The following is a 54,180-nucleotide window of genomic DNA, read 5'->3' as shown; positions in this document are numbered from 1 at the left end:
GCTCCCCGGAGTGGCGATGGCGAAGCGTTCGCCCGCTCCGGCTTCCGTCAGCCGGCGGACCTCCGGGCCGATCCGGTGCAGGCCTGCGCCGAGCCGGCCGAGGATCCATGCGGGCTCGGAATACCACGGCCGGCCGGGCGCGCCGCCGGGGTCGGGTTCGAACCCGGCCGCTTCCAAGGCCTCGGCCTCGTCTCCGCGGTCCTGGAGGACGGCGATCCATTCGGCGCGGCCGGCCGGGTCGGCGGGGCCCGGGTCCGCGGTGGGCAGTTCCCCGGGGGTGAGCGGGCGGCCGGCGGTGGTGAAGAACGGGAGCCGGCCGGGTCCTCCCGCGACCCGCTCCCGGAGTTCGGCGGTGTGCCCGGCGTGCCAGAGGTGCCGGGCCGCGGTCCAGTCCTCGAGGGGCGAGCGGAGCCGGCGCTGCCAGGTGTCGGGGCGGACCGGGCCGCAGCGCAGGGAGATCCGCTGCGGCCCGTGGGCCATCACCGGCAGTTCGGCGTACAGGTACGGGCCGGACGGGTCGGACGGGTCGGCGGGGCCGTCCGGTTCCCCGTACCGGGCGAGGAGCAGGATCCGGCAGGCCTGCAGGACGGTGCTGCCGCCGAGCATGCGCGGGGCGTGCCAGCGCAGCAGGTCCGGGGCGAGGTGCCGGAGGTCCTCGGCCAGCCGGGCCGCGACGGCCGTGCCGTACCGGTCGGCGACCTCCCCGGGGTCGAGGAGGGGGTCGACGTTGGCGGCCGTACAGGCGCCGCGCCAGTCTCCGGCGAGCCGGCGCCCTCCGGACTGTTCGATCATCCAGCGGGGTACCGCGTACCGGCGGATCCGCTGCCAGGACGAGGCGTCCTCGCGGGAGAGCCCGCCGGGCACGGTGTGCTGGTTCATCGGGGCCACTCCACCGGTTCTGGGCCGGTGTCCGGCGGCCGCTGCGGCAAAAGGTGGCAGGGCCGACCGGATTCGAACCGGCGTCCTCCAGCTCGCTGCGTTGGCGCGACGACCCCTGCGCTACGGCCCTGCTGCGGTGATCATAACGAGCGGGCCGGACGCCCCGGCCCGGAGGTCACCGGGTTCCCGCAGACCACCGGGTTCCCGCAGGTCACCGGGTTCCCGCAGACCACCGGGTTCCCGCAGACCACCGGGTTCCCGGAGGCCGCCGGTTCCCGGAGGCCTCCGGGTCGCGGGTCACCAGTTCCCGTCGGTGACCGGCTTCCCCGGCGGTACGTCGCCCAGCGGCTTGACCTGCCCCGGGACGGGCGGCACCCACGGGGTGTGGTCGTCGCCGAGCCAGTCGCCCACCGGCTTGACCTGGCCGAGGGTGTCGCTGGGGGCGAGGTCGGTGCCGTCCTGGTCGTAGTAGTCGAACCAGGGCAGTCCGGCCCGGGTGTACGCGGCCCGGTCGACCGGCGACGGCGGGGCCGGCTCGCCGGTGATCCGCTGCCACTCGGGCGGGGTGACCAGGTGGACGAAGACCCGGCCGGCGGGGGTGTCCGACCAGTCGGAAAGCGGTCGGTCGTCCTGGAACACCTCCTGCTTCATGGTTCCGCCGACGCCCAGGCCCATCGCGGCGGGCGCGGCCGGGGCGGGCCCGCCGGGCGGCGGCACGGCCATCGGGGCGCCACCGTAGCCGCCCGGTGCCATGGGAGCCATGGGCGCCATCGCCGGCATGGGCACGGGGCCGCCGCCCGGCACGAGACCGCCCGGACCGCCGGGGGCCCCGGCGGCCCCGGCGGCCCCGGGGGCACCACCGGGGGCGCCGTACGCCGCGCGGGCCCGGGCCCGCCGCTCCTCCTCCAGGGCCGCCAGCCGGCGCTGCTCCTCCCGCCACTCACCGAGCCGGGCCTCGGACAGCGGGAAGGCCTGGAGCTGTACCCCGCCGGTGGTCTCCTCGCCGGTGACCTGGCCCTCCACGGTGGCGCCCAGCCCCAGCGGCACGGCGACGAACTGGCGGACGGTGCCGGTGCCGGAGTTGATGCCGTCCAGCCACGGCTGCCGGGGCAGCACCACGTAGTTCTGGGGGCGACGGGCCAGCCGACCGGTCCACCGCTCCCCCGACACGGCGCACACCTTGCCCACGCCGATCTGGAGGGCGGCGGGCTCCCGGCTGCCGGTGAAGCTCAGCCACATCGCTTCCCGCAGATACACCGGCAGGATCACGCCACCGCGCTCCCGCCATTCCTGCGGCACCGGGCCGGGGCAGTCCTCGATCCGCCGCAGCGGGAACTCGCCGATGCCGGGCGGCAGCGGGTGCGTACCCGACTCCGGCAGCCGCAATGTCCGGATGAACCTGACTTGCACCCCTCCGCCCAACAGCAGGGCGTTCCCCTCGATCCGTACGGAACCCGCCATCCCCGACCCTCCGCTCCCCGCCCGCCACGACCGAAGGATTTTCAGCCGAACCGGATCGTTATCCTCAAGTTTTCCTCAGAACTAGTGACGCTGCGCGCATGGCCTTTCTAGCTTCCTCACGAGCCCCGTTCGTTCGAAGAGAGTCCATGATGAAGGTTTCCAAGGCCGGTGCGGTCGCCGCAGTGACCGTACTCGTCCTGACCGCCTCCGGGTGCGGTGATGACGCCGCCGACAAGCCCAAGCTCTCCATCGGGGTGAAATTCGACCAGCCCGGACTGGGTCTGCGGGAGCCCGGCGGCCGGTTCTCCGGCTTCGACGTGGACGTGGCCCGCTACGTCGCCAAGGAGCTCGGCTACGCGCCGGACCGGATCGAGTTCAAGCAGGTCTTCAGCTCCGACCGGGAGCTCATGCTCCAGTACAACGAGGTCGAGTTCGTCGTCGCCAGCTACTCGATCAACGAGAAGCGCAAGGCCCAGGTGGACTTCGCGGGCCCGTACTTCGTGGCCCACCAGGACCTGCTGCTGCGTACCTCGGAAACCGGCATCAACAAGGCGGAGGACCTGAACTCCAAGACCCTCTGCTCGGTCACCGGCTCCACCTCCGCCGAGAACGTCCGGACCAAGCTGGCCCCGAAGGCGCACGTCACGGAGGTCGGCGGGTACTCCGAGTGCATCACCGCGCTCAAGGAGAGCGTGCTGGACGCGATGACCACGGACAACGCGATCCTCGCCGGGTACGCCGCCCAGAACGTCAACCAGGGCAAGTTCAAGCTGGCCGGCCTGAGCCTGAGCAACGAGAAGTACGGGATCGGTGTGAAGAAGGGCGACACCGAACTCCAGACGAAGATCAACGCGGCGCTGCGCAAGATGGTCAAGGACGGTTCCTGGGAGAAGTTCGTCAAGGACAACTTCGGTGCGGCGAACTTCAAGCACGAGCCGGCTCCGGAGATCACCGAGGGCCGCTGATCGGCTTCCCGGCCCCGGGGGCCTCGGCCCTGACCGGGGCCGCTCCGGCCGGCTCCTGGCCGGAGCCGGGGTTCGGCCCCGGGCCCGGGTCAGCGGTCGCGGCCGGCGCGATCGACGAGGGCGGTGAACTCGCTCCAGGACAACCGCGGCGGCCGCTCGTCCCACACCTTCTGGGCCAGCGCGGCCAGCGGCATCCGGATGCCGGCCGCCACCTGGGCCTGGGTCTGGGCGCCGGCCAGGTCGCACCAGACGGCGAGCCGGGCCCCGAGGATCTGCCCCTGGTAGCGGGCCGGCACCGGGGTGGTGCCGCGCAGCACCAACGGGGTCCACTGCTCGTAGATCCGGCGGCCGGTCGGGTAGGTGAACTGGTTCGGCTCGCCGAGCACGTAGTACAGGTACTCGTCGTTGAGGTTGACGACCTTCCGGCCCTCGGTCAGATAGCCGAGGGGCGGCCGGGCGCCGATCTCCTTGCCGGTCCAGTACTCGGCCTGGATGTCGCGGGCGGGGCGGGCGATTCCGCCGGTGAAGAAGCCGTCGTTCCAGGCATGGAGCTGTTTGCCGGACGGCCGCACCACGTCCGCGCGGTCGTTGAGCCAGCCCGTCGCCAGGTCCTGCACCTTCGCCCCGGCCCCGTACCGCTGCCGGGCGGCGGCTGCGAGCTGCGGGAAGGACGCCTCGGGGTTGCTGCGGACCAGGGCCTGGTACTCGTCCGCGCCCAGGTGCCAGGCTCCGGCGGGGAACAGCGGCAGGTACTCGCGGAGCAGTTCGTCGACCAGCCGGGCCGCGGCCGGGTTCGAAATGTCCACCGCCCCCTGCACGGCCCGGCCGTTCACGTCGCGCAGCTGTAGCTGCGGGTGGGCCCGCAGGACCGCGCCCAGGTGGCCGGGCGAGTCGATCTCGGGGACCACGGCGATGTGCAGGCTTTCGGCGAGCGCCACGATCCGGCGGACCTCGGCCTTGCTGAGGTGCGGGTTGGAGACGATCTCCGGGTGGGTGGTGGACTCGATCCGGAAGGCCTGGTCGTCGGAGAAGTGCAGGCCGAGCTGGTTGAGCTTGAGGTCGGCCATCTCGCGCAGCCGGTTCTCGATCCAGTCGGGGGTGAAGTTCTTGCGGGCGATGTCGAGGTTGAGGCCGCGCTGGGGTTTGGCGGGCCGGTCCTTGACCGTGCCCTCGCCGACGGAACCTTCGGTCCGTACGGCCTGTTTGAGGGTGCGGGTGCCGTAGAAGACGCCCGCCTCGTCCGGTCCGGTGATCCGGACCTGCCCGTCGCGCACGGCCAGGGTGTACGACTCGGGAGTGCCGGAACTCTTTGCGCCGAGGGCGAGTTGGACGTCGCCCCGGTTCGGGCCGGCGGTTCCGGCGTAGCCGAGCCCGATCTCGCGGGCGAGCAGCCGGCCCTCGTCGGCCAGGCCCGGGCTCTTCGCGTCGACCACGACCCGGGCGCCCTCGGCGGGCCGCCAGCCGGGGCCGCGGGCCGGGGTGTGCTCCCGCACCGCGGGCACCGTGTCCGGGGCGGTGGACAGCTGGTAGCCGGCCGTCGGCGAGGGGGTGGGGGCCTGCGCCGGGGAGGCGGCAGCGTCCGCGGTGGCGGGCGGGATAGCGGGCGAGGGGGCGGTGGCCGGGCTGGGGACGGCGGGACTGCGGCCGTCGTCCGGGCCGGCGCCACTGCTGCAGCCGGGGACGGCGAGGGTGAGCACCGCGGCGACGGTTGCCGTCGCGATGACGTGGTTCTTCCTGTGCTTCCTGAGCTGCCGCATCATCATGCACCCGTGTTCCCCCGTACCAACGTCCCACGCGGGGCCGGGCGGCGCGACCCGGCCGCACGTGGGACGGCCCCGGCGGCGCGGCGCGGCGGCCTCAGCCGAGGGCGGTGAGAGCGGCGGCCGCGAAGCCGTGGTCCTCGGCGGGGGCGCCGCCGCCGACGCCGACGGCGCCGATCAGCCGGCCGTCGCGGTGGACGGGCAGTCCGCCGGCGATGAAGAGCAGCGGGCGGTCCAGGGCGGTGGGCAGGGTGTGGAAGGGGCCGCCGGGCTGGACGGCGTCGACGAGGTCGGCTGTGGGGGCGTTCAGCTGGAGGGCGGTGAAGGCCTTGCGGGTGCTGGTCTCGCCGGAGATCAGCACCGCCCGGTCGTCGCGCCGGAAGGCCAGCAGGTGGCCGCCCGCGTCGAGGACGGTGACGCTGACCGGGACTCCGGCCTGCCCGGCGGCGGTGGTGGCGGCCGCGACGAGGAGGTCGGCGTCCTCGGTGGTCAGCGGCACGACGGCGGTGGCGGTGCGGGACATGGGGTGGTTCTCCTTCTGGGGGATCGGGGTGGGGATCAGTGCCGGGCGGCGGCTGCGACGGGGACGGTCCGGCCGGCCGGGGCGGGTGCTCCGGCGACGAACCGGCCGGTGCGGTGGCCCGTACGGCGTTCCAGGGCGCCGGAGAGCACGGCGAGGGCGAGCGCGGAGGCGGCGAGGGCGGCGCCGACCCAGTTGGGGGCGGTCCAGCCGAGGCCGGCGGCGATGACCAGTCCGCCGAGCCAGGCGGCGAGGGCGTTGCCGAGGTTGAAGGCGCCGATGTTCACGGCGGAGGCCAGGGTGGGGGCGCCGGCGGCCTGGTCGAGGACCCGCTTCTGGAGCGGCGGCACGGTGGCGAAGCCGAGGGCACCGATGAGGAAGAGGGTGACGGCGGCACCGGCCTTGGTGTGGGCGGTGACGGTGAAGAGGGCGAGGGCCAGGGTGAGGGCGCCGAGCGAGCCGTACAGCATGGGCATCAGGGCGCGGTCGGCGAACCGGCCGCCGACCAGGTTGCCGGCCACCATGCCGAGTCCGAGCAGGACCAGCAGCCAGGTGACGGAGGTGTCGGCGAAGCCGGCCACGTTGGTCATCATCGGGGTGATGTAGGTGATGGCGGCGAAGACCCCGCCGAAGCCGAGGACGGTCATCGCCATGGCGAGCAGCACCTGGACGTTGCGGAAGGCGGCCAGCTCGTGGCGGATCCGGACGCCTTCGGGGCGGGGCAGGTCGGGCACCAGGCGGGCGATGCCGAGCAGTCCGAGCACGCCGAGGGCGGCGACGAGCAGGAAGGTGACGCGCCAGCCGAGGGTCTGGCCGACGAGGGTGCCGAGGGGGACGCCGACCACGTTGGCCACGGTCAGGCCGGTGAACATCATGGCGATGGCGCCGGCCTTCTTCTCGGGGGCGACGAGCTCGGCGGCGACCACCGCGCCGATGCCGAAGAAGGCTCCGTGGGCGAGGGAGGCGAGGACCCGGCCGGTGAGCATGACGCCGAAGGCGGGGGCCAGTGCGGAGAGCAGGTTGCCGGCGATGAAGAAGCCCATCAGCAGCATCAGCATGCGCTTGCGGGGGATGCGGGTGCCGAGGACGGTCATCAGCGGGGCCCCGAGGACCACGCCGAGTGCGTAGCCGGTGACCAGGAAGCCGGCGGTGGGGATGGAGACGCCGTAGCCGGCGGCGACCTCGGGGAGGAGGCCCATGATGACGAACTCGGTGGTGCCGATGCCGAAGGCGCCGATGGCGAGGGCGAGGAGTGCGAGGGGCATGAGGGGGTCCTTGGCGGGGGCCGGGCCGAACGGTGGGGGCCGGGCCGTGGGGGCGGGGACGGTCGGGAGCCGCGGAGCCGGGAAATGTTTGCTGCCGCGGCTTACGTGCGGCCACATTAATTGCAGACGCGGGATAATTGCAAGCGCGGGCTATCGCGGATGTGGCCTATCCTGGAGTCGTCACTTGAGTCATCAGGTGCCAGGTGCCAGGTGCCGCAGCAGAGGAGATCGCCCCATGACGGCCACGGACAGCGCGCTGACCGCCCTCTCCCAGGGCTGGTGCGCCCTCTCCCTCCTGCACGGCCGGATCGAGGCCCACATCGAGCGGGCGCTGCAGGCCGGACACGGGCTGAGCGTGCGCGAGTACTCCCTGCTGGACGTACTGAGCCAGCAGCACGACGGGCCGGGCGGGCACCTGCAGATGAAGCAGGTCGCCGACGCGGTGGTGCTCAGCCAGAGTGCGACGACCCGGCTGGTGACCCGGCTGGAGGAGCGCGGCCTGCTGGCCCGCTACCTGTGCCCGACGGACCGCCGGGGCATCTACACCGATGTGAGCGAGGCCGGGCTGGCACTCCTGGCCGCCGCCCGCCCCACGAACAACGCGGCCCTGCGCGAGGCCCTGGACTCGGCCGCCCGGAACCCGGAACTCGCACCCCTGGTCGCGGCGGTGGAACAGCTCAAGGCCCGGGCCTGAGGCAGACCCCCTACGGCATGGCGCTGGGAGGGATGCTGGGAGTCGAGCTCGGGGCGGGGGAAGTGGCCGGGGGCCAGGCCGGGGAGGGGGTTGCCGTCGGCGGCGTGGACTCGGCCGGGGTCGGGCGGGCGCTGCCGGGGTCCGGGCCCGGCGTGGCCGGGCCGCTGATCTCCGGCGGGGCCGCGGGCGGCAACGGGCGCGGCTTCTGGTCCGGGGCCGCGAGCAGCAGGTATCCGGCCACGGCGGCGGCCGTGGCCGCGGGCAGGGCCAGCGGCAGGAGCAGGCGGCGCCACCGGATCACCGGGAGCCGGCGCAGGTGCGGGCCGGGCGGGTCGGCGGGGCGCAGGTCCCGGACGGTCACGGCGTCCGCGCGGGCCGCGAACGCCTTCCGCAGCCGCCGCTCGATGTCCGTGGCCTCTTCCGTCTCCGTCATACCCGTCCCTCAAGGATCCGTTCCAGCGCGTCCAGCGCCCGGCTGGCGTTCGACTTGACCGCGCCCCGGCTTATCCCGAGGGTGTCGGCGATCTCCGCCTCGCTGAGCTCGGCCCAGTAGCGCAGGACCAGCACCTGGCGGCGGCGCGGGGTGAGCCGGCCGAGCGCGGCGAGCACCTCGCGGTGTGCCTCGTCGAGGACCACGTGCTCCTCGGCGGAGGGCACGTCGGCCGGGGCGGGCGGGGTCCAGGCCCGCGCGGTCCGGCGGCGGCGCAGCACCGACCGGGAGGTGTTCACGACGGCGGTCCGCAGGTAGCCGAGCGCGTTGTCCACCTCGGTGATGTGCTCGCCGTGGCGGCGGTAGAGGGCGGTGAAGGCGTCCTGGACCACGTCCTCGGCGGTGGCCAGGTCATCGACGAGCAGCACGGCCAGCCGGACCATGCGGAGCCGGTGCGCGTGGTAGAGCTCGCTGACGGTGGGCGGGCGCAGGGGGTCCCCGGCCGGGCCCGGGGCGTACGCGTGGGCCTGCGGGTGGTCGTACGGCGGCCGGGGCGCGGGCGGCCCCGCCGTCGCGAGCCGCTCCCGGCGCAGCAGGCGGTCCGCGAGCCCGCGCAGCAGGGTGCGCACGCCGAAGGCACCGCCGAGCCGCGCCCGGTCGAAACCGGGCGCGGCGGGGCGGAGCGGCAGTGCGGGGTGAGGCACGAGGCTCCTCGGGTGGGGCACGTCAGCTCTGGGTGCGACGCCGTACGGCGTAGAGCGCGCCGGCGCCGATGGCCACCAGCCCGGCGGCGCCCGCGCCCAGCATGGCGTTGGTCGCGTCCGCCCCAGTATGCGCGAGCTCGGGGGCGGCACTCGGGTCGGCCGCGGTCGGGCCGGTCGGCGGGACGCTGGTCGCCGGGGTGGGGGCCTCGGAGGGCGGCGAGCTGGGGGTGGCGGTGGGCGGCACGCTGGGGGCGGGGGTCGGGGCGACGCTCGTTCCGGCGGACGGCTTCTCGGACGGTATGGCGGTCGGCGCGGCCGAAGGCACCGCGGACGGGGCCGCCGAAGGCACCGCGGACGGGGCCGCCGAAGGCACCGCGGACGGGGCCGCCGAAGGCACCGCGGACGGGGCCGCCGAGGGCGTGGCGGAGGGGCCGTCCGCCCAGGCCGGAGCGGCCAGGGCAGCCAGCACTCCGACGGTGGCGAGGGTCACGCCGGCACGCTTCAGGTTCTTCACGTTTGTTCTCCCGAGTCGGGTCGAGGGCACGGAACTGCGCCCTTCACCCCCGCACGACGCGCGACCTCCCCGGAGGTTGCCGCCGTTCCCGAAATTTTCTCGGGCAGTTTCCGGGCGCGGCTCGCGCCGGGATCCCGTACCGGTCCCGCAGGGCCCGCACCGCCTCCTCCGTTCGTCCGACCGTGCCCTTGAGCGGGCCGGGGCGAGTGGATCACAATCCGCAGATGCCGACGCCCGCTCCCCCACTGCCGCCCCCGCCGTTCCGCAGCTGGATGCGGTACTTCTCGCCGACCGCCGGGCACCGCCGGCTCGGCCTGGTCTGTCTCGGTGTGGGCTTGCAGCAGGGGGTGCTGCCGGTGGTGGGGCCGCGGGTGCTGGACCATCACGTCGCGGTGATCGTCAGCCGCGGCGGCGGCTGGTTCAGCCATGGCGGGCGGCCGCCGCAGCCGGTGACCGCGCCCGCCCTGCTGTGGCTGGTGCCGGGGGTGGAGCACCATTACGCGCCGGACCCGGGCAGCGGCTGGGACGAGAGCTTCGTGGACTTCGCGGGCCGCAGCGTGGAGGCGTACACGGATCTCGGGTACATCACCCCGGACCGGCCGCTGGTGCCGCTCAGCGGGACGGCCGGGGTGCAGCACGTGGTGGACGGGATCGTACGGGCGGCCCGGCGGGGCGGGCCGCTGCTGGAGGTGGAGGCGGCGGCCGCCGTGCACGGGCTGCTGGTGGCGCTGCGCTACGCGCGGGCCGAGGTGTCCCGGTACGGGGACGCGGTGATGGACGCCCTGGCCCGGGACGCGCTGCTGCCGATACCGGTGGCCGAGCACGCGGCCCGGCTGGGCATACCGCTGCACGAGCTGCGGGGTGCGGTGCGGCGCAGTACCGGGGAGGGCGTCAAGGAGTACCTGCTGGGGATCCGGCTGACCCGGGCCAAGGAGCTGCTGGCCCGGACCGACCTGCCGGTGGCCGGGGTCGCCCGGCGGGTCGGCTACCCGGACGCGGCGTACTTCTCCCGGCTGTTCAGCCGCCGGGTGGGGGTGTCGCCGGTCCGGTTCCGGGAGCAGCAGAGTCCGCGGCCCGGCCTTCAGGGCCGGTAGCGGACGTTGAGTTCGGCCACCGAGGTCCAGGGGTTGCCGTTCACCTCGCCGGTGGCCCGCAGCCTGAGGTAGCGGGCGGGGCGCGGGGTGAAGGTGATGTCCTGCCGGGCGGTGCTGTCGGGGAGGGTGCCGGCGGCCGCGGCCGTCCAGGTGGTGCCGTCGGTCGAGGTGAGGACCTGGTAGGCGGCGATCCGTCCGTTGCTCTGGGTCTGGCGGGGGAGTTCGAGCAGAGCGGTCACCTTGTAGGAGGCGCCGAGGTCGAGGGTGATCTCGTGCGGCATGGGTGCGGTGGCGGCGTACCACTGGGTGTGCCAGAGGGTGGCGGGGTCGCCGTCGAGGACGTTGGCGGCCCGCCCGTCCTCCCCGGCCGTCTCCTCGCTGTCGACGGCCTTGACGCTCATCAGGTTCTGCGGGACGAGGAGTTCGCCTCCTCCGCCGCTGCCGAGGTCGTCCACGGTGAGGTCGTCGAGGATCAGGTCGGCCTCGTTGTGGGAGTTCTCCGGGCTCACCTTGCGTACGCCGATCCAGGCGTCGGTGCCGGCGGTGAAGGTGGTGGTGAACGTGGTGGGGGTGCGGGCCTGGCCGAGGGCGGTGGCGGTTTCGGTGCTGCCGGCTCCGGTGACGAACTGGTAGTCGCCGCTGAAGCCGGTCTCGTAGGCGAAGGTGACCCGGTACTGGCGGCCGGGGGTCAGCCGGAGGGTCTGCGGGAGGGTGCGGTAGACGAGGCCGGTGCGTTCCTCGTGGGATTTGAGGGAGTTCCGGCCGCTGATGACGTCGTCGACGAGTTTTCCGTTCCAGCCGGCCTGTGTGTAGGGGGCGTTGCGCTGGGCGATGTGGGTGCGCGGGTCGGTGGCGGCGCCGCCCGCGCCGCCGAAGGCGAAGGGTCCCCAGCCGGCGTCGGTGCTCTCGAAGTCCTCGGCGAAGTAGTGGCTGCCGGTGGGGGTGCGGGCGGAGCGACCCACTTGTACGTCGTCCAGGTACACGGTGCCGGAGCCGGTGGCCGCGGACAGCCGGAGGGTGGCGGTGGACTGGCCGGCCGGCACGTCGAAGAGCACCTTCATGCGCTGCATCCTGGTGCCGTTCTTCTCGCTGCCGCCCAGGGTGTTGGTGAGCGGGGAGGATTCGGCGTACACGGAGGCGGGGGTGCCGCCGGTCGGGGTCACGGTGAGGGTGGCGGCGCGTCCGGTGGGGGTGGACACCCAGACGGAGGCCGCGTACGTGCCGGGGGTCAGCCCGGTGAGCTGCTGGGACACGGTGGGGGCGGTGCCGGCGGCCATGGTCAGTTCGGCCTGGCCCTGGGCGTTGCGGGTGACGGCGGCGCCGGTCCCGGTGACGGTCCAGGCGTTGAGGTTGCCGGCGTAGAAGGAGGGGTCCTTGAGCGGGGTGCCCTCTCCCCATTTCGGGTCGGGCTGGGCGGGGGCGGCGCCGTCGGTGACCACGTAGGCGGTGCGGGCGGTGGCGTTGATGGTGATCTGGCCGCCCTGGCCGACGGGGAGGTCGCCGACGAGGACGCGGCCGGTGTCGGTGAGCCGGTAGAGCTTGGGGGCGGTCCAGCCGGCGGGCAGGGTCCAGGTGGTGGAGCCGCCCTTGTCGTTCCAGTGGTAGAGCTTGCCGGCGCGGGGCAGCAGGTAGCTGCCGCCGTCGAGGACGGTGCGCCCGGCGGTGCTGATTCGGCGGGTGTTGCCGCTGGCGGTGACGGTGGTGCCGTTGGCCAGGGTGACGGTGTCGGAGGTCCACTTCACGATCGGGGATTCCTGGAGGTACTTGGCCGGCAGGTTGGTGCCGAAGGTGGTGGCGAGGAAGGCGGTGAAGTCCCGCTTGCCCTGCCAGCCCTCGTAGGCGGTGATCTCTGCGCCGCCCAACAGGGGGTGGCGGACGATCCAGTCGTCCTTGGTGTGGTTGGCGATGAACCGGGCGATGGTGGAGTTGATGCCCTTGAGGTCGCTGCCGCCGTAGTCGACGTCGGCCGACCAGTGGTGCCAGAGGGACTGTTCGGTGAGGGTGTTGGGGAATTCGGTGGTGAGCTGGAGGCCGAGTCCGGCGATCTCGCGCTGGAGTTTGCGGGAGACGTATCCGTCGCCGTACCAGACGTCCACGTAGAGGAAGTCGAGGCCGGGGGCAGCGGTCTTGAGGTCCGCCAGGCGCCCCCGCCGCTCGCCGGACTGGCCGTCGCGGCGGGTGTCCACGTAGTAGGACTGGTCGAGCCAGTCCCAGCCCAGTCCGCCGGTGTGCCGGGCCGGGTCGAAGGTGGCGGAGACCGGGTATTCCTCGGTGGCGTTGACGTGGACGCCGAAGTCGGCGTTGTAGGCGTGCCCGGCGGTGGTGAGGGTGTTCAGGCCCGCTGCCCCGCCCAGTTTGGCGCCGATGTTCTTGTAGTCCATGTGCGCGGAGTCGTGCCCTTCGGAGGCGTAGCCCTTGAGCAGGACGAACTGCCCCAGCCCGTCGGTCGCCAGGTTCACCCGCTTCGTCTCGTCGAGGGTCTGGGCGAAGGGGTGGGTGGCCTGCGAGGCGAAGTTGAAGGGGATCCGCTGGACGACCCGGTCGGCGGTGTCCTGCCAGCCGGTGGGCGGGGTCCAGATGTCCCGGTGGGCGATGGCGGCGTCCTGCCAGTCGACGACGGCGTCGGCGTTGCGGTCGCCGGTGATCGCGACCCGGGTGTACGGCAGCGGCTCGGTGTCGGTGTCGGCGGCGCCCGCGGCCCGGTACAGCCAGGCCCCGCTCCACAGCCCGGCCCGCCGATAGGAGCCCTTGTCGGTGATCCGCTTGCTGATCCGGCCGTTCTCGCGGGCGGTGCCGCCGGACGGCTGGTCGTAGAGGGAGTTGGAGTCGACGGCCGCGGCCAGTTTCGAGGTGTTCAGCAGGCCGTGCATGACGGTGGTGGCGGCCGGGTCGGCGGGGGTGGAGCCGGTGAGGGCGGTGAAGGTGTCCCCGGTGCCGGTGGTGGCGGTGTGCATCTTCGCGGTGGCCAGGCCGGCGCCGGCCTGGCTGCTGCGGACGCTGACCAGGGTGTGGTCGGGGACGGCGAAGCTGCGGACCCGGAGGGCGGGCGTGTCCTCGATCGCGGTGACCTTGAACTCCACCACCGAACCGGCCACCGACAGCCGGGATCTGACGGTGACTCCGGAGAAGGCCATGGTGTAGTCGACCCCGGCCGGGCCGACGGCCGAGGTGACGGCCGGCGTGTACGAGGTCCCGTTGACAAGTACGGTGCTCAGCGGGTCCTCGTTGCCGTGGAGGACGTCGCCCGTGGCCCGCCGGGTGTAGCCGATGACCCGGGGGAAGTCGGCGTCCACGCTGACGGACAGCTCGGGCGAGGTGATGGTCACGGGCGTGGCCGCCCGGGCGGCCGGCACGGCCACGACCAGGGTTGCGGCCAGGCCGGCCAGGCCGGCCAGCGCGGCTGCGGCCGCGGCCGGCCAGAGGGGGGTTCGCATCGGGCCTCCGGAAGTCGGATCCGCTCACTGACCTGTCAGCTTGCGGACCCCGGGGCGGCAGGCCCATGGACAAAGCGGAGGACCGTCCTGGACTTCCGGGCCGGGCCCGGTCAGTCCGGCGCGGGGGTGATGACCACGGCCGTGCCGTAGGCGCACACCTCGGTGCCCACGTCGGCGGCTTCGGTCACGTCGAAGCGCATCATCAGCACGGCGTTCGCGCCGCGGGCCCGGGCCTGCTCGATGAGGCGCTCCATGGCCTGGTTGCGTGTCTCCACCAGCGTCTTGGTGAGCCCCTTGAGCTCGCCGCCGATCATCGACTTCAGGCCGGCGCCGATCTGGCTGCCCAGGTGCCGGGAGCGCACGGTGAGCCCGAAGACCTCGCCGATGACCTGCTGGACCCGGTAGCCGGGGACGTCGTTGGTCGTCACGACCAGCACGCCCGACTGCGTCCCGGGTCCGCCGCCGTAATCCTCGATTCCCATGGCCACCACCCTGGGGCCGATCGGCATACCGCGCAATACCGGGCGCGGGCCGGGCTTGTCCGGCGAGGCCTTCGACGACCCCGGTCCGGCGGCGGACGGTGCCGATGACGTCGGCGCGGGCGCCGGGGGGGATCATTCTGCACCGCCGGTTCCCTGATGGGATCCTGGGTCGGGGATGCCCCCTGTCCCCTTGGAAGAGCTCCGGAAAGAGGGAGGCGCCGATGGATCCGGTGGCTGCGTTGCGGCGGATCGCGTTTCTGCTGGAGCGGGCCCAGGCGCCCACGTACCGGGTGCAGGCTTTCCGGACGGCTGCCGCGCGGGTCGCGGAGATGGCCGAGGGGGAGGCGGCCGAGCGGGCCGCGGCCGGGACGCTGGAGGCGGTCAAGGGCATCGGTCCGAAGACCGCCGGGGTGATCTCGGAGGCGCTGGCGGGGAGCATCCCGGCGTACTTGCAGCGGCTGGAGGAGGAGGCGGACCAGCCGTTGACCACGGACGGCAGGGGCGAGTCCCTGCGGGCCGCGCTGCGCGGGGACTGCCATCTGCATTCGGACTGGTCGGACGGCGGCAGCCCGATCGAGGACATGGGGCTGGCGGCGGCCGGGCTGGGCCACTCGTGGGCGGCGCTGACCGATCATTCGCCGCGGCTGACGGTGGCCCGCGGGCTGTCACCGGAGCGGCTGCGGGAGCAGCTGGAAGTGGTGGCGGCCCTCAACGAGAGCTGGGCACCGTTCCGGCTGCTGACCGGCATCGAGTGCGACATCCTCGAGGACGGTTCGCTGGACCAGGAGCCTGAGCTGCTGGATCAGCTGGACGTGGTCGTGGTGTCGGTGCATTCGAAGCTGCGGATGGACAAGCGGGCGATGACCCGCCGCATGGTGGCGGCCGTCCGCGATCCGCACGCGAACGTTTTGGGGCACTGCACGGGCCGGCTGGTCACCGGCCGGGGCCGGCCCGAGTCGGAGTTCGACGCCGAGGAGGTCTTCGCGGCGTGCGCCGAATCGGGCACGGCGGTGGAGATCAACAGCCGCCCGGAACGCCTGGACCCGCCCCGGAGGCTGCTGCGGCAGGCCGTGGGGGCGGGTGTGCTGTTCGCCGTGGACACCGATGCGCATGCGCCGGGCCAGCTCAGCTGGCAGATCTACGGGTGTGCGCGCGCCGAGGAGTGCGGGGTGCCCGCGGAGCGGGTGGTGAACACCTGGCCGGTGGAGGAGTTCCTCGCCTGGACGGGCGCCGGGAGTGGCTCCGGAGGTGGCGCCGGCGGCGGCGCCCGTAACGGCGTCGGCGGTCAGGTGCGCAGCAGGCGGTCGAAGAAGGAGCGGTAGCGCTGCAGGGCGAGGCGCAGGTCCTCGGTGGCCGCCTGCCCGCCCTCCTGCCACTGGCTTTCGAGTTCCGTCTTGTGCTGGGCGAAGGTTCGGGCGAGGGTCTGCATCACTTCGGCGACGAGCCCGTCGGCCTCGCGTACGGCGCCCTGCGGGTCGTCGACGAAGCGGCCCTGGATCTCGCCCCAGGTGTTCCGGTACTCCCCGGCTTCCTGCTCGGGGAGCAGCGACCCGTCGTCTTCGGTGCCTTCCGTTTCGTCCGTGGTGCCGGCGGTGCCGGCAGTGCCGACGGTGTCTGCCGTCCCGGCGGTGTCTGCCGTGCCGGCGGTGTCTGCCGTGCCGGCGGTGTCAGCGGTGAGGCTCTCCCCGTAGGTCGCTTCGGACGCGTCGGTGGTGTCCGCCTCCTCTCGCATCTCCTCGCGGGAGTCCGCATCCGCATCCGCATCCGCGTCCGTTCCCCGCGGGGTGTCCTCGTCGGCGGTCGCCTCGCCCGGGTAGACCGGTGGTGTGCTGCCGATACCGGCCAACTGCTCGGTGGTCAGGCTCTCGTCCTCGTCCCGTCCCACTTCGCGTCCTTCATCGCGTCCTTCATCGCGTCCTTCATCGCGCTGCATCTCAGGTCACCTCGTCGTCCCGGCCAGTTCGTCGAAGAGCGCGCGGTAGTGCACCATGGCGCCGCGCAGTTCCTCCGTGGTCGCCTTCCCGTCGCTGCTCCGTATGTTGATCTCGTGCGCCGCCCGGTAGTGCTCCAGGGTCCGCCCGTGTTCCACGGACAGTTCGCGCAGCTGCTGCTCGTACCCTTCGGTCGGGTAGCCGCGGTCCCGCATCAGGCGGGTGACCAGGTCGTCCGCCTGTGCGACCGCGCTTTCGGGGCGGTCGACGAAGCGCTGCTGTACCGCGGTCCACGCGTCGGCGTAGCGGTGCCGCTCCTCCGCGGGGAGTTCCTTGATGTCAAGGTCGTCGTGCCGGATTTCTCGGTCCCGCAGTTCGGCGTCGGCGGCACGCTTGCTGCCTTCGCGTTCCACGGTCCGTTCGTATTCCGGCCCGAACCGCTCCTGGAGCCGGCGCCGCCGCTGGAACATCCACGCGGCGATGCCTGCGAGGATCAGGACGACGACGACCGGGATCAGGACGGCAAGAAGTGTGCTGGTGGACATTCCATCCTCCACGGGGCCGTCTCATCGATGACGTGTTCGATGTCTGCGCGCCTGCCCTGGTCCGAGCCGCTCAAACCGGTCAGGGGTCGGTGCGGACGTCGCTGTAGAGGCCGAGGTAGCGGTACGCGCCCGAGTCGACCCGGTAGAGGTGGGCCGAGGGCTCCTTGGTGAGTGAGTGGGTGTTCGCGTCGAAGGCGAGGGGTTTGGCCAGGCCCTGGTGGGCGGTGCGGAAGATCCGGCGGGACAGTCCCGCCCGGTCCCGCCCGTCGCCGGCCAGTGCGGTCAGGGCGGCGGCCTGGAGGCCGACCGCGTCGTGGGCCTCGGTGGCCCAGCGGGCCGGGGGCGCGCCGTAGGCGTCCCGGTGGGCGGAGACGAATTCGGCGGCCGCGGGCACGGAGAGGGGGTCGGTGAAGAGGGAGCCGATCACCCAGCCCTCGGCTGCCGGGCCGGCGGCGGTGAGGAAGCCGGGCTCCATGACGTACTGGATGCCGAGGCGCGGGCCCTTGAATCCCGCGTCGGCCAGCGCCCGGGCCAGGGCGGCGGCCCGCTCGGGCGAGGTGCCCGCGAAGACGACGGCTTCGGCGCCCGCGCCGGTCAGCGCCCGTACGGCGGGGCCGAAGTCGGATGAGGCGGCGGGAACCGGATGGATCGTCACCGCGCCGTTGGCGGGCGGGGTCTGCCGCAGGGTGCGGACGAGCTTCCAGGCGGCTTCGCCGCCGCCTTCGTCCTCCACGACGGCGGTACGACGGGAGCGGCGCACCACGGACAGGTAGTGGATCACCGGGAGGCCGAGCCGCTCCTCGGGCGGACGGGTGGCACACAGGGTGCGCCACTGCGCCTGGGAGGTGTCCGGGATGACCACGGATACGGGGAGCAGGGTGAGGTCGGCGGCGTCGCATGCGGCGGCGAGGGCCGGGACGGCGGCTTCCCAGGTGGGACCGACGATGCCGGTCACGGCCGGGTCGCCGGCCAGCTCCTTGGCCGCCTGACCGGCGCGGGTGGCGTCACCGGCATCGTCGGCGATCCGCAGGGCGAGACGGAAGACGGCGTCGGGCCGGGCGTTGTGCCGGGCCACGGCCAGCCGCATGCCGCGCTCGTGGGCCTGGCCGGTGGCCCGGCCGGGGCCGCTCAGGTCGGCCTGCAGGCCGAGGGTCAGGGTCGGCAGGTCGCGGGGCGGGGGTGCGCCACCGCCGGTCCTGCGGGTACCGAACCAGGCGGCCGGCCCGCCGATCGCCAGCAGGGCCCCGCCGGCCGCGAGAAGCCGCCGGCGGGTGACGGGCCGGGCAGCGGCGGCAGGCGGGTCGACCGGGGTGATCCGGGTGGGCTCCGGGGCGGGCAGCTCGAGCGCCCGGGTGGACCGCTCCGCAATGAGCCTCCGCAACGCAGGCGGCAACCACTCCGAAGCCCCACCCTCGGCCGCACCCCCTGCCCGGTCGGGCCCGGCAGCGGGGCCGTCCTCCCCGGCCGGGCACGCGGCGCCGTCAGCGGGGGCCGAGCCCACGCCGCCGTCGACTCCCGTCCGGGCGCGGCCGTCGGCGCAATCAAGTCCGGCGGCCGGACCCCCCTCCCCACCCGGGCGAGCGTCCCGGACGACGGCGTCCGCCGGGTGCCGACCCGCGTTCGGCTGCGGGGCCGCGTCCGTGCCGCCGATGCGGTCGGGTCCGGCGCCGGGGCGCTGCTCTACGCCCCCGCGCACGGGGCGCGCCCTGGTGGCCCTCGCCCCGTCCCCCGTACCGGTTTCCGTACGGGCCCGGCCGTCAGCAGCCGGGGCCTCGGGCCCGGATGCCGGGATCAGACCCGGGCGATCGGGCACCCGCCCCTGTCGGGTGGTCGTCTCCGCATGCGCCCGGTCCTCTGGAGGCCGGGGCTCGGCACCCTCCGTGCCCGAGTCGGCGGCCCCCGCAGTTGGGCATGGCTCCGCGCCTCCGCGCGCGGGGCCCGGTCGGGGGGTGCTCGCCCCGGCATTCGTACCGGGTTCCGTGCGGGCGCGGTCGTCAGCGGGCGGGGCGGCGGGCGCGGGGGCCGGGATCGGGGGTGCGCTCCTCTGCCCAGGCCCATGCCCAGCCCCATGCCCAGGCCCAGGCCCATGCCGGGTGAGTGTCTGCGCATTCGCGTCTGCCCCGGGTCCCGGTCGGGGCGCGGGGACGGGGCCGGGGCGTGGGGACTGCTCGGGCCCGGCCGGGGGTGCGTCCGTGGGGCCGGGCAAGGTGGCCGCGTCGGCGGGGCCGGCGGCTGGGTTGGTGTGCTTCGCGTCCGCGGGGTCGGTCCCGTCGGGCCGGACGCCGGTGGGGGCGTGGCCGGGGTCGGACCGGGTGGGCGGTGGGGCGGGGGTGAGAAGGGCGGCGAGTTGGGTGGGGGTGGGGCGGGAGGAAGGGGTCTTGGTCAGGCAGGCCGTGACGGCGGGGAGCAACTCGTCTGGCAGGCCGTCCAGTCCGGGGTCGTCGTGGATGGTGCGGAAGACCACCGCGGCCGGGTGGCCGGTGCCGAACGGGCCGTGGCCGGTCGCCGCGTACACCAGCACGCAGCCCAGCGAGAACACATCGCTCGCCGGGCCCGGTGCGGGCCCGCCCGCGCGGGCGAGTTCCGGGGCCAGGTATCCCGCGGTGCCGATGACCGCGTCCACCGCCGTCAGCGTGGTGGCCCCCGCCTCCCGGGCGATGCCGAAGTCGATGAGCCGCGGCCCGTCCAGGGCGAGCAGGATGTTGCCCGGTTTGACGTCCCGGTGCACCAGTCCGGCAGCGTGCACCTCGGCGAGGGCCTCGGCGAGCCGCGCGCCGAGGGTGCGTACGGTGCCCGCGGGCAGCGGTCCGTACGCGCCGACCGCCTCGGACAGCGCGGGGCCGGGTACGTACGGGGTGGCCAGCCAGGGTTCGTGGGCCTCGGGGTCGGCGGCGACCACGGGGACCACCCAGCGGCCGGTCAGCCGTCCGGCGGCTTCCGCCTCGCGGCGGAACCGGGCCCGGAACGCCGGGTCGGCGGCGTGGTCGGCGCGGATGACCTTGACGGCGAGCAGGGTGCCGGCCGGGGACCGGCCGAGGTAGACGGTGCCCATGCCGCCCGAGCCGAGCCGGCCGAGCAGCCGGTGCCCGCCGATCGTGGACGGATCGGCGGCGGTGAGGGGGCGCATCCTCGCGGTCCGCCGCTATCCCGCGGCCGGGTCGACCGGGCCGGCGTAGCGGATCCGGCCGCCCTCCACCCGGTGGGCGAAGAAGAGGTTGCCCTTGACCTGCTGGTATTCGTTGAAGACGTATTCCCTGGTCAGGCCGCGGAAGTTGCCCTGGGTGAGGGCGGTCAGCAGCTCGGCGCGGGTCGGCCGGCCGCCGCCGCCCGCGCTCGCGACCAGCCGGGCGATGACCAGGCGGGCCGCGTCGTAGGCCTCGGCCGTCCAGATGTCCGGGGCGGACCCGTACGCCGCCTGGTGCGCCCGGGCCACCTCGGCGACCTCGGGGGCGTCCGGTCCGGTGTACGGGGCGAAGAACTGCCAGCCCTCCGCGGCCGGTCCGGCCGCCTTGAGGAACTCCGGTCCGGCGATGGTGTAGTCCATGGCCCGCGGACCCTTGAACCCTGCCGCCACCAGCCGGGCCGCGGTCCTGGCCGCGCCTGCCGGGGAGCCGGTGTAGAAGAAGCCGTCGACGCCGTGGGCGAGGATGTCGTCGATCACCGGGTTCAGGTCCCGGGTACCGCGCGGGGCGACCCGGCCGTAGTGGGTGGCACCGGGGACGACCAAGTCAAGGGTGCGGCCCACCAGTTGGATGGCCTGCCAGCCGTCCGCGTCGCCGTCGCGGTCGCAGAGCAGCCCGAGCCGGCGCACCTTCTGGCGGCCGCCCAGCTGCAGGTTGACGCCGAGGGCCTGGGCCGAGGAAAGGGGGTTGCTCTGGAAGAAACTGCGCCGGTCCGTGGTGCTGTAGGTGGTGGCCAGGGCGGAGACGCTGAGCAGGGGCACGGCGGCCTCGCCGTAGAGTTCGAGGCAGGGGATGACGGACTCGTTGCCGGTGGGGCCGATCACCGCGAACAGGTCGTCCCGTCCGATGAGTTCGGCGGCGGCTTCCGCGGAGCGGTCGGCCCGGCCCCCGTCGTCGACGGTGGCCACGTCGAGCGTGAAGGGCTTGTCCGTCCGGGCGTTGAAGGCGGCCACGGCCAGCCGGACCCCGCGTTCCTGGGCGCGGCCGGCGGCTTGCTGCGGCCCGGAGAGGTCGGCGTGTACGCCGATCAGCCACGGGCGGGTGGCGGGTGCGGCGGCCGCCTTCGGCTTCTCGTCCTCGCGCAGCGTCAGCCAGGCCGCGAGCCCTCCGCCCGCGGCGAGCACGGCTCCGCCGGCGGCGAGGGCGAGGAACCGCCGCCGGGACGGGCCGGACCGGCCGCCGGAGGCGCCGTCGGCGGCCGGGTCGGCCACGGTCTCGTCGATGCCGGGGAGGGCGAGCAGGGCGGCGGCGCGCTCCGCGATGGTGGCGACGACCGCGTCGGGCAGCCAGTCGATCCCATCACCGGAGGCGCCCGTGCCGGCGTTGACCGCCCCGGAGGTCGCCCCGGGGTTGACCGCCCCTGAAGCGCCCCCGCCAAGGTTGTCCTTCCCGGAGGCGGCCCCGCCGGCGGCGGCCTCGCCAGGGTTGACTCCGGGGGTGGCCCAGCCGGGGTGGGCCTCCTCAGCGGCGCCCCCGCCGAGGCTGACCTCCCGGGAGCGGCCCCCGCCGACGGCCGCCTCACCGGGCGTGACCTCACCGGAGGCGCCCTTGCCCAGGGTGACTTCCCGGGAGGCACCGCCAGCGTTTACCTCCCCGGGGCGGGCCGCCTCAACGGGGGTGACCTCACCGTTGGCGCCCCCGTCAGGGGCGGCCTCCTCCGCAGCGCCCCGGCCGGGGTTGACCTCCCCGGCGGGGCCCGCGCCGGCGGCGGCCTCGCCAGGGTTGACTCGGGGGGCGGCCCAGCCGGGGTGGGCCTCCTCAGCGACGCCCCCGCCGAGGCTGACCTCCCCGGCGGGGCCCCCGCCGACGGGCGCCTCACCGGGCGTGACCTCACCGGTGGCGTCCACGCCAAGGTGGACCTCCGCGGAGCTGCCCCCGCCGGTGGCTGCCTCCCCGGGGGTGACCCCGCCGAGGGGGACCCCACCGGCGGCGCCCCTGCCCAAGGCGCCACCCGGGCTTCCCTCGCTCAGCGCCTCGTCCAGTTCGCGGGCCGCGGGCCGGATGTCGGGGTGTTTGGCCATGCACGTGCGCAGAAGTGCGGTGAGGCCGGGGTCGGCGAGGAGTTCCGGGCCGAATTCCGGTTCGTCGTGCACGGTGCGGTAGAGGACGGCGTCCGCGGAGCCGGTGCCGAAGGGGAGCAGGCCGGTGGCCGCGTAGGCGAGGAGGCAGCCCAGTGAGAAGACGTCGCCGGCGGGTTCGGCGGGGCTGCCGCCGGCCTGTTCGGGCGGGAGGAAGCCGGGGGTGCCGATGACGGCGTCGGTGGAGGTGAGTGCGGTGTGCTCGCCGCCGCGGGCGATCCCGAAGTCGATGAGCCGGGGCCGGTCCATGCCGAGGAGCACGTTCCCCGGTTTGACGTCCCGGTGCACCAGGCCCTGCTCGTGCATCACCGCCAGCGCCCTGGCCAGGGCTCTTCCGAGGATCCGTACGGCGTCCAGCGGAAGGGGCCCGTGGGCGGCGACGGCCTCGGCGAGGGAGGGGCCTGGGACGAAGGCGGTGGCCAGCCAGGGTTCGGCCGCGTCCGGGTCGGCGCCGGTGACCTTGACGGCCCAGGGGCTGTCCACCTGGGCGGCGATCTCGGCCTCGCGGCGGAACCGGGCGCGGAAGTCCGGCTCGTCCGCGTACTCGGCGCGGATCACCTTGACGGCGGCCAGCGCCCCGTCGTCGGTGCGGCCGAGGTAGACCACGCCCATGCCGCCCGCGCCGAGCCGGCCGAGGAGCCGGTGGCCGCCGATCCGGGAGGGGTCCGATGCGTGCAGCTGTTCCATCAGCCCGCCGCCTTTCCGAGCTCCTGCTTGGCCAGCAGCATCAGGTCGCTGGTGCCCTGGGCGACGTAGCGGGTCAGCTCTGCGGGCGTGTAGCCCGGGGCGCCCTTGACGGCCACGGCGATGGTGACCGGCCCGTACTGGCCCTGGGACCAGCTGTAGCTCTGGGGTGCGGCACCCCCGCTGACGTACTGGCCGGATTCGGTGAACGCGTCCTCGGTCCAGCCGACCAGCTGTTCGCCCTGGTAGAGGACGTTGCCGTACAGGCTCCGGAGCTCCTCGCCGTCCCGGAGCTTCTGGTTGGGGCAGCGCAGCACCTCCTCCATGGCCCGGGCGGTCTCCCAGCCGGATTCCGTGCGGTTGCGGTGGATGGTGACGGTGGCGTTGAGGCGGACCAGGCCGCGGTCGCCCTGGGCGGGGACGTGGAAGTACTGGGTGCGGGTGGCGAGGACGTCGGCGGGCAGGCCAGCGGTCTGCCAGACGCAGTTCTGGTCGAGGACCGGCCAGCGGTTCGGGGCGCTCTCGGCGGGGTTGCTGCGGGCGGCGGTCGGCCCGAAGGACGCCGGCCCGATCGCGATCCGGGCGAGCAGGGTGCGGCCCTCCGCCGCGTTTCCGGGCTGCTTCGCCTCGTCGAGCGGGGGCAGCAGCGGGGCCGCGGGCCGGGACGCGCCCGGGGAGGCCGTGCCTCCGGGGCCGCCCGGCGAGGCGGTGCCGCCGGGGCTGCCCGGGGATGCGCCGCCGCCCGGGCTCGCCGCACCGCTCGGGGTGCCGGAAGCGGAAGGCTTTTCGGTTCCGTCCGAGCAGCCGGCGAGCAGCAGCAAGGCCGCCAGCGCGCTGCCGCAGCCGCGCAGTGCAAGTCTGGGTAGTGCAGGTCTGTGCAGTGCGATGCTGCGCGGTGCAAAGCCGGGCAGCGCCGAGCCGTGCCCGCGTGATCCGTACGTCGTCACCGGTCCCCCCATCCCGCCACGGGCCGATCGTACGGTCAACACCGCTGTTCCGTACGCCGGTTGCGCGCGATGAGGGAGCGGAACCTCATCGGGGGCATTGATCCCGGGAGGGCGGGTAGCCGCCAGGCGCCGGTCAGGCGCGGCACGAGGAGAGCTGATGAGCTCGCTGACGATGGGGGTCGAGGAGGAGTTCCTGCTGGTCGACCGCAGAAGCAGGCTCCCGGTGGACCGCGGCCCCGCGGTCGTCGAGGCTGCCGCCGAGGAGCTGGGCGCGCTGGTGCAGACGGAGTTCTACACCTCCCAGGTGGAGGTGTGCACCACGCCCACGGACGACTGCGGGGAGCTCCGGGAGGAGCTGGCCCGGCTGCGCCGGACGGTCTCGTCGGCGGCCGCCGACGCGGGCTGCCGGCCGGTCGCCTCCGGCACGGCGGTGCTGCCGCCGGAGCGGCCGCTGACGGTGACCCCTTCCGCGCGCTACCGCCGGATGGCCCGGCGGTACTCCGCGCTCGTGGGCGGCTACGACGCCCTGGCCTGCGGCTGCCACGTGCACGTCGGCACCCTGGACCGGGCGCAGGCCCTCGGCCTGGCCAACCGCATGCGGCCCTGGCTGCCGGCGCTGCAGTCGCTGGCCGGGAACTCCCCCTTCGCGCGGGGCCGGGACACCGGGCAGGCCAGCCGCCGGCCGGCGGTGTTCGCCCGCTGGCCCACCGCGGGCCCGGCGCCCGTGGTGACGGAGGCCGGGTACGAGGCCGTGGTGGCCTCCCTCGTCGACCGGGGGATCCTGCTCGACCGGCGGATGGTGTACTGGTACGCCCGGCCGTCCGAGCACGTGCCGACCCTGGAGATCCGGGTCGCCGACACCAACGCCGACGTGGACACGGTGGTGCTGCTGGCCGCCCTGGTCCGGGGTCTGGCCGCGTCCCTGCTGCCCGAGGTCGTGGAGGAACTGCCGCTGCCCCGGCTGCCGGAGCGGCAGTTGCGGCAGGCGCACGCCCGCGCCGCCGCTTACGGGCTGGCGGGGCCGGGCCTCGACCCGGTCACCGGGGCGGAGGTGACCGGGGAGCGGCTGCTGGACATGCTGCTCGCCCGGGCCGCGCCCGGACTCGAGTCGGCCGGGGATCTGGCCCTGGTTGAGGAGCAGTTGGACCGGCTGCGCGCCGAGGGCGACGGGGCCGCCCGCCAGCGGGCCGTGCACGAGCGCCGGCGCGGGAACCTGCGGGCCGTGGTGGACGCGCTGGCCGCGGCCACCGCCCTGGAGCCGTGAAGCCGTGAAGCCGCAGCAACTGTAAGGCCGCAGCAACGACCGCACCCGCAGGGCTGCGTCGCGGCGGCCTCCCGATGGCTACGGCGCCCCCGCAGGTGCAGGACGCATGAGGGCGCCTCCCGCGGGTGCGGGACGCATGATCCGGGCTCTTCCGGGCAGCCGCCGGTTACCGGGCGCTCCTGCCGCCGAAGCGCAGGATCCGGAAAGGCCCGGCTCACAACGGAGGTGTCACCATGGTTCCGCTTCTGATCGTCCTCCTGCTCATTCTGCTCCTGTTCGGCGCGGGCTTCGCGGTGGAGGTGCTCTGGTACGTCGCCCTGGCCGTCCTGGTGTTGTGGCTGCTGGGCTTCCTGATGCGCAGTGGCGAGGGCCGTTGGTACCGGTGGTGACGCTCATCGGGGTAACACTCACCGGCGTGAGGCTCACCGGTCCTCGTTGCGGTCCGCGGGCCCGGCCTCGGTGTGGCGGCGGGCCCAGAGCGGGATCGCGAACCACCACAGGGCGAACCAGAGGGCCATCAGGGCCACGAGCCACAACGCGAGCGTGTTGTGCAGGACCACCCGCAGGATGAGCAGGAAGGTGGAGGCCATCGTGAGGTACAGCAGGACCAGTCCGACGATGGTCAGCCGTGAGGCCCAGGTCACCGTCTCCGGTTTGAGCCGCCGGCCGGCCACGAGGCGGTGGAAGGACACCGGCCCGACGAGCGCGCCGACGGTGGCGGCGCCGAGGACGACGGTGACCACGTAGATGGCCTTGTCGACCTCACCGAGCTCGGTGAACCGGGGCTGGAACACCACGGCCAGCAGGAAGCCGAAGAGGATCTGTACGCCGGTCTGGGCGACCCGCAGCTCCTGCAGGAGCTCGTTCCAGCGCCGGTCGGCCCGCTCCAGGCGGGTTTCGTCCCGCCCGCCGTCGCCGGTCTCCCTCCCCCGCTCCTGCTTCTCCGGCCCCGGTTCCCGTGCCGGTTCCGCCCGTTCCTGATGGTGGTCGTGGTCGTGATCCTGGTGATCGCGCATGCGGGGCGTGTGCCCAGCACCGCCCCGCTTACGCCTCTGTGCCTCCGGCCGTCACGCCTCCGCGGTCACGCCTCCGCCCGTGCGTCCCGTGGGTGCCCTCCGTGAACCAGGCGCGGCTGATGGACGATCCGGAAGCGGTGGACCTCCCTCGAGAGTTCCCGGCCCGCGCCGTCGGTGAAGACTCCCGTGACCTCGTACACCCCGCACACCGCCCGGCCCACCGGCAGCCGCTCGGCCGGCAGATGGACTTCGTACGGGCCGCCGGGCCGGAAGCTGCCCAGCGCGACCGGGCTGGAGGAGATGGTGAACCCCTCGCGCCGCCGGGTGTCCGTGAAGGTCAGTCCGTCGACGGCCTGGTGCAGGCGGAACGTCAGCGCCACCGTCATCACGGCACCCTCGTGAAGTTCGAAGGGGCCTGCTTCCCCGCCACCCGCCAGGGGGACGGAGACTCGTCCGAGATCATCCGACAGCAGCGCCACATCCACCAGCTCGAACACTTCTCCGTTCGGCATGGCCGCTTCACCTCCGGAATTCCTGCACCAGCGCGGCGCAGAAGGCCGGCAGGTCGTCCGGCTTGCGGCTGGTGATGAGCGTGCCGGGCGCGGCGTGGCAGACCTGGACCTTCTCGTCCACCCAGATGCCGCCGGCATTGCGGATGTCGGTGGCCAGGCTGGGCCAGGAGGTCAGGGTCCGGCCGCGCACCACGTCGGCCTCGACCAGGGTCCACGGCCCGTGGCAGATCGCGGCGACCGGCCGCGCCAGGCCGAAGAAGTGCCGGGCGAAGGCCACGGCCTTCTCGTCCGTGCGGAGGAAGTCGGGGTTGGCGAGGCCGCCCGGCAGCACCAGCGCGTCGAAGTCCTCGGCGGTGCTGCTCTCGACCACGTCGTCGACGGGGAAGGTGTCCCCCTTGTCCAGGTGGTGGAAGGCCTGGACCGTCCCGGGTCTGGTGGAGACCAGCCGGGGCTCCCAGCCCTCGCCGCGCACGGCCTGCCAGGGCCGCTCCAGCTCCACCTGCTCGACACCCGCGGGCGCCATCAGGAATGCCACCCTCATCTCGCTCACGTCCTCTCCGCGGCAGCCCCTCCTGCGCGGCTACCCGCCTGGGGCAGGGGCATGCCGGAGGGCCGCGGCGGGCGGGGCGGGCGCGGCGGGCCGGAGGGGCTCGTGGTGCAGGTGGTACACGGCGAAGGCGCGGCCGATCACCGGCATCGCGACGTTGCGGACCCGGATGCCGCCCGCGGTCATGCCGTGCTCGGTGCCCAGGTGGGCGTGTCCGTGGACGGCGAAGTCGGCGCCCGCCCCGTCCATGGCCTCGGCGAGCAGGTAGCTGCCGAGGAAGGGATAGATCTCCAGGGGTTCGCCGGAGAGGGTGTCCGGTACGGGTGCGAAGTGGGTGAGGGCGATCCGTACGTCGCACCCGTCCTCGGCGAGGCCGTCGAGCGCGCGGCGCAGCCCGTCGGCGGAGTCCCGGGTGGTCCGGATGAACGCCTTCATCTCGGGTTCGCCGAAGTCGCTGGCGCATCGGCCCGCGAAGCCGCCGCAGAAGCCCTTGGTGCCGGCCACGCCGACGGCGGTGCCGTCCACGTCGATGCGTGTTCCGCTGCCTTCGAGGACGGTGACGCCCGCCTCGGCGAGGACTCCGCTGACGGCGTCCTGCCGGTCGCTCTGGTAGTCGTGGTTGCCGAGTACGGCGATCACGGGCACCGGCAGTCCGGCCACCTCGCCCGCAACCACCCGGGCCTCCGCCTCGGTGCCGTGGCGGGTCAGGTCTCCGGCGAGGAGCAGCAGGTCGGCGTGGCGGTCCAGGGTTTCGAAGGCGGGCCGCAGCAGTCCCTCGCTGCCGGGCGCGAGATGGATGTCGCCGACCGCGGCGATGCGGGTCATGACACGTCCTCCGGCTGTTTGTCGGGTGGGCTGACCCCGCCGACCTGCAGGTCGTGCTGCCAGGGGAGGCCGGCGAGCTCCTCGGAGGCGATCCGCAGGATGATGTCGCGGCAGGCGGGGGTGGTGACGATGCCGGTGAGGAGGGCGGTTCCGCCGCGCGCTTCGATGCGTACGCCGAGTTCGAAGACCTCCTCGTGGGCGAGGCGGTCCCGCAGGTGCTCGATGCGGTACGTGAGGTGATCGGTGGTGGGGCGGCCGGTTCCGGTCATGGCGTCTGCTCCCTCGGTCCGATGACGTCGAGACGTTCGAGCAGGTAGAGGAAGGCGTCGGGGAGCGGCGAGCCGCGGTGGGCCCGGTCGAGCCGGGCCCAGTCGATGCGTTCGCGCAGTACGCGGGCCATGGGCAGCAGGTCGCCGAAGTCGCAGTAGTGCTCGGTGAGGGCGGCCAGTCGGCTGTTCATCAGGTCGGTGGGTGCCAGTACCGGCATGTACACCGAGTCCACGGACCGCACCTCGGCGCGGGCGAGCAGGTCGGTGTCGACCGGGCGGCGGGCCAGCTCGAAGATCAGGTCGATCTCCTCCCCGTCGTCCCGGCCTTTGACCAGCCAGTCCTCCGGGGGCTCGCGCATTTCGATACCGGCTGCTTCCAGGGCCGGGAGGATGGTTTCCGCGTCCGCACGGCGGATGCAGAAGTCCGTGTCGTGCTGGAACCGGGCGGGCACCCCGTGGGCGAAGGCGGCGACGCTTCCGGCGAGCGCGAAGGGCTTCCCGGACGCCTTCAGCAGGGCCGCGACCCGTTTGGTGGTTTCCAGGATGGCCTGGGTGTGATCGGGCGGCAGATCGCTGGCCGGCACCGCGGCCGCCGGGGAATTCCTCACCGCCTGCCTCCTCGTCCGGCCTGATGGGACCGCTGGCTCCTGCCCGGACGAGCGGGGGTCAAACCGGTGCCTTTTTCGCCGGGCAGCGGTCGGTCCGCCGGGGCGGCGGTCAGTCCGGGGAGTTTTCGCCGGTCGGGCGGGGGCGCGCCTCCGCGGTCGGTCCGCCGGGGCGGCGGTCAGTCCGGGGAGTTTTCGCCGGTCGGGCGGGGGCGCGCCTCCAGGGCCGCGGCCAGCTTGCGGCACCACCGGCGCACCAGCGTGACCAGGCAGGCCAGGGTGCCGGCCCAGGTCAGGGCGAACGCCCAGACCAGGGCCGGGGAGGCGGTGGAGACCGCGGCGAGGAACAGTCCGAACGACATGCAGGCCAGCAGGGCCGCGGCCACCCCCGTCCGGTGGGCCCGGACCGCCCCCCGGGGCCCGGCCCACGGCCTGGCGCCGCGCCGCATCGTCCGCAGCCGGCGCTCCAGCACCGCATCTGCGCGCAGATCCTGTTCGATCTCGGTGAGGATCGTCCGCTCTCGCTGGGAGAGGCCATCGCTTTCCATGGCGGCCTCCTGCTCTCCGCACACTTATTCCGCACGCTCTTCCGGTCCCGTGCCCCTACCCACCCGGCGATCGGGTAGTACCGCGGAGCGCCCCCCGTTCGCCCGGCGGTGTCGGGGCCGGTTCGGCGGCCCCGCTCTGCCAGGTTGGACAGCATGTCCAAGAGCGCGCTGATCGTCATCGACATGCTCAACACGTACGAGCACGAGGACGCCGAGCTGCTGTTGCCTTCCGTGTCCCGGATGCTGCCCACCCTCGTCGGCCTGGTCGGGCGAGCCGCGGCCGCGGGCGTCCCCGTCATCTATGCGAACGACAACTTCGGACAGTGGCGTTCGCACCACGGAGAGATCCTCGAGACCGCCCTGGCGGGACGGCGTCCGGACCTCGTCGACCCGCTCCGGCCCGGCGAGGACGCCTTCTTCGTGGTCAAGGCCCGGCACTCCGTGTTCTACGAGACACCCCTCGCCTACCTGCTGGGCACCCTCGACGTGGACCGCCTCGTCCTGACCGGGCAGGTCACCGAGCAGTGCATCCTGTACTCGGCCCTCGACGCGCACATCCGGCACCTGGAGGTCACCGTCCCCCGGGACGCGGTCGCCCACATCCACGCCGATCTGGCGCAGGCGGCCCTGCAGATGATGGAGCGGAACATGTCCGCACAGGTGCTCGACGCGGCCGACCTGGACTGGTGACTCTCGGGGTCTAGCCGTTGGCCGTGACCAGGAGGGTGCGGGCCGGGGTCCGGCCGGGCAGGCGGCAGCGGTGCGGGACCTCGCCGCGGTGGTGGGCGCTCTGGCCCGCCCGCAGGGTGAGCGGTTCCTCGCCCTCGACCTCCAGGACGATCTCCCCCTCCAGGACGTAGAGGAAGTCCTCGCCGGGGTGCTCGAACCAGCCCCGCTCGCCGCGCCCCGGCTCGAAGTGGTGCTCGTACGCCTCCATCAGGCCGCTGCTGCCGCCGGGGATCAGCACCCGGGCCACCTGGCCGGCGGCCTCGCTGACCCTGATCACCTGGGGGTCGCTCTCGTGGCTGACCCTGCCCGGGCGGTCCGGGGGACGCAGGAAGGTGCCGGGGGTGACGTCCAGGGCCTCGGCGATCCGGTAGATGGAGCTGAGGCTGGGCGTGGCGAGACCGCGTTCGAGCTGGCTGAGGAAGGGCTGCGAGAGGCCGGAGCGGACGGCGAGCGCCGCCATGGAGACCCCGCGCTGCTTGCGGCAGGCGCGGATCACCTGCCCGACCGCGATCGCTTCGGGGGAGGGTTCGGGGCGAGACACGTTCGTGAACGTACCCCATGGGCGATCACCCGCCGGGGGCCGCCGGAACGTTTCGTACTGCTGCAACACGCAGTTCATAGACCTCGTCAATTATTGACCTCACTTATCGAAGACCACGACCGAGGAGTCCTCGCGTGCACGCCTCCCCTTCCCCACCGGGCCGCCGGTCCGCTCCGGGCCGGCTCGGCCCGGCGCTGGCCGCGGCCGGCGCCCTGCTCGCACTGTGGTCGGGGCTCGCCTGGTCCGGTGCGGTGGCTCCGGGGCTGCTGCCCACGCCGTCCGAAACCCTGGCCGCGCTGGCCGAGAGTGCCCGCAGCGGCACCCTGGCGACCGATCTCGGCGCGAGTCTGGCCCGCGCCGGGCAGGGTTTCGCCCTCGGTGCGCTCGCGGGCAGTGCGCTCGGGTTCGCCACCGGCTACCTGCCGCGGCTGTCCGCCGCCGTGACCCCGGTGGTGTCGTTCCTGCGCCCGATCCCGGCCATCGCCCTGGTGCCGCTCGCGACGGCCTGGTTCGGGATCGGCGAGACCGCGAAACGGCTGCTGATCGCGTACGCGGTGCTGCTCGCCGTATGGCTGTACGTCCATGACGGGGTGTCACGGGTGCCGGTGACGCATCTGCGGGCGGCCCGCTCGCTGGGGGCGCCGCTGCACCGGCGGTTCACCGAGGTGCTGCTGCCGGCCGCCCTGCCCGCCCTGCTGGCGGCGCTCCGGTACGGCGCGTCGGTGGCCCTGCTCGCCCTGGTGGCCGCGGAACTCGGCGGCGCGGACAGTGGGTTGGCGTACCGGCTTCAGGTCGACGGCCAGTTCCTGCGGGTGGACCGGATGTTCGCCGGGCTGCTGGTGCTCGGCCTGCTCGGGGTGGCCGTGGATCTCGTACTGGCGGCGATCGGCCGCCGGTTCGTGCACTGGAGCGCGTCATGAGCCGGGCGGTGCGGCTGGAGGGCCTGTCCGTCGGGTACGGGAGGACGTCCGGGGGATCGCGTCGGCCCGCCGTGCCGGTGCTGGCGGGCGCGGAACTGGAGTTCGCGGCCGGGTCGTTCACGGCGCTGCTCGGTCCGAGCGGGTGCGGCAAGTCCACGGTGCTGGGCACGGTCGCCGGCTTCGTCCGGCCGTCCGCCGGGCGGGTGACCGTCGGCGGGGTGCCGGTCGACGGGCCCGGCCCGGACCGGGGCGTGGTCTTCCAGCACTACGCGCTGTTCCCGTGGCGCACGGCGCGCGGCAACGTCGAGTTCGCGCTGAAACGGCTGGGGCTGCCGCGCGCGGAGCGGCGGCGGCGCGCCCTGGCCGCGCTGGACGAGGTGGGGCTGGCGGACGGGGCGGAGAAGTATCCCGCGCAGCTGTCGGGCGGGATGCAGCAGCGGGTGGCGCTGGCCCGGGCACTGGCCGCGGAGCCCGAAGTCCTGCTGATGGACGAGCCGTTCGGGGCGCTGGACGCGCTGACCCGGACCCGGATGCAGGCGCTGCTGCGGCAGTTGTGGCAGCGCGCGGGCACCACCGTGCTGTTCGTCACCCACGACATCGACGAGGCGCTGGCCCTCGCCGAGCGGGTCGTCGTCCTGGGCGGCTCCCCGGGCCGGGTGCTGGCCGACCACCCCGTGCCCACCGGGCCGGCCAACCCGGCCAACCCGGCCAACCCGGCCGACCCCGCCGACCCGGACCTGCGCGCGGTGATCGCCGGCCACCTCGGCACCGAATGACCCCGGGCCTCCCGGCCCCACCGCTCCCCACCCCGCCCCACCCCCGTCCACCCCTAGGAAGGACTGCTCTGCCATGCTCAGACCCCGCGCGGCGGCCGCCGTACTGCTGGCGGCCCTGCTCACCGCCCTGACCGCCACCGGCTGCTCCGGCGGGCCGGGCGGATCCGGTGGCGCGGACGGCCGGGACCGTCCCGCCGTGACCATCGCCGCCAGCGACCACCTCGGCGGCGCGCCCGTCTACCTCGCCCAGGAGCGCCGGCTGTGGGCTGCCGAGGGCCTCGACGCGCGGGTGACCACGTTGCCCACCGGCCGGGACGCGCTGAACGCGGTGATCGGCGGGCAGGCCCGGTTCGGTGTGGTCGGTGATCTGCCGGCCGTCACCGCAGCCCTGGGCGGCCGCGAGGTGCGGATCGTCGCGGACCTGTCCCGGTTCTCCGACTGGCGGCTGCTCACCCGCACCGACCGCGGCATCACCGGCTTCGCGGCGCTCAAGGGCCGCAAGGTGGGGGTGCCGCGGGGGACGAACGTCGAGTACGCGCTGTCGCGGATGCTCGGGTCGGCCGGGCTGTCGGCCGCGGACGCGACGGTGGTCAACCTCGCCCCCCACCAGGTCCCGGCCGCGCTCGCCCGTGGCGACATCGACGCCGGCGTCACCTTCCCCAGCTTCTACGAGGCCGCCCGCACCACCCTCGGCGGGCGTTACGCCGAGCTGCCGTTCACCGGCTACACCGCGCGGACCCTGCTGATCGCCGGCCCGAAGGCCCGGGACTCCGAGGCGACCGCCGTGCTGCGCGGCCTGCTCCGTGCCCAGCGTGAGCTCGCGGCAGACCCCGCCGGCGCCCAGCAGGCCGTCCTCGCCCAGGCGAAGGGCGCCCTCCACGCCGGATACGTCAGGGCGTACCAGCCCCGCTACACGTACGGCGCGACGCTCTCCGCCGAACTGCTGGCACAGCTGACGGAGGAGGCCGCCTGGGCCAAGGCCGCCCAGGGGCTGCCCGGCGCGGCGGACCGGTCCGCACTGCTGCGCCACGTACACCCCGTGCCGCTGCGTGCCCTCGACCCGGCCGCCGTCACCGTCACCGTCACCGTCACGGTGCCCGCCGGCTAGCCACCGCACCCCCTTGCAACCCCACCACACACAGGAGGCACCACCAGCATGACCACCGTCGACCAGAACACCCTGCGCCGCCGCGGCGTGGGCCTGCGCGCCCACGACCCGGAGCGGAGCTTCGGCGGCTACACCCTGTACACGCCGATCGCCGGATCCGGGGAGGTCGTCCTCGTCGACATCGAGGGCAAACCCGTCCACACCTGGAACCCGCAGCACCCGCCCGGCCGGCACGCCCAGATCCTGCCCAACGGCAACCTGTTCTTCCAGGGCAAGGACACCACCGGCCCGACCCTGTTCCCCATCTGGGACGTCTACCACGGCGGCATCCTCCAGGAGCTCACCCCGGACGGCACGGTGGTCCGCGAGGTGCGCCACCCCTTCCACCACCACGACGCCTCACTGCTGCGCAACGGCAACCTGATCGTGCTCGGCGTGGAGCCGCTGACGGCCGTCGACGCGGCCCGGATCCGGGGCGGCATCCCCGGCTCGGAGGCCGCGGACGGGGTGGTCTACGGGGATGTGGTGTACGAGCTGACCTGGGACGGGGACGTGGTGTGGCGGTGGGCCGCCATCGAGCACCTCGATCCCGAACAGGTGCCGCTGAACCGGCACTTCGCGCGCGAGCACTGGCCGATGGCGAACACCGTCAACGAACTCGCCGACGGCGGGATCGTCGTGGGCTTCCGCAGCGCGTCCACGACCGTGGCCGTGGACCGCGCCGACGGGTCCGTGCGCTGGCGGATCGGTCCCGACGTGCTCGCGCAGCAGCACTACCCGCACGAGCTCGGGTCCGGCCACATCCTGGTCTTCGACAACGGGACCTACCGCGACACGACCTCCGTGCCGTACTCGCGGGTGGTGGAGCTGGATCCGCGCACCGGCGAGGAGGTCTGGGCGTACGAGGACAACCCGCCGCAGAACTTCTACAGCCCGTACATGTCCAGCGCGCAGCGGCTGCCCAACGGCAACACCTTCGTCGCCGAGGGCTCCTTCGGCCGGCTCTTCGAGGTGACCCCCGGCGGCGACGTGGTGTGGGAGTACGTGGTCCCGGAGTTCGGCGCGTTCGGCGCGGGCGTGGGCCTGGAATCCTCCCGCGGTGCGCAGAACTCGGTGTTCCGCGCCTACCGTTACTCGGCGGAGCAGATTCCCTGGCTGTGACAGCCCCGGCCGGCGCGGCCCGCAGGGCCCGTACGGACCGTGAGGGCGGTGCGGGCGGCGCGGCTGTCGCCGGCCAGTGCTCCGGCGAGGTCGCGGAGGATGTCGGGGGTGTGGTTGCTGACGATGCGCCCGCTCCAGGTGTCGCAGAGCGCGGGGACGGTCAGCATGCCCGTGTAGTGGTGGCCGGTGGCCTCGTACGCGCGGCGCAGTTCGGCGTGTCCGGCGGGCGAGGCCTCGGCCGGGCCGAGCACGGTGACCGGGACGGCCTCGCCGAGGCCGAGCCGGGTGTGCAGGTCCAGCACGGTCCGTGAGGCGGGACAGTCCGCCGAGAGGTAGAGGCGGTAGCGGCGCGGGGCCGGGGAGAACCCGGCTCCGATCCGCCCGCGCAGGACGGTCGGCACGGCGACGGCGGGCAGCGTGGTCGTGATCGCGGACGTGGTCGTCATCGCCATCGTGGTCGCGGTCGTAATCGCGGACGTGGTCGTGGTCGTGGTCTGGGACATGGCTCTCCTGGGGCGTGGGTCGGGCAGTGCGGGATCGGCGGTCAGCGGGAACGGCCGAACGCACTGCACACGCGCAGGAGATCGATGTGGAGTCGCCGGGTCAGCCACCAGCGGCGGGAGTTCCGCGCCGCCTCGCCCACCGCCCGGGTCATGTCCACGACGCCCAGTCTCGTGACCGGGTCGGGGACCGTCAAGGACGCCGACACGGCAGGATCGCCGCAACTCCCGCAGCGCGGCCGCCGATCAGGGGGCGCGGCGGACCCGGCCGAGGACCAGGACCGTGTCGTCGGTCGCCGAGTCGGGCAGCAGGTTCGCGAGGATGCGGTCCGCAGCGCCCTCCAACGTCCCCGAACAGCTCCGCAGTTGGGTGCGGAGGGCGTTCAGGCCGGTGTCGATGTCCTGTCCGCGCGCTTCGATGAGTCCGTCGGTGTAGAGGGCCAGGACGGCGCCCTCCGGCAGGTCGACGCCCGTCGAGCGGAAGGTGACTCCGCCCACGCCGAGGGGGACTCCGAGCACCTCGTCGATGGTGTGGACGGTGCCGTCCGGGTGGCGCACCAGGGGCGGGGGGTGGCCGGCGTTGGCGATGCGGGCGCGGCCGGTGTGCGGGTCGTAGAAGACGCAGACGCAGGTGGCGAGTTCGATGCCGGAGTCCTGGGCGCAGGTTTCGAGTTCGGCGAGCAGGTCCTCGGGTTCGGGGTTGTGGCGGGCCAGTGCCTTGGCGGTGAGGCGCAGCCGTCCCATCGAGGCGGCGGCCGGCACGCCGTGTCCCATGACGTCGCCGACGACGAGGGCGATCCGGTCGCCGGGCAGGCCGATCACGTCGTACCAGTCGCCGCCGACCTCGGTGTGGTGGCTGCCGGGCAGGTAGCGGTGGGCGACGGTCATGTACGGGCTGGTCGCCAGGGCGCTGGGCAGCAGGGCGCGTTGCAGGGTGAGGGCGATGTCCTGGACGCGGCTGTAGAGGCGGGCGTTGTCCAGGCAGAGGGCGGCGCGGGAGGCGAGCTCGCCGGCCAGGCTCAGGTCGGGCTCGGTGAAGACCGGGCGGGCTGCGGAGCGGCCGAACATGGCGAGGCCCTGGACGGTTCCGCGGGCGATGAGCGGGGCGATGACGATGCAGGCGAGGCCGCTCTCGAGGAGGATCCGGGCGCGGTCCCGGTGGGCGACGGTCCGGGTGGTGAAGTCCTCGTCGACCAGGACGTTGAGGGGGCGGCCGGTGCTCAGCATCTGGTGGATGCTGGAGCCCGGCGGGTAGGTCACCTGCTCCAGTCCGCCGACGAGTTCGTCGGCGGGCGGCGGCAGCGTCGTCCCCCAGGCGATCCGGCGGGTGGCCAGCGGCAGCGCGGGGTCGAACCGTTCGGCTTCGTTCATCCATTCGACCAGTTCCACGACTGCGCCGTCGCAGAAGTCCGGTACCGCGGCGTCGACCAGCTCGCGGGCGGTGAGGTTCACGTCGAGGGTGGTGCCGATGCGGGCGGTGGCCCGGTCCAGCAGGGCGAGCCGCTGCCGGGCCGCCGTCGCTTCCAGCAGTGCGTGTTCCCGGTCGGTGACGTCGACGAGGAGGCCGCCCAGTCCGCGCCGGGTGTCGCCGGCTCCGGTCAGCGGGAAGAAGCTCACGGACCGCACCTGGTCCTGGTCGGGGCGGCCCGGTGTGCGCAGGCCGACCAGTGCGCTGACCAGCGGCCGGCCCTCTTCGGCGACGGCCCGGAGCATGCGCTGGAACTCGCCGTCGTCCGAGGTGGCCATGATGTCGGTGACGGGGCGCCCGAGGTGGTCCTCGACGGGGATGCCGTCCATGTCGGCGAGCGCCTGGTTGAGGTGGACGTACCGCAGTTCCTCGTCGAGCATGACCAGGCCGATCGGGCAGGTCTCGAAGAGGGAGTCGAGGAAGGCGAGGTTTGTCTTCACCCGGTCGAGTTCGACGCCCTTGCTGGCCAGGCCCATGATCACGGATCCGCCGGTGGCGCCGGTGACCGGGAAGACCCTGAATCCGCAGGTGAACACCGTGCCGTCGCGGTGCCGGGCGGGCAGCCGGACCCGCCAGTACCCGAGGGTGCGGCCGCGCTCCACCAGGCGCTCGGCCGCGCCGGTCTCGCCCGGGGGCGGCGCTGGGAACAGGCGGGCGGCGGGCCCGGACAGCACCTCCTCGGACCGGTATCCGAAGAGGTCCTGCGCGCCGGGCCCCCAGTAGCAGACCCGGTGCCCGTCGTCCATGCCGAACACGGCCACGGCCACGTGCTCCAGCAACGAGCCCGGCTCGGACCTAATCGGACCCGACACCATGCCCTTCATTCTGGCGGTTACTCGCGAGGAAACACGACATGTGGCTATGGTGAGCGCCCTCGATCGAAAATCCCCTTCGGATCCCATGAACAGACACGGATCCGCCGCATCGATCGAAGGATGTCCTGCCAATCCAGGGCTATTTCAACAGCGCAGAGACGTGGTGCCGGAAACACCGCCCGACGTCGGCCGCTTCGAGCCGGCCTGCCCCCGCCCCGATCCCAGGGCCGGAGGGGCGGCGGTTTCCTCTCATTCACCTACCTCGCGAAGGCAAGGCAGAGATGGCACACATCCCCCCGTCCTCCCCCCGACGGTCCTCCCGGCAGCAGCCGCGCCGGCAGGCGCATCCGGTCGACGAGCTGCTCCCCCTCCCCCGGCTGGCCCTGTACGGCTTCCAGCACGTCCTCGCGTTCTACGCGGCCGCGGTCATCGTCCCCGTGCTCCTCGGGAACGCCCTGGGCCTGTCCCGCCAGGAACTCACCCACCTCATCAGCGCGGACCTCCTGACCTGCGGTATCGCCTCGATCATCCAGGCGTTCGGGGTCTGGAAGGTCGGCGCCAGGCTGCCCCTGGTCCAGGGCGTCACCTTCACCGCCGTCTCCCCCATGATCGCCATCGGGCTGGGCGCGGGCGGCGGCACCGCCGGACTGCTCGTGGTCTACGGGGCGGTGATCACGGCGGGTATCGCGACGTTCCTGTTCGCCCCCGTCTTCAGCCGGCTGGTGAAGTACTTCCCGCCGGTCGTCATCGGGACGATCCTCACGATCATCGGCATCACGCTGATCCCGGTGGCGCTGCAGGACGCGGCCGGCGGCGCCCACCTGATAGGCACCCCGGCGTACGGCGCGCCGGAGAACCTCGCGTACGCGCTGGGCACCCTGGTCTTCATCCTGGCCGTCGCCCGGATCGGCAGGCCCTTCCTCAGCAGCGTGGCCGTCCTGCTCGGGCTGGTCGGCGGCACCCTGGTCGCCTGGCTGGCCGGCGACGTCGACTTCGGCGGGGTGCGGGAGGCCGACTGGTTCGGCGTCACCACACCGTTCCACTACGGCATGCCCCGGTTCGAACTGCTTCCGATCATCGCCATGCTGGTGGTCATGCTGATCACCATGGTGGAGACCACCGGCGACGTCTACGCCATCGGGGAGATCACCGGCAAGCGCGTCGACACCGACACGGTCGCCCGGGCCCTGCGCGCGGACGGCGCCGCAACGGTGCTCGGCGGCGTGCTCAACTCGTTCCCGTACGTGGCGTTCGCCGAGAACATCGGCCTGGTGCGGATGTCCCGGGTGATGAGCCGGTACGTGGTCGTCGCGGCCGGCGTGTTCATGGTCGTGCTCGGGCTGCTGCCCAAGGCGGGCGGCCTGGTCGCGGCGATCCCGCACCCGGTACTGGGCGGGGCGGCGCTCTCGATGTTCGGCATGGTCGCGGCGGTCGGCATCCAGATCCTGGGGAAGGCCGACCTGCGGGAGGAGCGCAACGCCCTGATCCTGGGGGTCAGCCTCGGCGCCGCCCTGCTCCCGACCACGGTCGCGCCGTTCTTCGAACGGATGCCGGACGATGTCCGGGCCGTCCTCGACAGCGGGATCACGCTGGGCGCGGTCACCGCCATCGCGCTCAACCTGCTGTTCAACGTCTTCACCAGCCGGACCACGATGGAGATCGACTGGGAGGACATCGGGGATCCGGCCGCGGAGGGCGGCGCGGCTCCCGCCCGCTGACGCGCCGCCCGCTGGCACCCCCGCCCGCTGACTCCGCCTGGCCGTCCCGACGCCGATGCGGCCCTGTACCCGCGCCTGCGGGTGCAGGGCCTCTCCTCACTGCCAGCCCACGGGATACGGCGGGGGCCCGTCGGCCTCGCCGGCCTCGCCGCCTTCGCCGATCAGCTCCCAGAAGTGGTCGACGAGGCGGCGCAGGAACTCGGCGCGCTCGGCGGCGACCTCCTTGAGCCGGGCGTCGCCGTTCAGCCCGACCAGGTGTCCCATGTAGCGCTCCGCGAACGCGGAGAACTCGGCGTGCATCGTGCGCAGCGCGTCGCCCGCCCTGGTCGCGTCGACCACGGCGAGCTCCGCGACGGGTTCGACGTACGCCTTCCAGCGCCCGTCGACGGCCGCTCGCAGCAGGCCGGCCAACTCCTCTTCCCTGCCCATGATTCCGATGAGCTCCGGGAGGGAGAGTCCCAGGGCGTCCACCAACGCCCTGGTCTGCCAGGCGTCCCCGAGCCAGTGCTGCTGTGCCTCGGCCGCCCGGTAGGCGGCCGCGTCCATGCCGATACGTTCCGCCAGGCGCTCCACGGTGAGCTGCCGGGCCAGCCGGCGCTCGGCCAGGGTGCGCGGCCGGACTCCCATGAGCGTCACCACGTCGCACCACAGGACATCGGCCAGGGAGAACAGCTGCCGGTCGGTCGGCGCGTGGGTGCCCTGCTCCCAGGCCACGACCAGATCGGGGTGGACGGGGGTTCCGCAGGCTGCCATCGCGTGGGCCACCTGGGCCGTGGTCATGCCGACGCGGGCTCGCGCGGACCGGGCTTCCGCGGGGGAAAACGGAGTGCTGTACACGTACAAAACACCTCGCAACACCCTTGAGCGCGCGGGCTCAAGAGAGACGGATTGGTGGATGAACATCCAGGAGCGGGCACATTAACAGATGTTTCCGCAGGTGCAATCGCCAATGATCCTTCGATCCGAAGGCAATACCGTCCGGTCGGACGGGGCCCGGATTCAGCCAGTCTTCGCCGGAGCCATGGCATGGGCCTGACAATTCAAGGTCCCTGTGGGACCCTCCCGGCACCGCACCTCGAACGACGCACTCCCGCGAGTCCGGAACGACCCGGAACGGGCTCGCACCCCCCACAAGGACGTGGCAAGGAGGAGCGAAATGAGGCACTTTTCGCATGTCACCGGAATCGCCGCACTGGTCGTCGCAGCGGCCTTCGGCGGCACCACCGCGGCTCTGGCTCAGGGTCCCGCGGCCGATCAGAAGCTCGACGGCGTGATGGTGGTCGCGGGCAACAGCTGTAGCTGGACCAATGCGAGCACCAGCGCCTTACCCCCGAACGCCCTCACCGTCGACCGCACCACGGTCAACACCCCGGGCGGCAACCTGGCCTGCGGCGGCGGCATCACCGCCGTCCTCAACAACAACCCGGCCTTCACCTTCGACGACGCCGCCGGCACGGCCCGCACCGACCTGATCGACATCACGGGCCGGCAGAGCTTCATCTCCTGCCGCTACAAGGCGACGAACCTCGTGTGGGACCGCGACGGGACGACCCGGAAGTACATCAACCGGGCCTTCACCGCCACCAAGACCTCCGGCAGCTTCCTGTGTCCGGGCTCCGTCGCCACCCCGGCGGGGGACGCCTCCATGCTGTTCCACTGAGCGAACCCGACAGGGTCGGCGGCGGCCCCTCGGCGGCCGCCGTGAAGGGAAGGAGCAGCAGACCGGCATCGCGGTGAGGGCGGCGAGCACTCCGGCCGCGCTCACCGCGTCCGCGCCGGTGAGCACCATCAGGCAGACGCCCGCCGCCCGGCCGGGTGGCGGGCGCTCGGCTGCCGGGAGAGCAGGACCCGGGCGCTGTCATCACCGCCCCGTGGAGCGGGCGGCCGGAAGCCCGGTCAAACCCCTGGTACGGAACCGCTCCCCGAGCCCGCCCGCAGCGCCGGCAGGCCCGCGGCGAGGGCGGCCAGGGTCCGGCGGAGGGTGGGGAGGAATTCCGGGCAGGCCGCGGCGAGGGCCGGCTCCTGGGCGTAGAGCTCCCGCATCACCGGCGGCGGGGTCACGATCGGGTAGAGCACGCCGACGAGTCCGGCGGCGGCCATGATCAGCTCCGCCCCCTCGCTCTCGGTCAGGACGGGATGGGCGGCCGCGGTCCGCGCCCCGAGCCGGGCGATCACCGCGTGCACCTCCCGCTTGAACGCCCGGGCGGCCTCCAGCGAGATGTTGTGCTCCAGGGTGGTCGAGGTCTGGCCGATCAGATCGCAGAGGAAGGGGCGTTCCGCCAGGCTCTCCGCGATGGCCGCGACCACGTCGTCTCCGGCGCTCCCGGTGCGCGCGGCGGCGAGCCGGCGCGTGAGCGCCTGCTCCCACTCGCCCCAGGCCTCGCCCGTCAGCTCCAGGAAGATCTCCTCGCGGGTCCCGAAGTAGCGGACCACATTGGACTTCGCCAGGCCCACGGCCTCGGCGACCCCGGCGAGGGTCACGTTCCGCACCCCCGACGCCGTGCCGAGGGTGCGCGCGGCGTCGAGTATCGCCGCACGGCGCTGCCGCTTCTGTTCCGGCCGTCGGGCGCGGGCGAATTCCACCTGTGTCATGACGTTCCCAAGCATACGAGGGCCTTAACAGACCCGTGTACTCTTAATAACAGAACAGCGTTCTGTTATACCCCGGGAACGGAGGCGGAGAGGCGCTATGCCCGAAGTACGGCTGCACGTCAACGGCACGGTCCGGACGATCGAAGTGGAGCCCCGGGTCAGCCTGCTCGACGCACTGCGCGAGCGGCTCGGCCTGACCGGCACGAAGAAGGGCTGCGACCAAGGTGCGTGCGGTGCGTGCACGGTCCTCGTGGACGGGGAGCGGATCTGCTCCTGTCTCGCGCTGGCCGTCCAGTACGACGGCCGCGAGATCACCACCATCGAGGGCGTCGCCGACGGCGACCGCCCGCACCCCCTGCAGACGGCCTTCATCCGGCACGACGGCTTCCAGTGCGGGTACTGCACCCCGGGCCAGATCTGCTCGGCCATCGCCATGCTCGCCGAGCACGCGGCGGGCATGCCCAGCGCGGTGACCGAGGATCCCGCGGAAGCTCCGGAGCTGACGGACGAGGAGATCCGCGAGCGGATGAGCGGCAACCTCTGCCGCTGCGGCGCGTACAACGGCGTCCTCGATGCCATCAGGGAGGTGGCAGCCCGATGAGGCCCTTCAGCTATCTCAGCGCCCCGGACGTGGCCACGGCGGTCGGCGCGGTCGCCGAGCACCCCGGGGCCAGGTTCCTCGGCGGCGGCACCAACCTGGTCGATCTGATGCGCCAGGACATCGAGCGGCCGGACACGGTCGTCGACATCAGCCGGCTGCCGCTGGACCGGATCGAGGAGCTGCCGGACGGCGGACTGCGCATCGGCGCCCTCGTCCGCAACAGCCGGCTCGCCGCCCACCCCCTGGTCCGCACCCGCTATCCGGTGCTCACCCAGGCCGTGCTCGCCGGCGCCTCGCCCCAGCTGCGGAACATGGCGACCGTCGGCGGCAACCTGCTCCAGCGCACCCGCTGCCCGTACTTCTACGACACCGCCGCGCAGTGCAACAAGCGGGAGCCGGGAGCCGGTTGCGACGCCCTCGGCGGATTCGCCCGGTCCACCGCCGTCCTCGGCACCAGCGGCCACTGCATCGCCGCCCACCCCTCCGACCTGTGCGTGGCACTGGCCGCACTCGACGCAGTGGTCGAGGCCGAGAGCATACGGGGCGTGCGGCGCGTCCCGCTCACCGAGTTGCACCGGCTCCCCGGCGAGACCCCCCACCGGGAGACGGAGCTCGCCGCCGACGAGCTGATCACCGCCGTGGAGCTGCCGGCCCTGCCGTTCGCGGCCCACTCCCACTACCGCAAGGTCCGCGACCGCGCCTCGTACGCCTTCGCGCTGGTCTCGGTCGCCGCCGCGCTCGACGTCCGCGAGGGCCGGGTGGTCGGCGTACGGCTCGCCCTCGGCGGGGTCGGCACCAAGCCGTGGCGCGCCCGCGAGGCCGAGCGGGTGCTGACCGGGGCGGCGGCCGGCGAGGAGTCGTACGGGCGGGCCGCCGAGGCCGAACTCGCGCAGGCGGCCGGCCGCTCCGGCAACGAGTTCAAGATCGAGCTGGCCCGGCGCACGATCGTCGCCACCCTGCGCCGGCTCCACGACGACGGGAGCGCCTCATGACCCCCGCCTTCCGCACGGTCGGCACCGCCGTCGACCGGGTCGACGGCCCGGCCAAGACCACGGGCACGGCACGGTACTCGGCGGAGTTCGCCTACGAGGGGCTGGTGTACGCGGCCCTCACCTACGCGACCGTCGCGCGGGCCCGGATCACCGCGATCGACACCACCGCGGCCGAGGCCGTCCCCGGTGTCCTCACCGTGCTCACCCACCTCAACTCCCCCGCCATGAAGCCCCCGCCCAAGCCGAACCCGGTCAACCTGGACACCCTGGCGAGCGCGAGCTCCGTCAACTACCTGAACACCGACGAGGTGCACTGGGACGGGCAGCCGGTCGCCGTGGTGGTCGCCGGGACCCGGGAGGCCGCCGAGGAAGCGGCCGGGCTGGTGGAGGTCACGTACGCGCCCCTGCCCGCGGCCACGGACTTCGCGGCGGAGGAGCCGACGGCGGTCCCCCAGAAGGGGAGCCTGATCCAGCATGCCGAGGGCAGCAAGGGTGACGCGGACGCGGCGCTCGCCGCCGCACCCGTCTCCGTGGACCTGCGCTTCGGCACCCCGCGGCACCACCACAACGCCCTGGAGCCGCACGCCACCACCGCCGTCTGGGACGGCGACCGGCTGACCGTGCACGACAGCGCGCAGAACATCGAGTGGGTCCGCACCCACCTGGCGCTGAAGTTCGGCGTCCCGGCCGCGGGCATCCGGGTCGTCTCCCCTTATGTGGGCGGGGCGTTCGGCGGCAAGACCATGGTGTGGCCGCACACCGTCCTGGCGGTGCTCGCCGCCCGGGTGACCGGCCTCCCGGTGCGTCTCGCGCTCAGCCGCGAGGGCGTGTACCGGGCCACCGGCGGCCGGCAGCCCTCCGTACAGCGCGTCGCGCTCGGCGCCGACCGGGACGGCCGGCTGACCGCGCTGATCCACACCAGCACCGCCCCGGTCGGCCGGACGGGAGGCGGCCCCGAGCAGATCACCTCCGTCGCCCGGCACCTGTACGCCGCGGACCACATCCGCCACCGGCAGTACGTCCTCCGGCAGGACACCGCCCCCAACACCTACATCAGGGCGCCGGGCGAGTCCATCGGCTCGTACGCCCTCGAAGCGGCCATGGACGAGCTGGCGTACCGGCTGGGCATGGACCCGGTCGACCTGCGGGCCCGCAACGAGCCGGACCGCAACCCCATCGACGGCAAGGCCTTCTCCCACCGGCGGCTGCGGGAGTGCTTCGCGGCCGGTGCGGAGGCCTTCGGCTGGTCGCGGCGGACCCCCGAGCCCGGCTCGATGCGGGACGGGCGCTGGCTGGTCGGCTGGGGCACGGCGGCCGCCTACCATCCGTCGTGGCAGCTCCCGGCGAACGTGACGGTACGGCTGAACGCCGACGGGACCGCGCTGGTGCGCTGCGCCTTCCACGAGCTGGGCATGGGCGCGGCGACCGCGCAGGGCCAGATCGCCGCCGACGCGCTCGGCCTGCCCTTCTCCGCCGTCACCGTCGAGTACGGGGACACGGCCCTGCCGACCGGGCCGGGCGCGGGCGGGTCCGCGCAGACCGCGAGCGTGGCCGCGTCCCTGCTGGCGGCCTGCGCGAAGATCCGCAGGGCGGTCGGGCAGCCGGCGCCCGGGGAGTCGTACGCGCAGGTGCTGGCCCGCACCGGGCGGGACCACGTGGAGGCCGCCGCCGGCTCGGACACCCGCCTCGGGAAGGCCGTCGGGCAGGTGCGGTTCATGACCAAGTTCCTGACCGACCGCCGGCGCTGGGTGAAGGCGGCCTCCGGGGCGCAGTTCTGCGAGGTGCGGGTCGACCCCGACACGGGCGAGGTGCGGGTGACCCGCTGGACCGGTGTCTTCGACGTCGGCCGCGTGGTCAACTCCCGCACGGTGGCGAGCCAGTTGCGCGGCGGCATCGTGATGGGCATCGGCCTGGCCCTCTCGGAGGAGACCCTCCTCGACCCGCGCACCGGGCGGATCGTGAACCCGAGCCTGTCCGAGTACCACGTCCCGGTCCACGCAGACATACCCCGGATCGACGTCCAGTGCCTCGACGACCCGGATCCGACCATGCCGCTGGGCGTGCTCGGGGCCGGCGAGGTCGGCATCACGGGCGTCGCGGCCGCCGTCGTCAACGCCGTCCACCACGCCACCGGCAGGCGCGTCCACGACCTGCCCCTCACCTTGGACAAACTGCTGTGAACGTTCTCCTGTTCGGCGCCACCGGCATGATCGGCCAGGGCGTGCTCCGCGAATGCCTGCTCGACGACCGGGTGGACAGCGTCCTCGCGGTCGTGCGGCGCCCGCTCGGCTTCAGCCACCCCAAGCTCCGCGAGCTCGTCCACCGGGACTTCACCGACTTCTCCTCCGTGGCCGGGGAGTTCGCGGACATCGACGCCTGCTTCTTCTGCCTGGGGGTGTCCTCAGCGGGCCTGAGCGCGGAGGAGTACCGCCGGATCACCTACGACTACACCCTCGCCGCGGCCCGCGCGCTGCCCGCCCGACCCGGCCTGACCTTCACCTATGTCTCCGGCGAGGGCACGGACAGCACGGAGCGCGGCCGTTCGGCTTGGGCGCGGGTGAAGGGACGTACCGAGAACGACCTCCTCGCCATGCCCTTCCACACGTACGTGTTCCGGCCCGGCTACATCCATCCGCTGCACGGCGCCCGGTCCCGCACCCCGCTCTACCGCCGGCTGTACGCCGCGTCCTCCTGGCTCTACCCGCTGCTGCGGCGGGTGGCTCCGAAATACGTGACCACCACGGAGGCCCTGGGCCGCGCGATGCTCGCGGTCGCGGAGCGGGGTGGTACCGGGGAGCACGTCCTGCACAGCCCGGAGATCAACGGGGCGGCCGCCGACCGCCGGCCCTGAGGCCGGGCGCGAGCCCGGCCCGATCGGCAGGACACCCCTACGCGTCCTGGGCCCGGTCCCGGCCCTGCCGGAACCGGGCCAGGCCGTCGGCCAGGTCGACGACGGGGTCCGGGTAGTCGTACCGGGCCCGCTCCGGCCCGGGGAGCTTCCACGGCTCGTGGACGTACGGGGCGGGCAGTCCGGCGAGTTCGGGAACCCAGCGGTGCACGTACGCGCCCTGCGGGTCGTGGCGGCGGGCCTGGAGCAGCGGGTTGAGGACCCGGTTGGGGCGGGTGTCGGTGCCGGTGCCCGCGGCCCACTGCCAGTTGAGCTGATTGTTCGCGAGGTCGCCGTCGACGAGCAGGTCGAGGAAGTGCCGGGCCCCGATGCGCCAGTCCACGTACAGGGTCTTGGTGAGGAAGCTCGCCGTCAGCAGCCGGGCCCGGTTGTGCATCCACCCTTCGTGGCGCAGCTGCCGCATGGCCGCGTCGATGACCGGATAGCCGGTGCGGCCCTCCTTCCACGCCCGGATCTCCGGTCCGGCGTCCCGTTCGGTGCGCCAGTGGTCGCCGCGGGAGCGGTAGTCCTCGGTCGCCGTCCCGGGCCGGGCGGCGAGCACCTGGTGGTGGAAGTCCCGCCAGCAGATCTGGCGTACGAAGGCCTCGGCGTCCGGGCCGTCCGCCGCGCGGGCGCGCCGTACGGTCTCGGCAGCCGACACGGTGCCGAAGTGCAGGTGCGGGGAGAGCCGTGACGTGGCGTCGGCGGCGAGGTCGTCATGGGATCCGAGGTAGTGGTGGAGTCCGCCGGCGGCCCAGCGGGCGAGCAGCGTACGGCCGGTGGTTTCGCCGCCGCGCGGCACCCCCGGCGAGACGCCCGGTACGGCGCTGCGCGCGGGCAGGGGCTCCGAGGTGATGCCGTCGGGGACCGGCACGGCGCGCGGGGCGGCCTGTACCGCGCGCGGGGGCAGTTCGGTCCAGCGGCGGAAGTAGGGGGTGAAGACGGCGAAGTGGTCGGAACCGGCGGGGACCACCGCGCCGGGGGCGACGGCGGTGACGACCCCTTCGTGCACGTGCAGGCGCCGGCCCTCCCGGGCCAGGGCGTCCCGCAGGTGCTCCTCCCGGGCCTGGGCGTACGCGCTGACTCCCGCCGCCAGGTGCACCTCGTGGGCGGCCGCCTCCCGGGCCAGGGCGCACACCTCGGAGGTGACGTCTCCGGATCGCACGACCAGCCGGCCGCCGCGGTCGCGCAGTGCGCGGTCGAGGTCGGCCAGGCAGTCGGCGAGGAAGGCGAGCCGGTTGGGTGCGGCGAAGCCGGCGGCGTCGATACCGCGGTCGCGGACGAACAGCGGGACCACCCGGTCGACGGAGGAGAGTGCCGCGCGCAGCGGCGGGTGGTCGTGGACCCGAAGGTCGGAGGTGTACAGGACGATCGCGACGTTCACCGGTCTGCTCCGCATCGGGACGGGGAGGCTGTTGGCATGAGGGGCTCGCGCGGCGGGCGTCCGCTGGATGCCCCGCCGGAAACCCGCTAGCGGTTCTCTTCCGGCCCGTTGTCCGCACGCTCGGCGCTGAGGCGTTCGGCGGCGCGGGTGATGTTGCGGGCCATGCCGCCGAAGACGACGGCGTGGAACGGGGACACGCTCCACCAGTAGAGGTGGCCGAGCAGGCCGTGCGGGTGGAACAGGGCCCGCTGCCGGTAGCGGGCGCCGGAGCCGGACTGCGGGTCGGCGTACATCTCCAGCCAGGCGAGGCCGGGCAGCCGCATCTCGGCGCGCAGCCGCAGCAGGCGGTCCGGTTCGATCTCCTCGACCCGCCAGAAGTCCAGTGAGTCGCCGACCCGCAGGCGGGCCGCGTCGCGCCTCCCGCGCCGGATGCCGACGCCGCCGACGAGGCGGTCGAGCCAGCCGCGCAGGGCCCAGGCGAGCGGGAAGGAGTACCAGCCGTTGTCCCCGCCGACCCCTTCGATGATCTCCCACAGGGCGTGCGGGGAAGCCTCGGTGTCCCGCTGCCGGCGGTCGGTGTAGAGGCTGCCGCCCGCCCAGTCGGGGTCGGTGGGGAGCGGATCGCTGGGGGCTCCGGGCAGCGAGGCGGAGGACCAGCGGGTGGTCACGTTCGCCTCGCGGACCCGTTGGAGGGCGAGGGAGAGGGAGCGGTCGAAGCCGAGGGGGTGTCCGGGCGGGTCGGGGACGTAGCGGGCGATGTCGTGTTCTTCGCAGACCACTTCGTGGCGCAGGGACTCGGCGAGGGGCCGGGCGAGCGCCGGCGGGACGGGGGTGACCAGGCCGATCCAGAGGCTGGACAGGCGGGGGGTGAGCATCGGGACGCGCAGGATCAGCCGGTGCGGCAGGCCGGCCACGGCGGCGTAGCGGCGCATCATCTCCTCGTAGGTGAGGATGTCGGGGCCGCCGATGTCGAAGGTCCGGTTCACCCCGTCGGGCATGCGGGCGCTGCCCACCAGGTAGCGCAGGACGTCCCGTACGGCGATCGGCTGGACGCGGGTGCCGACCCAGCTGGGGGTGACCATGACGGGGAGCCGCTCCGTCAGGTAGCGCAGCATCTCGAAGGACGCGGATCCGGAACCGATGATGACCGCGGCGCGCAGTACGGTCGCCGGCACGTCCGCGCGCAGGAAGATCTCGCCGACCTCGGCGCGCGAGCGCAGGTGCGGGGAGAGTGCGCGGGCCGGCTCGGCGGCGGGGGTCAGTCCGCCCAGGTAGACGATGCGCCGGACGCCGGCGGCGCGTGCCTGTTCGGCGAAGATCCGGGCGGCCGTGCGGTCCTTCCCCTCGAAGCCGGTCCCGGTGGTGAGGGAGTGGACGAGGTAGTAGGCGACGTCGATGCCCTGCAGGGCGTCCGCGACCGAGGCCGCGTCGGTGACGTCCCCGCGCACGACCTCGGCCCGGCCGGCCCAGGTGTGGTCGCGCAGCTTTGCCGGGGTGCGGGCGAGGCAGCGGACGCGGTGGCCGGCGTCGAGGAGCTCGGGCACCAGGCGGCCGCCGATGTATCCGCCGGCCCCGGTGACCAGGCAGTGCAGCTGCCTCCCGGGATCCTGCGGTCCGGCCGTTTCGGCGTGTGTGCTCATTAGTTCTCTCCGCTCCTCCGTCGTGGGTGCTTTCCCCCGGGCCGGGCCGGGGGGATGCGCGGAACACGCGAACGGGGGGTTCCGTCACCCGTCCGGCGGACGGGACCACAGATTGATAATGGGAACCGTTTCCATATAGGCTCCCCGTCCATACGTTCCGACACCCCAGGAGGTCCCCCATGGCCGTTCCGAAGCGGAAGATGTCCCGCAGCAACACCCGCCACCGCCGCGCCCAGTGGAAGGCCACCACCCCGCAGCTCGTCCCGATCACGGTCGACGGATCGGTGTACCGGGTCCCGCAGCGGCTGGTGAAGGCGTACGAGCGCGGCCTGCTGCGGCCCGAGGGCTGAGCCGGATGACTGGCACGACCGACGGGCGACTGCCCGTCACCGTCCTGTCCGGGTTCCTCGGCGCGGGAAAGACCACGCTGCTCAACCACGTCCTCGGCAACCGCGAGGGCCTGCGGGTCGCGGTCATCGTCAACGACATGAGCGAGGTCAACATCGACGCCGCCCTCGTCCGCGGCGGCGAGGCGGCACTCTCCCGCACCGAGGAGCGGCTGGTCGAGATGACCAACGGGTGCATCTGCTGCACCCTGCGCGACGATCTGCTGGAGGAGGTGGACCGGCTGGCCCGCGAGGACCGCTTCGACCATCTCCTCATCGAGTCCAGCGGCATCTCCGAACCCATGCCGGTGGCCGCGACGTTCTCCTTCCCGCGCGACGACGGCGCCACCCTCGGCGACCTCGCCCGGCTGGACACCATGGTGACCGTCGTGGACGCGGCCGGCTTCCTGCCGGAGCTCGGCGGGGGCGACGAACTCGCCGCGCGCGGGCTCGACCAGTACGAGGACGACGAGCGCACGGTCAGCGATCTCCTCATGGACCAGGTCGAGTTCGCGGACGTCATCGTCCTCAACAAGCTCGACCTGGTCGGCCCCGAGGAGGCCGCGCGGCTGCGCGCCGTGCTCACCCGGCTCAATCCCGAGGCCAGGATCGTGCCCGCCGTCCGCGGCCGGGTGGCGCTCGAACAGGTCCTGGGCACCGGGCTGTTCGACGTGGAGCGGGCCCAGCAGGCCCCGGGCTGGGTCAAGGAACTCAACGGCGACCACGTCCCGGAGACCGAGGAGTACGGCATCTCCTCCCTGGTCTTCCGCTCCGGGCTGCCCTTCCACCCCGGCCGGCTGTGGACCTTCGTCACCAAGGGCCTGGACAGCGGCACCTTCGGACGGGTCCTGCGGTCGAAGGGCTTCTTCTGGCTCGCCAGCCGGCCCCGGGTGACCGGACTGTGGTCGCAGGCCGGCGCGGTCGCCCGCTTCGAGCCCTCGGGCGCCCGCGGACCGGACACCGCCCAGGGACAGGAACTCGTGTTCATCGGCACCGGACTGCGCAGCGAGGCCCTGCGGGCCGCGCTCGAAGCCTGCCTGACGGTGCCGGGCGAGCCGGTGCCCGCCGAGGACGAGTTCCCGCACTGGGAGACGTACGGCATCGACGACGCCTGCGAGCACGAGCCGGCCGCCGCCCCGGAAGCGGCCTGAGCCTCCGGGCACCCGGTTCGGCCCGCCGAGCACCCGCGGTCAGGCGGTCAGGCGGTCAGCGCCGCAAGCTCCGCGTCGGCGCGCCCGGTGACCAGGGCGAGGACGCGGCCGGCGGCGGCCAGGTCCTCGGCGGGTATCCCGCCCCAGATGCGGGCGCTGATGGGGGCGGTCTCCGCGCCGACGGCGGCGATCAGCTCGCGCCCCGCATCCGTGGGGCGGAGGTGCGCGCCGTCCGCGACGAGCAGCTGCTTGTCCAGCAGTTCGGCGAGAGTGGCGCGGAGGCCGGCCGGATCGGCCTTGAGGGAGCGCCGGACCTGGGCGACGAGATCGTCCGCCGTCTGCGGGGCCTCGGCGGTGACGGCGGCGCGCAGGGCGACCTGCTGCCGGAACGTGACGCCGTGCCGGGCCAGCACGTGCTCCAGGACGCCGCGGGCGGCGTAGTGGGCCAGGCCGAGGGCGCGCGAGTCGGCGGCGGGTGCGGTGGCGGCGGATGCAGTGGTGGCTGTGGTGGCTGTGGTGGCTGTGGTGGCTGTGGTGGCTGCGGTGGCTGCGGTGGCTGCGGTGGTCATGGTGTTGTCCCCTGAGTGCTCTCGTCGTTCGGTAGGGATGGAGCGAGAGGTGCGTCGAGCAGGGTCGTCAGCTCTTCGGTGAACGCGCGCGTCCGCGGGGCGTCGAGGCCGCCGAGCGGCTCCAGCAACTGCTGGAGCAGTTCCTGGACCACCGCGATGGCCTGCCGCGTGACGGCCCGGCCCTGCTCGGTGAGGGCGAGCTGGACGGCGCGCGGGTCGCGGGGATCACGGGTCCGCTCGATCAGGCCGGCCGACTCGAGGGCGCGCGCCAGCTTCGAGACGTACAGCGCCTCCAGGCCGGTGTGGTCGGCGAGCCGGCGCTGGCTGGGCCGCTCGCCGGCGCGCTGCATGCCGTACAGCGACGCGACCAGTGAGTACTGCGCGTGGGTGAGGCCCAGCGGAGCCACCGCGCGATCGACCGCGACGCGCCACTTGTTGGCGAGCCGCCACACCAGGAAGCCGGGCGTGGGACCCGGTGAACCCTTGCTCATGCCAGATAAAGTACATGGCTACTATGTACATGGCTACTATTTTCTGGCGGACGTGACGGCGCCCCCGAGCCCGGCCCCCTCAGGGGGCCGGGCTCACCGGCGTCGGTGCCCCGGCCTCCAGCAACGCGCGGGTGACCGGGTGCCGCGGGGCGGCCAGGAGCTCGTGCGCCGGGCCCTCCTCCACGATGCGGCCCGCGTCCAGTACGGCGATCCGGTCGGCCAGAGCGCCGGCGGCTGCCAGGTCGTGGGTGATGAACACCAGGCTGAGCTCGGCGCGTTCGCGCAGGCCCGCCAGGACGCCGAGGATGGCGTGCCGGGCGGCGGCATCCAGCCCGGAGGTGATCTCGTCGCAGACCAGTACGTCCGGCTGCGCGAGCAGGGCGCGGGCGAGCGCGGCCCGCTGGAGTTCGCCGCCGGAGAGCCCGCCGGGGCGGCGCCCGGCCGACTCCCCGCTCAGGCCCAGCTCCCCCAGGGTCCGCACGGCCGCATCCCGTGCCTCCTCCCGGCCCGCTCCCCGCAGCCGCACCGCGGTGCGGGCGACCTGGTCGAGGACGGGCCGGTGTTCGTCGAAGGCGGCCCGCGCGTCCTGGAACACGTACTGTACGGCGGCCAGTTCGGCGCGCCTGCGGGAGCGCAGGCTGCGCTGCAGCGGGGTCCCGGCCAGCAGCACCGCACCGGAGTAGCGGGAGTGCAGGCCGGCCAGGCAGCGGCCCAGCGTGGTCTTGCCGCTGCCGGAACGGCCGACGAGCGCCAGGCACTCCCCCGCCGCCACCGAGGTGGCGATCCCGGAGAGCACCTCGGTGGTGCCCCGTCCGGTGCGGTGGGTGGCGGACAGCTCCTGTACGGCGAGGCGGACGGGGCCGCGCGGCCGGGGGGCCCGCGGCTCGGGGAGCGCCTCCGGTCCGGGATCGGCGAGCACCGAGGACACCGGCCCCCGGTCCACCACCCGGCCGTCCCGCATCACGACCACCTCGTCGGCCAACTGCCGGACGACGTCCAGGTCGTGGCTGAGCAGGACCACGGCGATGCCCTGCCGGGCCACGGCCGCCAGTTCCTCGACCACGCCCTGCTTGGTGAGGGCGTCCTGGCCGGTGGTGGGCTCGTCGGCGACGATGACCCGGGCTCCCACCAACAGGGCCTGGGCGAGGACGGCCCGCTGCTGCTGGCCGCCGGAGAGCTGGTGGGGGAAGCGGCGCAGGACGGCCGCCGGGTCCGGCAGGCGGGCCAGCCGGAGGGCTTCCGCCACCCGCCGGTCCCGCTCCGGCCGGCCACCGGCGCCGCCCCGCAGGGCGGCGATGTCCCGCAGCAGGGCGCCCGTGCGGCGGGCGGGGTTGAGGACGGCCGCCGGGTGCTGGGGCACGTACCCCACCGTGCCGTCCGGCGTGCGGACGATGCCCTCGACCCGGGCGCCCGGCGGGTATTCGCCCAGCAGCGCCAGGCCCGTGGTGGTCTTCCCGCTGCCGGAGGGGCCGATGACGGCGGTGATCCGCCCGGCGCGGGCCTGCAGGCTCACGCCGTCGACGACCGCCCGTCCGCCGATCTCCACCCGAAGGCCCTGTACTTCCGCGACGAGGCTCATCGTGTCGCTCCTTTCCGCTGCAAGGCGGCGTCGAACAGCAGATTGGTGCCCATCGACAGCGCGGCGATGAGCAGGGCGGGCACGACCACGGCCCAGGGCTGGAGGAACAGTCCGGGGCGGTTGTGGTCGACCATGACCGCCCAGTCGGCGGCGTCCGGCTGGACCCCCACGCCCAGGAAGGCGGCGGTGGCGACCAGGTAGAGGGCGCCGGTGAGCCGGATCCCGGCGTCGGCGGCCAAGGTCCGGCGCATCGAGCGGGCCACATGGCCGACGGCGGTGCGCCACCAGGACTCGCCCTGCATCCGCAGGGCCTCCACGGCGGGCCGGGAGGCGATCTCGACGGCCGCCGCGTGCACGACCCGCGCCGCTTCCGGTACGGCGGCCAGCCCGACCAGGACGGTCAGCCCGGCCGGGCCGGGCGCGAGGGTGGCCGCGACGAGCAGCACCAGCAGCAGGGAGGGTACGGCGATGAGGACGTCGAGGGGCCGCATCAGCGCCTCCTCCAGCCAGGTACGCCGGGTGAGGGCGGCGGTGAGGCCGAGCGGCACGGCGAGGAGGTAGGCCAGCACGGTCGCCGCGACGGCCACGAGGACGACGGAGCGGCCGCCGAGGAGGAGTTGCCGCCAGACGTCGCGGCCGCTGAAGTCGGTACCGAGCCAGTGCCCGTCGCCGGTGCCGTAGGAGACGGCCCGCGGCCCGGGCGGGCCGGCCAGCAGCGGGCCGAGGAGGGCGAGCAGCAGGGGCAGGGCGATCAGGGCGAGGGCGAGAGCGTACTTCGGCAGGCTCTGCTTCACGGTCATGCCGCCACCTCCGCGCGGGGGGCGAATCGGCGGGCGACGAGGTCGGCCGCGAGGTTGACCAGGACGGTGACGAGGCCGAAGACGACCGCCATGCCCTGGACGACCGGCAGGTCTCGGGCGGCGACGGCCTCGATGAGGACGGTGCCCAGTCCCGGGACGACGAAGAGTGCCTCGACGACGATCACCCCGCCGAGCAGCCAGTCGCAGGTGCGGGCCA

General features: G+C 73.8%; 55 protein-coding genes, 1 tRNA gene and 2 pseudogenes (2 of these 58 running past the window's edge). 20 read left to right on the top strand and 38 right to left on the bottom strand.

The window, feature by feature from the left end:
- From AB0447_RS01660 to AB0447_RS01650, 3 genes are all read right to left on the bottom strand, one after another.
- Positions 1 to 879, bottom strand: the 5' portion of a protein-coding gene (locus AB0447_RS01660) for an ankyrin repeat domain-containing protein (protein ID WP_366474399.1). The gene continues 876 nt to the left of window position 1, outside the view; the window shows 879 of its 1,755 coding nt (coding positions 1-879); the start codon lies at positions 877 to 879; its stop codon lies beyond the left edge, outside the window.
- A 54-nt stretch (positions 880 to 933) separates the two neighbouring features.
- Positions 934 to 1,009 (bottom strand) — tRNA-Ala (locus AB0447_RS01655).
- A gap of 167 nt (positions 1,010 to 1,176) precedes the next feature.
- Positions 1,177 to 2,340 carry a hypothetical protein gene (locus AB0447_RS01650; RefSeq protein WP_366474398.1) on the bottom strand — a complete coding sequence of 388 codons (1,164 nt, stop codon included), beginning with the start codon at positions 2,338 to 2,340 and terminating at the stop codon, positions 1,177 to 1,179.
- Between the two features lie 149 nt (positions 2,341 to 2,489).
- Here AB0447_RS01650 and AB0447_RS01645 point away from each other — a divergent pair, with 149 nt between their 5' ends.
- Positions 2,490 to 3,305, top strand: a complete 816-nt coding sequence (locus AB0447_RS01645; RefSeq protein WP_366474667.1) for a glutamate ABC transporter substrate-binding protein — start codon at positions 2,490 to 2,492, stop codon at positions 3,303 to 3,305.
- 89 nt (positions 3,306 to 3,394) lie between these two features.
- Here AB0447_RS01645 and AB0447_RS01640 read toward each other — a convergent pair whose 3' ends face one another.
- The 3 genes from AB0447_RS01640 to AB0447_RS01630 form a co-directional block, all read right to left on the bottom strand.
- Complete coding sequence (locus AB0447_RS01640; RefSeq protein WP_366474666.1) at positions 3,395 to 5,062, bottom strand: glycoside hydrolase family 20 protein; 1,668 nt, start codon at positions 5,060 to 5,062, stop codon at positions 3,395 to 3,397.
- A gap of 100 nt (positions 5,063 to 5,162) precedes the next feature.
- Positions 5,163 to 5,588, bottom strand: coding sequence for a heme-binding protein (locus AB0447_RS01635; protein ID WP_366474397.1), 426 nt, complete (start codon positions 5,586 to 5,588; stop codon positions 5,163 to 5,165).
- Positions 5,589 to 5,623: 35 nt separating this feature from the next.
- Entirely contained in the window at positions 5,624 to 6,850 is a 1,227-nt protein-coding gene (locus AB0447_RS01630; RefSeq protein WP_366474396.1) for an MFS transporter, read from the bottom strand.
- A gap of 235 nt (positions 6,851 to 7,085) precedes the next feature.
- Between AB0447_RS01630 and AB0447_RS01625 the strand changes: the two genes are divergently transcribed.
- Positions 7,086 to 7,544: a MarR family transcriptional regulator gene (locus AB0447_RS01625; protein ID WP_366474395.1), complete on the top strand. Its 459-nt coding sequence runs from the start codon at positions 7,086 to 7,088 to the stop codon at positions 7,542 to 7,544.
- Positions 7,545 to 7,554: 10 nt separating this feature from the next.
- On the opposite strand, the gene AB0447_RS01620 is transcribed toward AB0447_RS01625, so the two are convergent.
- From AB0447_RS01620 to AB0447_RS01610, 3 genes are read right to left on the bottom strand one after another with little or no spacing between them, the layout of a single operon-like run.
- On the bottom strand, positions 7,555 to 7,977 hold the full coding sequence (locus AB0447_RS01620) for a hypothetical protein (RefSeq protein WP_366474394.1): 423 nt from the start codon (positions 7,975 to 7,977) through the stop codon (positions 7,555 to 7,557).
- Complete coding sequence (locus AB0447_RS01615) at positions 7,974 to 8,678, bottom strand: SigE family RNA polymerase sigma factor (RefSeq protein ID WP_366474393.1); 705 nt, start codon at positions 8,676 to 8,678, stop codon at positions 7,974 to 7,976. Before AB0447_RS01615 ends, AB0447_RS01620 begins: the two co-directional genes overlap by 4 nt.
- A 22-nt stretch (positions 8,679 to 8,700) precedes the next feature.
- Positions 8,701 to 9,192: an LPXTG cell wall anchor domain-containing protein gene (locus tag AB0447_RS01610; protein ID WP_366474392.1), complete on the bottom strand. Its 492-nt coding sequence runs from the start codon at positions 9,190 to 9,192 to the stop codon at positions 8,701 to 8,703.
- Positions 9,193 to 9,416: 224 nt separating this feature from the next.
- On the opposite strand from AB0447_RS01610, the gene AB0447_RS01605 reads away from it, so the two are divergent.
- A complete protein-coding gene (locus AB0447_RS01605; protein ID WP_366474391.1) occupies positions 9,417 to 10,286 on the top strand; it encodes an AraC family transcriptional regulator in 870 nt (289 codons plus the stop codon).
- Here the strand turns inward: AB0447_RS01605 and AB0447_RS01600 are convergent.
- Both AB0447_RS01600 and AB0447_RS01595 read right to left on the bottom strand, forming a co-directional pair.
- A complete protein-coding gene (locus tag AB0447_RS01600; RefSeq protein ID WP_366474390.1) occupies positions 10,274 to 13,720 on the bottom strand; it encodes an endo-alpha-N-acetylgalactosaminidase family protein in 3,447 nt (1,148 codons plus the stop codon). The genes AB0447_RS01605 and AB0447_RS01600 overlap by 13 nt on opposite strands.
- A 110-nt stretch (positions 13,721 to 13,830) precedes the next feature.
- A complete protein-coding gene (locus tag AB0447_RS01595) occupies positions 13,831 to 14,202 on the bottom strand; it encodes a YbjQ family protein (RefSeq protein ID WP_366474389.1) in 372 nt (123 codons plus the stop codon).
- On the opposite strand from AB0447_RS01595, the gene AB0447_RS01590 reads away from it, so the two are divergent.
- Positions 14,201 to 14,359: a hypothetical protein gene (locus AB0447_RS01590; protein WP_366474388.1), complete on the top strand. Its 159-nt coding sequence runs from the start codon at positions 14,201 to 14,203 to the stop codon at positions 14,357 to 14,359. The genes AB0447_RS01595 and AB0447_RS01590 overlap by 2 nt on opposite strands.
- A 64-nt stretch (positions 14,360 to 14,423) precedes the next feature.
- The gene (locus tag AB0447_RS01585) at positions 14,424 to 15,524 is read left to right on the top strand and encodes a PHP domain-containing protein (RefSeq protein WP_366474386.1); all 1,101 of its coding nucleotides are present in this window, start codon (positions 14,424 to 14,426) and stop codon (positions 15,522 to 15,524) included.
- On the opposite strand, the gene AB0447_RS01580 is transcribed toward AB0447_RS01585, so the two are convergent.
- The 7 genes and pseudogenes from AB0447_RS01580 to AB0447_RS01550 all read right to left on the bottom strand — a co-directional run bounded on the left by AB0447_RS01580 (position 15,488) and on the right by AB0447_RS01550 (position 23,569).
- Positions 15,488 to 16,087 (bottom strand): hypothetical protein, encoded by a 600-nt coding sequence (locus AB0447_RS01580; protein WP_366474385.1) that lies wholly within the window; start codon positions 16,085 to 16,087, stop codon positions 15,488 to 15,490. The genes AB0447_RS01585 and AB0447_RS01580 overlap by 37 nt on opposite strands.
- 54 nt (positions 16,088 to 16,141) lie before the next feature.
- Entirely contained in the window at positions 16,142 to 16,678 is a 537-nt protein-coding gene (locus AB0447_RS01575) for a hypothetical protein (protein WP_366474384.1), read from the bottom strand.
- Between the two features lie 79 nt (positions 16,679 to 16,757).
- A complete protein-coding gene (locus AB0447_RS01570; RefSeq protein ID WP_366474665.1) occupies positions 16,758 to 18,884 on the bottom strand; it encodes an ABC transporter substrate-binding protein in 2,127 nt (708 codons plus the stop codon).
- A 135-nt stretch (positions 18,885 to 19,019) separates the two neighbouring features.
- Positions 19,020 to 19,805 (bottom strand): annotated as a pseudogene (locus tag AB0447_RS01565) (serine/threonine-protein kinase); the annotation flags it as partial.
- Between the two features lie 15 nt (positions 19,806 to 19,820).
- Positions 19,821 to 21,707 carry a branched-chain amino acid ABC transporter substrate-binding protein gene (locus AB0447_RS01560; RefSeq protein ID WP_366474664.1) on the bottom strand — a complete coding sequence of 629 codons (1,887 nt, stop codon included), beginning with the start codon at positions 21,705 to 21,707 and terminating at the stop codon, positions 19,821 to 19,823.
- 96 nt (positions 21,708 to 21,803) lie between these two features.
- A pseudogene (locus AB0447_RS01555) lies at positions 21,804 to 22,625 on the bottom strand (serine/threonine-protein kinase); the annotation flags it as partial.
- Positions 22,625 to 23,569, bottom strand: coding sequence for a hypothetical protein (locus AB0447_RS01550; RefSeq protein ID WP_366474383.1), 945 nt, complete (start codon positions 23,567 to 23,569; stop codon positions 22,625 to 22,627). The pseudogene AB0447_RS01555 and the gene AB0447_RS01550, both read right to left, overlap by 1 nt.
- Before the next feature lie 157 nt (positions 23,570 to 23,726).
- On the opposite strand from AB0447_RS01550, the gene AB0447_RS01545 reads away from it, so the two are divergent.
- Entirely contained in the window at positions 23,727 to 24,833 is a 1,107-nt protein-coding gene (locus tag AB0447_RS01545; protein WP_366474381.1) for a glutamate--cysteine ligase, read from the top strand.
- Between the two features lie 233 nt (positions 24,834 to 25,066).
- Positions 25,067 to 25,222: a hydrophobic protein gene (locus AB0447_RS01540; RefSeq protein WP_366474380.1), complete on the top strand. Its 156-nt coding sequence runs from the start codon at positions 25,067 to 25,069 to the stop codon at positions 25,220 to 25,222.
- A gap of 33 nt (positions 25,223 to 25,255) precedes the next feature.
- On the opposite strand, the gene AB0447_RS01535 is transcribed toward AB0447_RS01540, so the two are convergent.
- The 7 genes from AB0447_RS01535 to AB0447_RS01505 form a co-directional block, all read right to left on the bottom strand.
- Positions 25,256 to 25,849 (bottom strand): DUF6328 family protein, encoded by a 594-nt coding sequence (locus AB0447_RS01535; protein WP_366474379.1) that lies wholly within the window; start codon positions 25,847 to 25,849, stop codon positions 25,256 to 25,258.
- Positions 25,850 to 25,914: 65 nt separating this feature from the next.
- On the bottom strand, positions 25,915 to 26,361 hold the full coding sequence (locus tag AB0447_RS01530) for a hypothetical protein (protein ID WP_366474378.1): 447 nt from the start codon (positions 26,359 to 26,361) through the stop codon (positions 25,915 to 25,917).
- A 7-nt stretch (positions 26,362 to 26,368) separates the two neighbouring features.
- On the bottom strand, positions 26,369 to 26,902 hold the full coding sequence (locus AB0447_RS01525) for a type 1 glutamine amidotransferase domain-containing protein (RefSeq protein ID WP_366474663.1): 534 nt from the start codon (positions 26,900 to 26,902) through the stop codon (positions 26,369 to 26,371).
- A gap of 39 nt (positions 26,903 to 26,941) precedes the next feature.
- Entirely contained in the window at positions 26,942 to 27,733 is a 792-nt protein-coding gene (locus tag AB0447_RS01520; protein WP_366474377.1) for a metallophosphoesterase family protein, read from the bottom strand.
- On the bottom strand, positions 27,730 to 28,002 hold the full coding sequence (locus AB0447_RS01515) for a hypothetical protein (protein WP_366474376.1): 273 nt from the start codon (positions 28,000 to 28,002) through the stop codon (positions 27,730 to 27,732). The genes AB0447_RS01520 and AB0447_RS01515 overlap by 4 nt, the downstream gene beginning before the upstream one ends.
- Entirely contained in the window at positions 27,999 to 28,610 is a 612-nt protein-coding gene (locus tag AB0447_RS01510) for a nucleotidyltransferase family protein (protein WP_366474374.1), read from the bottom strand. The genes AB0447_RS01515 and AB0447_RS01510 overlap by 4 nt, the downstream gene beginning before the upstream one ends.
- Before the next feature lie 176 nt (positions 28,611 to 28,786).
- Complete coding sequence (locus AB0447_RS01505) at positions 28,787 to 29,155, bottom strand: DUF3040 domain-containing protein (protein ID WP_366474373.1); 369 nt, start codon at positions 29,153 to 29,155, stop codon at positions 28,787 to 28,789.
- A 153-nt stretch (positions 29,156 to 29,308) separates the two neighbouring features.
- Here AB0447_RS01505 and AB0447_RS01500 point away from each other — a divergent pair, with 153 nt between their 5' ends.
- A complete protein-coding gene (locus tag AB0447_RS01500) occupies positions 29,309 to 29,845 on the top strand; it encodes an isochorismatase family cysteine hydrolase (protein WP_366474372.1) in 537 nt (178 codons plus the stop codon).
- A gap of 10 nt (positions 29,846 to 29,855) precedes the next feature.
- Here AB0447_RS01500 and AB0447_RS01495 read toward each other — a convergent pair whose 3' ends face one another.
- Complete coding sequence (locus AB0447_RS01495) at positions 29,856 to 30,425, bottom strand: XRE family transcriptional regulator (RefSeq protein WP_366474371.1); 570 nt, start codon at positions 30,423 to 30,425, stop codon at positions 29,856 to 29,858.
- A 134-nt stretch (positions 30,426 to 30,559) separates the two neighbouring features.
- Between AB0447_RS01495 and AB0447_RS01490 the strand changes: the two genes are divergently transcribed.
- From AB0447_RS01490 to AB0447_RS01475, 4 genes are all read left to right on the top strand, one after another.
- Positions 30,560 to 31,345, top strand: coding sequence for an ABC transporter permease subunit (locus AB0447_RS01490; protein WP_366474370.1), 786 nt, complete (start codon positions 30,560 to 30,562; stop codon positions 31,343 to 31,345).
- The gene (locus AB0447_RS01485; protein ID WP_366474368.1) at positions 31,342 to 32,121 is read left to right on the top strand and encodes an ABC transporter ATP-binding protein; all 780 of its coding nucleotides are present in this window, start codon (positions 31,342 to 31,344) and stop codon (positions 32,119 to 32,121) included. The genes AB0447_RS01490 and AB0447_RS01485 overlap by 4 nt, the downstream gene beginning before the upstream one ends.
- A 73-nt stretch (positions 32,122 to 32,194) precedes the next feature.
- Positions 32,195 to 33,229, top strand: a complete 1,035-nt coding sequence (locus tag AB0447_RS01480; protein WP_366474366.1) for an NrtA/SsuA/CpmA family ABC transporter substrate-binding protein — start codon at positions 32,195 to 32,197, stop codon at positions 33,227 to 33,229.
- Positions 33,230 to 33,277: 48 nt separating this feature from the next.
- On the top strand, positions 33,278 to 34,390 hold the full coding sequence (locus AB0447_RS01475) for an aryl-sulfate sulfotransferase (protein ID WP_366474365.1): 1,113 nt from the start codon (positions 33,278 to 33,280) through the stop codon (positions 34,388 to 34,390).
- Here AB0447_RS01475 and AB0447_RS01470 read toward each other — a convergent pair.
- The 3 genes from AB0447_RS01470 to AB0447_RS01460 are packed head-to-tail and all read right to left on the bottom strand — an operon-like array spanning position 34,360 to position 37,173.
- Positions 34,360 to 34,893 carry a hypothetical protein gene (locus AB0447_RS01470; protein WP_366474364.1) on the bottom strand — a complete coding sequence of 178 codons (534 nt, stop codon included), beginning with the start codon at positions 34,891 to 34,893 and terminating at the stop codon, positions 34,360 to 34,362. The genes AB0447_RS01475 and AB0447_RS01470 overlap by 31 nt on opposite strands.
- Positions 34,894 to 34,934: 41 nt before the next feature.
- Complete coding sequence (locus AB0447_RS01465; protein WP_366474363.1) at positions 34,935 to 35,099, bottom strand: hypothetical protein; 165 nt, start codon at positions 35,097 to 35,099, stop codon at positions 34,935 to 34,937.
- Between the two features lie 37 nt (positions 35,100 to 35,136).
- Complete coding sequence (locus AB0447_RS01460) at positions 35,137 to 37,173, bottom strand: SpoIIE family protein phosphatase (protein WP_366474362.1); 2,037 nt, start codon at positions 37,171 to 37,173, stop codon at positions 35,137 to 35,139.
- Between the two features lie 281 nt (positions 37,174 to 37,454).
- Here AB0447_RS01460 and AB0447_RS01455 point away from each other — a divergent pair, with 281 nt between their 5' ends.
- The gene (locus AB0447_RS01455) at positions 37,455 to 38,891 is read left to right on the top strand and encodes a nucleobase:cation symporter-2 family protein (protein WP_366474361.1); all 1,437 of its coding nucleotides are present in this window, start codon (positions 37,455 to 37,457) and stop codon (positions 38,889 to 38,891) included.
- A 96-nt stretch (positions 38,892 to 38,987) separates the two neighbouring features.
- Here AB0447_RS01455 and AB0447_RS01450 read toward each other — a convergent pair whose 3' ends face one another.
- Entirely contained in the window at positions 38,988 to 39,671 is a 684-nt protein-coding gene (locus AB0447_RS01450) for a transcriptional regulator (RefSeq protein ID WP_366474360.1), read from the bottom strand.
- Positions 39,672 to 40,047: 376 nt separating this feature from the next.
- Between AB0447_RS01450 and AB0447_RS01445 the strand changes: the two genes are divergently transcribed.
- Positions 40,048 to 40,551, top strand: coding sequence for a hypothetical protein (locus tag AB0447_RS01445; RefSeq protein ID WP_366474359.1), 504 nt, complete (start codon positions 40,048 to 40,050; stop codon positions 40,549 to 40,551).
- Between the two features lie 236 nt (positions 40,552 to 40,787).
- Here the strand turns inward: AB0447_RS01445 and AB0447_RS01440 are convergent, their stop codons facing one another.
- The gene (locus AB0447_RS01440; protein ID WP_366474358.1) at positions 40,788 to 41,483 is read right to left on the bottom strand and encodes a TetR family transcriptional regulator; all 696 of its coding nucleotides are present in this window, start codon (positions 41,481 to 41,483) and stop codon (positions 40,788 to 40,790) included.
- 97 nt (positions 41,484 to 41,580) lie between these two features.
- Between AB0447_RS01440 and AB0447_RS01435 the strand changes: the two genes are divergently transcribed.
- The 4 genes from AB0447_RS01435 to AB0447_RS01420 are packed head-to-tail and all read left to right on the top strand — an operon-like array spanning position 41,581 to position 45,927.
- Positions 41,581 to 42,084 carry a 2Fe-2S iron-sulfur cluster-binding protein gene (locus AB0447_RS01435; RefSeq protein ID WP_366474357.1) on the top strand — a complete coding sequence of 168 codons (504 nt, stop codon included), beginning with the start codon at positions 41,581 to 41,583 and terminating at the stop codon, positions 42,082 to 42,084.
- On the top strand, positions 42,081 to 43,076 hold the full coding sequence (locus tag AB0447_RS01430) for a xanthine dehydrogenase family protein subunit M (protein WP_366474356.1): 996 nt from the start codon (positions 42,081 to 42,083) through the stop codon (positions 43,074 to 43,076). The genes AB0447_RS01435 and AB0447_RS01430 overlap by 4 nt, the downstream gene beginning before the upstream one ends.
- A complete protein-coding gene (locus AB0447_RS01425) occupies positions 43,073 to 45,256 on the top strand; it encodes a xanthine dehydrogenase family protein molybdopterin-binding subunit (protein ID WP_366474355.1) in 2,184 nt (727 codons plus the stop codon). The genes AB0447_RS01430 and AB0447_RS01425 overlap by 4 nt, the downstream gene beginning before the upstream one ends.
- Positions 45,253 to 45,927: an NAD-dependent epimerase/dehydratase family protein gene (locus AB0447_RS01420; RefSeq protein WP_366474354.1), complete on the top strand. Its 675-nt coding sequence runs from the start codon at positions 45,253 to 45,255 to the stop codon at positions 45,925 to 45,927. The genes AB0447_RS01425 and AB0447_RS01420 overlap by 4 nt, the downstream gene beginning before the upstream one ends.
- 37 nt (positions 45,928 to 45,964) lie before the next feature.
- Here AB0447_RS01420 and AB0447_RS01415 read toward each other — a convergent pair whose 3' ends face one another.
- Positions 45,965 to 47,347: a deoxyribodipyrimidine photo-lyase gene (locus tag AB0447_RS01415; protein WP_366474353.1), complete on the bottom strand. Its 1,383-nt coding sequence runs from the start codon at positions 47,345 to 47,347 to the stop codon at positions 45,965 to 45,967.
- 86 nt (positions 47,348 to 47,433) lie between these two features.
- Positions 47,434 to 48,987 (bottom strand): SDR family oxidoreductase, encoded by a 1,554-nt coding sequence (locus AB0447_RS01410; RefSeq protein WP_366474352.1) that lies wholly within the window; start codon positions 48,985 to 48,987, stop codon positions 47,434 to 47,436.
- A gap of 179 nt (positions 48,988 to 49,166) precedes the next feature.
- On the opposite strand from AB0447_RS01410, the gene rpmF reads away from it, so the two are divergent.
- A complete protein-coding gene (gene rpmF, locus AB0447_RS01405; protein ID WP_366474351.1) occupies positions 49,167 to 49,337 on the top strand; it encodes a 50S ribosomal protein L32 in 171 nt (56 codons plus the stop codon).
- Positions 49,338 to 49,342: 5 nt separating this feature from the next.
- Complete coding sequence (locus AB0447_RS01400) at positions 49,343 to 50,524, top strand: GTP-binding protein (protein ID WP_366474350.1); 1,182 nt, start codon at positions 49,343 to 49,345, stop codon at positions 50,522 to 50,524.
- A 47-nt stretch (positions 50,525 to 50,571) separates the two neighbouring features.
- Here AB0447_RS01400 and AB0447_RS01395 read toward each other — a convergent pair whose 3' ends face one another.
- From AB0447_RS01395 to AB0447_RS01375, 5 genes are all read right to left on the bottom strand, one after another.
- Complete coding sequence (locus tag AB0447_RS01395; RefSeq protein WP_366474349.1) at positions 50,572 to 51,093, bottom strand: MarR family transcriptional regulator; 522 nt, start codon at positions 51,091 to 51,093, stop codon at positions 50,572 to 50,574.
- A complete protein-coding gene (locus tag AB0447_RS01390) occupies positions 51,090 to 51,584 on the bottom strand; it encodes a MarR family transcriptional regulator (RefSeq protein ID WP_366474348.1) in 495 nt (164 codons plus the stop codon). The genes AB0447_RS01395 and AB0447_RS01390 overlap by 4 nt, the downstream gene beginning before the upstream one ends.
- A 79-nt stretch (positions 51,585 to 51,663) precedes the next feature.
- A complete protein-coding gene (locus AB0447_RS01385) occupies positions 51,664 to 53,163 on the bottom strand; it encodes an ATP-binding cassette domain-containing protein (protein WP_366474347.1) in 1,500 nt (499 codons plus the stop codon).
- A complete protein-coding gene (locus tag AB0447_RS01380) occupies positions 53,160 to 53,963 on the bottom strand; it encodes an ABC transporter permease subunit (protein ID WP_366474346.1) in 804 nt (267 codons plus the stop codon). Before AB0447_RS01380 ends, AB0447_RS01385 begins: the two co-directional genes overlap by 4 nt.
- Positions 53,960 to 54,180, bottom strand: partial view of an ABC transporter permease gene (locus AB0447_RS01375; RefSeq protein ID WP_366474345.1) — the 3' portion only. 727 nt of this gene lie beyond the right edge of the window; only the last 221 of its 948 coding nucleotides appear in the window; its start codon lies beyond the right edge, outside the window; its stop codon occupies positions 53,960 to 53,962. The genes AB0447_RS01380 and AB0447_RS01375 overlap by 4 nt, the downstream gene beginning before the upstream one ends.

The organism is Streptomyces sp. NPDC051211, from assembly GCF_040689505.1.
In the GTDB taxonomy this organism is placed as follows: domain Bacteria; phylum Actinomycetota; class Actinomycetes; order Streptomycetales; family Streptomycetaceae; genus Streptomyces.
This window is presented reverse-complemented; position numbering and strand designations above follow the sequence as displayed.

Bases quoted from the DNA above. Each gene is read 5' to 3' on its own strand.
- AB0447_RS01650 (WP_366474398.1), bottom strand. From the start codon at position 2,340: ATGGCGGGTTCCGTACGGATCGAGGGGAACGCCCTGCTGTTGGGCGGA.
- AB0447_RS01645 (WP_366474667.1), top strand. From the start codon at position 2,490: ATGAAGGTTTCCAAGGCCGGTGCGGTCGCCGCAGTGACCGTACTCGTC.
- AB0447_RS01640 (WP_366474666.1), bottom strand. From the start codon at position 5,062: ATGCGGCAGCTCAGGAAGCACAGGAAGAACCACGTCATCGCGACGGCA.
- AB0447_RS01635 (WP_366474397.1), bottom strand. From the start codon at position 5,588: ATGTCCCGCACCGCCACCGCCGTCGTGCCGCTGACCACCGAGGACGCC.
- AB0447_RS01630 (WP_366474396.1), bottom strand. From the start codon at position 6,850: ATGCCCCTCGCACTCCTCGCCCTCGCCATCGGCGCCTTCGGCATCGGC.
- AB0447_RS01625 (WP_366474395.1), top strand. From the start codon at position 7,086: ATGACGGCCACGGACAGCGCGCTGACCGCCCTCTCCCAGGGCTGGTGC.
- AB0447_RS01620 (WP_366474394.1), bottom strand. From the start codon at position 7,977: ATGACGGAGACGGAAGAGGCCACGGACATCGAGCGGCGGCTGCGGAAG.
- AB0447_RS01605 (WP_366474391.1), top strand. From the start codon at position 9,417: ATGCCGACGCCCGCTCCCCCACTGCCGCCCCCGCCGTTCCGCAGCTGG.
- AB0447_RS01600 (WP_366474390.1), bottom strand. From the start codon at position 13,720: ATGCGAACCCCCCTCTGGCCGGCCGCGGCCGCAGCCGCGCTGGCCGGC.
- AB0447_RS01590 (WP_366474388.1), top strand. From the start codon at position 14,201: ATGGCCACCACCCTGGGGCCGATCGGCATACCGCGCAATACCGGGCGC.
- AB0447_RS01595 (WP_366474389.1), bottom strand. From the start codon at position 14,202: ATGGGAATCGAGGATTACGGCGGCGGACCCGGGACGCAGTCGGGCGTG.
- AB0447_RS01585 (WP_366474386.1), top strand. From the start codon at position 14,424: ATGGATCCGGTGGCTGCGTTGCGGCGGATCGCGTTTCTGCTGGAGCGG.
- AB0447_RS01575 (WP_366474384.1), bottom strand. From the start codon at position 16,678: ATGTCCACCAGCACACTTCTTGCCGTCCTGATCCCGGTCGTCGTCGTC.
- AB0447_RS01545 (WP_366474381.1), top strand. From the start codon at position 23,727: ATGAGCTCGCTGACGATGGGGGTCGAGGAGGAGTTCCTGCTGGTCGAC.
- AB0447_RS01540 (WP_366474380.1), top strand. From the start codon at position 25,067: ATGGTTCCGCTTCTGATCGTCCTCCTGCTCATTCTGCTCCTGTTCGGC.
- AB0447_RS01535 (WP_366474379.1), bottom strand. From the start codon at position 25,849: ATGCGCGATCACCAGGATCACGACCACGACCACCATCAGGAACGGGCG.
- AB0447_RS01530 (WP_366474378.1), bottom strand. From the start codon at position 26,361: ATGCCGAACGGAGAAGTGTTCGAGCTGGTGGATGTGGCGCTGCTGTCG.
- AB0447_RS01525 (WP_366474663.1), bottom strand. From the start codon at position 26,902: ATGAGGGTGGCATTCCTGATGGCGCCCGCGGGTGTCGAGCAGGTGGAG.
- AB0447_RS01520 (WP_366474377.1), bottom strand. From the start codon at position 27,733: ATGACCCGCATCGCCGCGGTCGGCGACATCCATCTCGCGCCCGGCAGC.
- AB0447_RS01515 (WP_366474376.1), bottom strand. From the start codon at position 28,002: ATGACCGGAACCGGCCGCCCCACCACCGATCACCTCACGTACCGCATC.
- AB0447_RS01505 (WP_366474373.1), bottom strand. From the start codon at position 29,155: ATGGAAAGCGATGGCCTCTCCCAGCGAGAGCGGACGATCCTCACCGAG.
- AB0447_RS01500 (WP_366474372.1), top strand. From the start codon at position 29,309: ATGTCCAAGAGCGCGCTGATCGTCATCGACATGCTCAACACGTACGAG.
- AB0447_RS01485 (WP_366474368.1), top strand. From the start codon at position 31,342: ATGAGCCGGGCGGTGCGGCTGGAGGGCCTGTCCGTCGGGTACGGGAGG.
- AB0447_RS01480 (WP_366474366.1), top strand. From the start codon at position 32,195: ATGCTCAGACCCCGCGCGGCGGCCGCCGTACTGCTGGCGGCCCTGCTC.
- AB0447_RS01475 (WP_366474365.1), top strand. From the start codon at position 33,278: ATGACCACCGTCGACCAGAACACCCTGCGCCGCCGCGGCGTGGGCCTG.
- AB0447_RS01470 (WP_366474364.1), bottom strand. From the start codon at position 34,893: ATGTCCCAGACCACGACCACGACCACGTCCGCGATTACGACCGCGACC.
- AB0447_RS01460 (WP_366474362.1), bottom strand. From the start codon at position 37,173: ATGGTGTCGGGTCCGATTAGGTCCGAGCCGGGCTCGTTGCTGGAGCAC.
- AB0447_RS01455 (WP_366474361.1), top strand. From the start codon at position 37,455: ATGGCACACATCCCCCCGTCCTCCCCCCGACGGTCCTCCCGGCAGCAG.
- AB0447_RS01450 (WP_366474360.1), bottom strand. From the start codon at position 39,671: ATGACCACGGCCCAGGTGGCCCACGCGATGGCAGCCTGCGGAACCCCC.
- AB0447_RS01445 (WP_366474359.1), top strand. From the start codon at position 40,048: ATGAGGCACTTTTCGCATGTCACCGGAATCGCCGCACTGGTCGTCGCA.
- AB0447_RS01440 (WP_366474358.1), bottom strand. From the start codon at position 41,483: ATGACACAGGTGGAATTCGCCCGCGCCCGACGGCCGGAACAGAAGCGG.
- AB0447_RS01435 (WP_366474357.1), top strand. From the start codon at position 41,581: ATGCCCGAAGTACGGCTGCACGTCAACGGCACGGTCCGGACGATCGAA.
- AB0447_RS01430 (WP_366474356.1), top strand. From the start codon at position 42,081: ATGAGGCCCTTCAGCTATCTCAGCGCCCCGGACGTGGCCACGGCGGTC.
- AB0447_RS01425 (WP_366474355.1), top strand. From the start codon at position 43,073: ATGACCCCCGCCTTCCGCACGGTCGGCACCGCCGTCGACCGGGTCGAC.
- AB0447_RS01410 (WP_366474352.1), bottom strand. From the start codon at position 48,987: ATGAGCACACACGCCGAAACGGCCGGACCGCAGGATCCCGGGAGGCAG.
- rpmF (WP_366474351.1), top strand. From the start codon at position 49,167: ATGGCCGTTCCGAAGCGGAAGATGTCCCGCAGCAACACCCGCCACCGC.
- AB0447_RS01400 (WP_366474350.1), top strand. From the start codon at position 49,343: ATGACTGGCACGACCGACGGGCGACTGCCCGTCACCGTCCTGTCCGGG.
- AB0447_RS01395 (WP_366474349.1), bottom strand. From the start codon at position 51,093: ATGACCACCGCAGCCACCGCAGCCACCGCAGCCACCACAGCCACCACA.
- AB0447_RS01390 (WP_366474348.1), bottom strand. From the start codon at position 51,584: ATGAGCAAGGGTTCACCGGGTCCCACGCCCGGCTTCCTGGTGTGGCGG.
- AB0447_RS01385 (WP_366474347.1), bottom strand. From the start codon at position 53,163: ATGAGCCTCGTCGCGGAAGTACAGGGCCTTCGGGTGGAGATCGGCGGA.
- AB0447_RS01380 (WP_366474346.1), bottom strand. From the start codon at position 53,963: ATGACCGTGAAGCAGAGCCTGCCGAAGTACGCTCTCGCCCTCGCCCTG.